The organism is Neobacillus sp. Fa239, from assembly GCF_055395235.1.
In genome coordinates this window covers 2148735-2206405 of the sequence record NZ_AP041611.1, presented here as the reverse complement: position 1 = coordinate 2206405, position 57671 = coordinate 2148735, and the positions used below count along the sequence as shown (strand labels likewise).

General features: G+C 41.7%; 51 protein-coding genes and 1 riboswitch. Of the genes, 17 read left to right on the top strand and 34 right to left on the bottom strand.

Annotation, left to right across the window (positions count from 1 at the left end; genetic code table 11):
- Positions 1-31 precede the first annotated feature (31 nt).
- Positions 32-1075 carry a phosphodiester glycosidase family protein gene (locus tag ACZ5XR_RS10520; RefSeq protein ID WP_464501604.1) on the top strand — a complete coding sequence of 348 codons (1044 nt, stop codon included), beginning with the start codon at positions 32-34 and terminating at the stop codon, positions 1073-1075.
- Between the two features lie 138 nt (positions 1076-1213).
- Here the strand turns inward: ACZ5XR_RS10520 and ACZ5XR_RS10515 are convergent, their stop codons facing one another.
- From ACZ5XR_RS10515 to ACZ5XR_RS10505, 3 genes are all read right to left on the bottom strand, one after another.
- The gene (locus ACZ5XR_RS10515; RefSeq protein ID WP_464501603.1) at positions 1214-1351 is read right to left on the bottom strand and encodes a hypothetical protein; all 138 of its coding nucleotides are present in this window, start codon (positions 1349-1351) and stop codon (positions 1214-1216) included.
- Between the two features lie 238 nt (positions 1352-1589).
- Positions 1590-1799 (bottom strand): DUF1540 domain-containing protein, encoded by a 210-nt coding sequence (locus ACZ5XR_RS10510; protein WP_464501602.1) that lies wholly within the window; start codon positions 1797-1799, stop codon positions 1590-1592.
- Positions 1800-1919: 120 nt separating this feature from the next.
- Positions 1920-3491 carry a vanadium-dependent haloperoxidase gene (locus tag ACZ5XR_RS10505; RefSeq protein ID WP_464501601.1) on the bottom strand — a complete coding sequence of 524 codons (1572 nt, stop codon included), beginning with the start codon at positions 3489-3491 and terminating at the stop codon, positions 1920-1922.
- Between the two features lie 193 nt (positions 3492-3684).
- On the opposite strand from ACZ5XR_RS10505, the gene ACZ5XR_RS10500 reads away from it, so the two are divergent.
- Both ACZ5XR_RS10500 and ACZ5XR_RS10495 read left to right on the top strand, forming a co-directional pair.
- Positions 3685-5106: a Na+/H+ antiporter NhaC family protein gene (locus tag ACZ5XR_RS10500; protein ID WP_464501600.1), complete on the top strand. Its 1422-nt coding sequence runs from the start codon at positions 3685-3687 to the stop codon at positions 5104-5106.
- Positions 5107-5174: 68 nt separating this feature from the next.
- Entirely contained in the window at positions 5175-5390 is a 216-nt protein-coding gene (locus ACZ5XR_RS10495) for a hypothetical protein (RefSeq protein WP_464501599.1), read from the top strand.
- Between the two features lie 133 nt (positions 5391-5523).
- Here the strand turns inward: ACZ5XR_RS10495 and ACZ5XR_RS10490 are convergent, their stop codons facing one another.
- Complete coding sequence (locus ACZ5XR_RS10490) at positions 5524-5883, bottom strand: hypothetical protein (protein WP_464501598.1); 360 nt, start codon at positions 5881-5883, stop codon at positions 5524-5526.
- 167 nt (positions 5884-6050) lie between these two features.
- Between ACZ5XR_RS10490 and ACZ5XR_RS10485 the strand changes: the two genes are divergently transcribed.
- The 4 genes from ACZ5XR_RS10485 to ACZ5XR_RS10470 all read left to right on the top strand — a co-directional run bounded on the left by ACZ5XR_RS10485 (position 6051) and on the right by ACZ5XR_RS10470 (position 10368).
- The gene (locus ACZ5XR_RS10485; protein WP_464501597.1) at positions 6051-7277 is read left to right on the top strand and encodes a glucosaminidase domain-containing protein; all 1227 of its coding nucleotides are present in this window, start codon (positions 6051-6053) and stop codon (positions 7275-7277) included.
- A 33-nt stretch (positions 7278-7310) separates the two neighbouring features.
- The gene (gene ftsE / locus ACZ5XR_RS10480) at positions 7311-7991 is read left to right on the top strand and encodes a cell division ATP-binding protein FtsE (protein WP_464501596.1); all 681 of its coding nucleotides are present in this window, start codon (positions 7311-7313) and stop codon (positions 7989-7991) included.
- A complete protein-coding gene (ftsX, locus tag ACZ5XR_RS10475; RefSeq protein WP_464501595.1) occupies positions 7988-8881 on the top strand; it encodes a permease-like cell division protein FtsX in 894 nt (297 codons plus the stop codon). Before ftsE ends, ftsX begins: the two co-directional genes overlap by 4 nt.
- 125 nt (positions 8882-9006) lie before the next feature.
- A complete protein-coding gene (locus tag ACZ5XR_RS10470; protein WP_464500685.1) occupies positions 9007-10368 on the top strand; it encodes an IS1182 family transposase in 1362 nt (453 codons plus the stop codon).
- A 127-nt stretch (positions 10369-10495) separates the two neighbouring features.
- Here ACZ5XR_RS10470 and ACZ5XR_RS10465 read toward each other — a convergent pair whose 3' ends face one another.
- Positions 10496-12292 carry a S9 family peptidase gene (locus ACZ5XR_RS10465; protein ID WP_464501594.1) on the bottom strand — a complete coding sequence of 599 codons (1797 nt, stop codon included), beginning with the start codon at positions 12290-12292 and terminating at the stop codon, positions 10496-10498.
- Between the two features lie 1188 nt (positions 12293-13480).
- On the opposite strand from ACZ5XR_RS10465, the gene ACZ5XR_RS10460 reads away from it, so the two are divergent.
- A complete protein-coding gene (locus tag ACZ5XR_RS10460; protein ID WP_464501593.1) occupies positions 13481-14959 on the top strand; it encodes a flavin monoamine oxidase family protein in 1479 nt (492 codons plus the stop codon).
- Between the two features lie 71 nt (positions 14960-15030).
- On the opposite strand, the gene ACZ5XR_RS10455 is transcribed toward ACZ5XR_RS10460, so the two are convergent.
- A complete protein-coding gene (locus ACZ5XR_RS10455) occupies positions 15031-16731 on the bottom strand; it encodes an AAA family ATPase (RefSeq protein ID WP_464501592.1) in 1701 nt (566 codons plus the stop codon).
- 328 nt (positions 16732-17059) lie between these two features.
- Between ACZ5XR_RS10455 and ACZ5XR_RS10450 the strand changes: the two genes are divergently transcribed.
- Positions 17060-17431: a GNAT family N-acetyltransferase gene (locus tag ACZ5XR_RS10450; RefSeq protein WP_464501591.1), complete on the top strand. Its 372-nt coding sequence runs from the start codon at positions 17060-17062 to the stop codon at positions 17429-17431.
- A 48-nt stretch (positions 17432-17479) separates the two neighbouring features.
- On the opposite strand, the gene ACZ5XR_RS10445 is transcribed toward ACZ5XR_RS10450, so the two are convergent.
- The 4 genes from ACZ5XR_RS10445 to ystJ all read right to left on the bottom strand — a co-directional run bounded on the left by ACZ5XR_RS10445 (position 17480) and on the right by ystJ (position 22021).
- Positions 17480-18187: a response regulator gene (locus ACZ5XR_RS10445; protein ID WP_464501590.1), complete on the bottom strand. Its 708-nt coding sequence runs from the start codon at positions 18185-18187 to the stop codon at positions 17480-17482.
- A 1-nt stretch (position 18188) separates the two neighbouring features.
- Complete coding sequence (gene dcuS / locus ACZ5XR_RS10440; protein WP_464501589.1) at positions 18189-19784, bottom strand: DcuS/MalK family sensor histidine kinase; 1596 nt, start codon at positions 19782-19784, stop codon at positions 18189-18191.
- An 80-nt stretch (positions 19785-19864) separates the two neighbouring features.
- Complete coding sequence (locus ACZ5XR_RS10435) at positions 19865-20617, bottom strand: sulfite exporter TauE/SafE family protein (RefSeq protein ID WP_464501588.1); 753 nt, start codon at positions 20615-20617, stop codon at positions 19865-19867.
- A 180-nt stretch (positions 20618-20797) separates the two neighbouring features.
- Positions 20798-22021: an NADP-dependent malic enzyme gene (ystJ, locus tag ACZ5XR_RS10430; protein ID WP_464501587.1), complete on the bottom strand. Its 1224-nt coding sequence runs from the start codon at positions 22019-22021 to the stop codon at positions 20798-20800.
- Between the two features lie 280 nt (positions 22022-22301).
- Here ystJ and ACZ5XR_RS10425 point away from each other — a divergent pair, with 280 nt between their 5' ends.
- The gene (locus tag ACZ5XR_RS10425) at positions 22302-23675 is read left to right on the top strand and encodes a dipeptidase (protein WP_464501586.1); all 1374 of its coding nucleotides are present in this window, start codon (positions 22302-22304) and stop codon (positions 23673-23675) included.
- Between the two features lie 231 nt (positions 23676-23906).
- A complete protein-coding gene (locus ACZ5XR_RS10420) occupies positions 23907-24092 on the top strand; it encodes a hypothetical protein (protein WP_464501585.1) in 186 nt (61 codons plus the stop codon).
- A 48-nt stretch (positions 24093-24140) separates the two neighbouring features.
- On the opposite strand, the gene ACZ5XR_RS10415 is transcribed toward ACZ5XR_RS10420, so the two are convergent.
- Entirely contained in the window at positions 24141-25028 is an 888-nt protein-coding gene (locus tag ACZ5XR_RS10415; RefSeq protein ID WP_464502283.1) for a DUF1002 domain-containing protein, read from the bottom strand.
- A 326-nt stretch (positions 25029-25354) separates the two neighbouring features.
- The gene (gene trpB, locus ACZ5XR_RS10410; RefSeq protein ID WP_464501584.1) at positions 25355-26521 is read right to left on the bottom strand and encodes a tryptophan synthase subunit beta; all 1167 of its coding nucleotides are present in this window, start codon (positions 26519-26521) and stop codon (positions 25355-25357) included.
- A gap of 187 nt (positions 26522-26708) precedes the next feature.
- Between trpB and ACZ5XR_RS10405 the strand changes: the two genes are divergently transcribed.
- Positions 26709-26888: a hypothetical protein gene (locus ACZ5XR_RS10405; protein ID WP_464501583.1), complete on the top strand. Its 180-nt coding sequence runs from the start codon at positions 26709-26711 to the stop codon at positions 26886-26888.
- 66 nt (positions 26889-26954) lie between these two features.
- Here the strand turns inward: ACZ5XR_RS10405 and ACZ5XR_RS10400 are convergent, their stop codons facing one another.
- A complete protein-coding gene (locus ACZ5XR_RS10400; RefSeq protein WP_464501582.1) occupies positions 26955-27431 on the bottom strand; it encodes a glutathione peroxidase in 477 nt (158 codons plus the stop codon).
- Between the two features lie 150 nt (positions 27432-27581).
- On the opposite strand from ACZ5XR_RS10400, the gene ACZ5XR_RS10395 reads away from it, so the two are divergent.
- A complete protein-coding gene (locus tag ACZ5XR_RS10395; protein ID WP_464501581.1) occupies positions 27582-27785 on the top strand; it encodes a hypothetical protein in 204 nt (67 codons plus the stop codon).
- Between the two features lie 39 nt (positions 27786-27824).
- Here the strand turns inward: ACZ5XR_RS10395 and purU are convergent, their stop codons facing one another.
- From purU to ACZ5XR_RS10375, 4 genes are all read right to left on the bottom strand, one after another.
- Complete coding sequence (gene purU, locus ACZ5XR_RS10390) at positions 27825-28724, bottom strand: formyltetrahydrofolate deformylase (protein WP_464501580.1); 900 nt, start codon at positions 28722-28724, stop codon at positions 27825-27827.
- A gap of 158 nt (positions 28725-28882) precedes the next feature.
- Positions 28883-29896: a DUF3231 family protein gene (locus ACZ5XR_RS10385; protein ID WP_464501579.1), complete on the bottom strand. Its 1014-nt coding sequence runs from the start codon at positions 29894-29896 to the stop codon at positions 28883-28885.
- A 98-nt stretch (positions 29897-29994) separates the two neighbouring features.
- Positions 29995-30279 carry a lmo0954 family membrane protein gene (locus ACZ5XR_RS10380; RefSeq protein WP_464501578.1) on the bottom strand — a complete coding sequence of 95 codons (285 nt, stop codon included), beginning with the start codon at positions 30277-30279 and terminating at the stop codon, positions 29995-29997.
- Between the two features lie 167 nt (positions 30280-30446).
- A complete protein-coding gene (locus tag ACZ5XR_RS10375; protein WP_464501577.1) occupies positions 30447-31562 on the bottom strand; it encodes a cysteine desulfurase family protein in 1116 nt (371 codons plus the stop codon).
- A 139-nt stretch (positions 31563-31701) separates the two neighbouring features.
- On the opposite strand from ACZ5XR_RS10375, the gene ACZ5XR_RS10370 reads away from it, so the two are divergent.
- The gene (locus tag ACZ5XR_RS10370; protein ID WP_464501576.1) at positions 31702-32481 is read left to right on the top strand and encodes a Cof-type HAD-IIB family hydrolase; all 780 of its coding nucleotides are present in this window, start codon (positions 31702-31704) and stop codon (positions 32479-32481) included.
- 78 nt (positions 32482-32559) lie between these two features.
- Here the strand turns inward: ACZ5XR_RS10370 and efeB are convergent, their stop codons facing one another.
- From efeB to ACZ5XR_RS10335, 7 genes are all read right to left on the bottom strand, one after another.
- Entirely contained in the window at positions 32560-33798 is a 1239-nt protein-coding gene (gene efeB / locus ACZ5XR_RS10365; protein ID WP_464501575.1) for an iron uptake transporter deferrochelatase/peroxidase subunit, read from the bottom strand.
- Between the two features lie 15 nt (positions 33799-33813).
- Positions 33814-34986, bottom strand: a complete 1173-nt coding sequence (gene efeO / locus ACZ5XR_RS10360; RefSeq protein WP_464501574.1) for an iron uptake system protein EfeO — start codon at positions 34984-34986, stop codon at positions 33814-33816.
- A gap of 207 nt (positions 34987-35193) precedes the next feature.
- On the bottom strand, positions 35194-36246 hold the full coding sequence (locus ACZ5XR_RS10355; protein WP_464501573.1) for an LLM class flavin-dependent oxidoreductase: 1053 nt from the start codon (positions 36244-36246) through the stop codon (positions 35194-35196).
- A 27-nt stretch (positions 36247-36273) separates the two neighbouring features.
- The gene (locus tag ACZ5XR_RS10350; RefSeq protein ID WP_464501572.1) at positions 36274-37302 is read right to left on the bottom strand and encodes a threonine aldolase family protein; all 1029 of its coding nucleotides are present in this window, start codon (positions 37300-37302) and stop codon (positions 36274-36276) included.
- An 83-nt stretch (positions 37303-37385) separates the two neighbouring features.
- Positions 37386-38510 carry a lipase/acyltransferase domain-containing protein gene (locus ACZ5XR_RS10345; protein WP_464501571.1) on the bottom strand — a complete coding sequence of 375 codons (1125 nt, stop codon included), beginning with the start codon at positions 38508-38510 and terminating at the stop codon, positions 37386-37388.
- Between the two features lie 146 nt (positions 38511-38656).
- Entirely contained in the window at positions 38657-41353 is a 2697-nt protein-coding gene (locus ACZ5XR_RS10340) for a S8 family serine peptidase (RefSeq protein WP_464501570.1), read from the bottom strand.
- Positions 41354-41660: 307 nt separating this feature from the next.
- The gene (locus ACZ5XR_RS10335) at positions 41661-42587 is read right to left on the bottom strand and encodes a substrate-binding domain-containing protein (RefSeq protein ID WP_464501569.1); all 927 of its coding nucleotides are present in this window, start codon (positions 42585-42587) and stop codon (positions 41661-41663) included.
- A 146-nt stretch (positions 42588-42733) separates the two neighbouring features.
- Between ACZ5XR_RS10335 and modA the strand changes: the two genes are divergently transcribed.
- Complete coding sequence (gene modA, locus ACZ5XR_RS10330; RefSeq protein WP_464501568.1) at positions 42734-43507, top strand: molybdate ABC transporter substrate-binding protein; 774 nt, start codon at positions 42734-42736, stop codon at positions 43505-43507.
- 5 nt (positions 43508-43512) lie between these two features.
- Positions 43513-44169 carry a molybdate ABC transporter permease subunit gene (gene modB, locus ACZ5XR_RS10325; RefSeq protein WP_464501567.1) on the top strand — a complete coding sequence of 219 codons (657 nt, stop codon included), beginning with the start codon at positions 43513-43515 and terminating at the stop codon, positions 44167-44169.
- Here modB and ACZ5XR_RS10320 read toward each other — a convergent pair.
- The 10 genes from ACZ5XR_RS10320 to ACZ5XR_RS10275 form a co-directional block, all read right to left on the bottom strand.
- Positions 44140-44814: a VanZ family protein gene (locus tag ACZ5XR_RS10320; RefSeq protein ID WP_464501566.1), complete on the bottom strand. Its 675-nt coding sequence runs from the start codon at positions 44812-44814 to the stop codon at positions 44140-44142. The two genes, modB and ACZ5XR_RS10320, sit on opposite strands and share 30 nt — an antisense overlap.
- A 123-nt stretch (positions 44815-44937) precedes the next feature.
- Complete coding sequence (locus tag ACZ5XR_RS10315; RefSeq protein WP_464501565.1) at positions 44938-45888, bottom strand: thermonuclease family protein; 951 nt, start codon at positions 45886-45888, stop codon at positions 44938-44940.
- Between the two features lie 190 nt (positions 45889-46078).
- Entirely contained in the window at positions 46079-47866 is a 1788-nt protein-coding gene (pepF, locus tag ACZ5XR_RS10310; protein ID WP_464501564.1) for an oligoendopeptidase F, read from the bottom strand.
- Between the two features lie 214 nt (positions 47867-48080).
- Entirely contained in the window at positions 48081-49796 is a 1716-nt protein-coding gene (cysI, locus tag ACZ5XR_RS10305) for an assimilatory sulfite reductase (NADPH) hemoprotein subunit (RefSeq protein WP_464501563.1), read from the bottom strand.
- Between the two features lie 16 nt (positions 49797-49812).
- Entirely contained in the window at positions 49813-51627 is a 1815-nt protein-coding gene (locus tag ACZ5XR_RS10300) for an assimilatory sulfite reductase (NADPH) flavoprotein subunit (RefSeq protein ID WP_464501562.1), read from the bottom strand.
- A 132-nt stretch (positions 51628-51759) separates the two neighbouring features.
- A complete protein-coding gene (locus tag ACZ5XR_RS10295) occupies positions 51760-52482 on the bottom strand; it encodes a sirohydrochlorin chelatase (protein WP_464501561.1) in 723 nt (240 codons plus the stop codon).
- A 38-nt stretch (positions 52483-52520) separates the two neighbouring features.
- On the bottom strand, positions 52521-53294 hold the full coding sequence (cobA, locus tag ACZ5XR_RS10290) for a uroporphyrinogen-III C-methyltransferase (RefSeq protein WP_464501560.1): 774 nt from the start codon (positions 53292-53294) through the stop codon (positions 52521-52523).
- Between the two features lie 21 nt (positions 53295-53315).
- Positions 53316-53915 carry an adenylyl-sulfate kinase gene (gene cysC / locus ACZ5XR_RS10285; protein WP_464501559.1) on the bottom strand — a complete coding sequence of 200 codons (600 nt, stop codon included), beginning with the start codon at positions 53913-53915 and terminating at the stop codon, positions 53316-53318.
- Between the two features lie 12 nt (positions 53916-53927).
- A complete protein-coding gene (gene sat / locus ACZ5XR_RS10280) occupies positions 53928-55085 on the bottom strand; it encodes a sulfate adenylyltransferase (RefSeq protein WP_464501558.1) in 1158 nt (385 codons plus the stop codon).
- Positions 55086-55326: 241 nt separating this feature from the next.
- Positions 55327-56046 carry a phosphoadenylyl-sulfate reductase gene (locus ACZ5XR_RS10275; protein WP_464501557.1) on the bottom strand — a complete coding sequence of 240 codons (720 nt, stop codon included), beginning with the start codon at positions 56044-56046 and terminating at the stop codon, positions 55327-55329.
- Between the two features lie 69 nt (positions 56047-56115).
- A riboswitch (SAM riboswitch) is annotated at positions 56116-56217 on the bottom strand.
- Between the two features lie 276 nt (positions 56218-56493).
- Between ACZ5XR_RS10275 and ACZ5XR_RS10270 the strand changes: the two genes are divergently transcribed.
- The gene (locus ACZ5XR_RS10270) at positions 56494-57588 is read left to right on the top strand and encodes an AbrB family transcriptional regulator (RefSeq protein ID WP_464501556.1); all 1095 of its coding nucleotides are present in this window, start codon (positions 56494-56496) and stop codon (positions 57586-57588) included.
- Positions 57589-57671: the final 83 nt, after the last annotated feature.

The following is a 57671-nucleotide window of genomic DNA, read 5'->3' as shown; positions in this document are numbered from 1 at the left end:
AATCACAATTTAACCGAAGAGGTGAGATGGTATGGAACTCAACACGACGAAAACAACCTATATTCCACGCCATCAACTCAAATTAAAAAAAAGTCTCGTTTGGCGTGTTTTTGCGATTATGATCTTGGTTCTCTTCCTAGCTGGAAGTGGATTTTTATATGGAACAAATCAAGGACACCAACTTCGAAGAATGATCGTTGGTACCATTATTTCATCACAGCATCCACAGTATATGAAATACTTGGGTTTTTTACTTCCACAGTCGGAAATTAATGAATTGTATCAAGCCATGTTACACCCTCCGACTATGAAAACGGCAATAATTCCTGTAAAAAAGAAAGAGAATCATGCTGCTACTGGCTCTAAAGAAACGATTCGTGTGGACACGATTAATACAGATAATTTTACAGCCAAAGTAATGGTGATTCCTGACCCAACAACTGTTCACCTTGTAGGAACGCGGTATTCCAGCCAAGGGCAGCCATTATCAGATTTAATTAAACAAAATAATGGGGTCGCAGGGATTAATGGCGGGGGATTTTACGATCCACGAGGAGATGGATCTGGTGCTCAGCCAATAGGTATTGAAATAAGCAATGGCAAGGTTATTTCTATTCCACATAGCTACAGAGTGCCGCAGCTTGTGGCTGCGTTTTTAAAGGATGGTCAGTTTATCACCGGGAGTTATTCCGTGAACCAGCTGTTGAATATGGGTGTTCGCGATGCGGTAAGTTTTGGTCCGCAATTGATTGTAAATGGAGAAAACCGGGTATCATCCAACATTGACGCTGCCTGGGGATGGGCTCCAAGAACCGCCATCGGTCAAGAAAAAAACGGAAGCATCGTCATGATTATCACAGATGGCCGTTTTTATTGGAATAAAACGCATCGTGGTGCCACAATGTCCGATTTGGCCCAGTTATTTGAGAAATATAACGTAACCAACGCCATAGCAATGGATGGCGGAGGTTCTACAACCATGATAAAGGATGGAGCGCTTCAGCTGCAGCCAGCTACCCACACTTCTGTAGGTATGCGTTATTTACCAGATGCATGGGTTGTAATTCCACATTAAAAAACGAACACCTTCCTCATTTGGAAGGTGTTTTTTCATGGTTATAACAAGCAATATTTTTGTTTAAAAAACAATGGAACCATCCTTCTATGTAGGTTTACAAAAAAGATAGTTTTTACTTGTTAGCTTATCATTCGATTATTGTTTTTTTATTGGAGTGACAACGGCAAATAAATTTTCGCTTGGATCGGATACGTTGAATTCAATGACCTTATAGCCGCTGACTCCTTCTTTATAATCGTTTTTCTTAATGGTAATGGATTGATTGGTGTTCATTTTTTTTTGCCCCCTAATGAATTTCTCACACAGAAGCTAATATATGCAGGGGGGTGGAGAATGTGCACCGAATTTTTTTGTCCATCAAAAAAACTTAGTTTACATAATATTATTATGGAAAATCACTATACAAAAAGCATTCATGGAACTGCCTATGAATGCTTTTCACAATATTTGATTGGTCATACTTTTAGCGAGTCCGTGCTTTTACCGACTAATCCTTTGGGACTAACCATGATTAGCTTTTGGGTTTAAATGTTTTGCAACACGTTTCGGCTGAATTGACCGCGGTATCTTTATGATTCTTTTCACCTAATTCAGAAGACATTTCTGTATCATATCTGGAATGGCTATCAACTTCAACCATAATTTTCTCCGCATTACAAACATTTCCTTCTCCATAAAACGAACAATTAGATATGGCGCATGAAACTTCTACTTTTGGCAATCAAATCCCCCCATTTTTTGTCCTACCTGAGTTATTATTTTTTACTTCGGTAGCTATTTTCATTCTTCTATAAAGGAATAGACAAAATTGGGAACGATAACTCTACAACCTTTTCTTCTCTTAGATTGTTATAACGGTACCATCAAATTTGGTAAGTGAAAATCCTTCAAATGGTTCATTGTAGGTTCTCCGGTAGCTCTGAAGTATTCCGATTGCGACCTGCTCACCTAATTTAAGCCCGGCATCCCCGTCCGATCGCCAATGTACTCCCGCCGTGTCACGAGCATGGCAAATATTGGCTGCGAGTTTGTTTAATTCCCCCCCGATAGTAAGGGATGGACCTGTATAAGGAAGTAGTGAAGTGCCATCAGCATTGGCAACAACAGGTTGGGGAATTTCAAATGATTCCTTAAAGAAGGCTTTCAGAATGGTAGCTCCTGCTCCCACGAGACATGCATGTCCAGCTGGATAGGAAGGATGGGTTGGACAGCCTTCCGGATAGGCCATTGGCAATAAGTAAGAGCCAAATTGTTTTTCAACCTGTTCAACTGCCTTTGAATGGAGTAGTTCCGGGTTAATTGGATAGGATGCCTTACCTGTTAAATGGTTGTGCACAAAGCCGCCAAATTCCTCTGGGCGAAGTCGGCGATGGACCAGCCATTTTTGAAACCATGCTGCTTCTAAAGCTTGTCTTGTTGCTTTTGCAACAAAATCCAAAATATGCACTTGACCAAAGGTGACAAAACTGCTCTGGGTATTCGAATGTAAATATGGATTGGCCGGATCAAGAGCCGCAGGTCCAAAACTCATTAAGATTAAAGCGGCATTAAGAAAAGCTTGAAAGGTATAGTCCTGATGAACCCATTCACTGAGATCTCGGCCATTGCGGATATACCTTGGTGTGGAATCGAATTGTATGGATAATGTTGGGGGCTGTCCATTTTGAATTTTGAGCCACTCATCATATGATGTGAGAAAGTCCGAACCTGCCATAGGCGTCAAATATTGCTGATTTACTGTTTTAATCCCCTGCCTGACATCCTTCCAGAGAAATTGCGAGACAAAAGGACCTGTTAAATCGCCTGGTGTATTTCCTCTAAATAAGGTTTTTGTTGTCACATTGCCATGATCTTTCGGGCCCCGAAAATCGGAAAAATTGTTCAGATCGGAAACAGCTTCTAAGATCCTTGCATTCATATCATATTCCGTAAAGGGAATATCCCTTGTAAGTGCCCGCCAATATAATTCTGCCATTTCACCAGCTTCCCAAGAACTGCTAAATCTTGGCGGAGCTTCAAGACTGAGCTGGTGACTATCTGGACCAACGAAATCGTAGGCGTATGCCCCCTGTGGATTTGACAGCTTTACTGTCCCCCCTAACGGGATGGTTTCAAAATCTTCCGGTTTTCCGGAAGCAAGAGCTCTCAGTAAAGCTTTATATGAAGTCAGCGATACCTCACCAAGTTGATTATGAGGCAAGGCTTTTGAAAAATTCCCTATTTTATTTTGATACAACTCCTCATCACCGTTGCAATGTTGAGTAACGCCAATTCCTCTTTTCTTTTGAAGAAGTGCTTCTATATGACGAATAAAAAATGCTTGGTTCCGTCGTTGCTTCTGGTTTAACGGTCCTATCACACATGAAGAATTCCGCCTGTCCAATTTCCAACGGGATCTCTTCGGTTTTCTCATTTAAACCATCCCTCTGTTCATTTTTGAAATCATAAGTTGTCTAAAATAGTATATTTTGGAATCGACATTTCGATTGGGTGAATGAATTAGTTGCAAACCATTACTTTAGGCCAGTTTTTCGATACTTTCCATTAAATACTGGAATTTGGGTCATAATATGAAAAAGATTTTAGAGTTTTAGGGGGAAAAAACTTTGCAGCATACCTGGCTTTCTTTGTTACCATTTATTATTGTGATTTCGATGTCCATCTGGCTAAAAAACATCTTGCCAGGTCTTGTTCTGGGTTTGCTGGTAGGTTCCTTGCTTTTCAAAGTGAATGTAATTGGCGGGGCCTATCAATTGGTATCCTACATCGTGACTACCCTTTCCAATGGAAACAATATGAAAATTATCGGGTTTCTTTATTTATTTGGCGGACTGGTGGGGATGATGAACATTTCAGGAGGGATCAAAGGCTTTTCGGAATGGGTTGGGAACAGGATTCAGACGGAGCGTGGACTGCTCGGGCTTATTTGGCTCACCCTCCCCTTTACTTTCATGATGCCGATGTTTCGAATCATGATGATTGGTCCCATCGTAAAATCACTGATAAAAAAAATGGACCTGCCAAAGCAAAAGGTTGGTCTCACCATGGATGTATCAACAGAATCGGTCATCGTCCTTCTACCGGTCGCGACTGCCTTTGTCGGCTTTATGGTCTCGTTAGTGGAGGGCAGCATTCGGAAGCTCCATTTAGGGATGTCGGCCTATCATGTTTTTTTACTTAGTATATTGTTTAATTTTTTTGCGATTGTGATGTTATTGATTGGGATTGTCCAAACCTTTTGGACCGGTAGAAAAAAATCTCCCCTTCAAAAAAACGAGCAAAAGCCATTAGATTCGGAAGTGAATGAATTTCACCGGGCTGGAATTCAAAAGGAATTGTCCTTAGTCAAAGCCCAACCCTGGAATTTGATCTTCCCTGTCTTCTTGCTCCTGGGATTATCCTTATTTCTATTATGGCAAAATGGCACATCTAAAGGGGCACACACCATTTTTGAGGCGTTTTCCATGGCAGATGCCACCTTTGTTATGTTATTGGCGGTTTTTATTACGTTGGTTTTGTCATTTGTTTTTTACATTATCAGAAAGCAGAAATTGGATGAAATTCTTTACCATTTTTTTGATGGCGGAAACCAAATGATGGAGGCCATTTCGCTGCTGGTCCTCATTTGGTCCTTAACTCTATCGGCAGAGGATCTTGGTTTTTCAAAGTTTATCAGTTCCACCTTGGGATCGGTCTTGCCGGCTTTCTTGACCCCGGTTACCATCTTTGTGCTCGGTTCCCTTATCGGCTATTTTATTGGTTCTTCTTGGGGAACTTGGGGATTGTTCATGCCCTTGGGAATGTCATTGGCCGTTTCAACCGGTGCTTCGATCCCGTTAACTGTAGGCGCTGTCTTTGCCAGCGGTGCATTTGGTGCATTATGTTCCCCGCTAGGCGATACGACAATTACCACCGCCACAATTCTGGATATGCCGCTCGTCGATTATGCCCGCTTTAAATTGAAGATCGCTTCGATTGGCGGGGTAATTGCCATCGTTTTGTATATTGTTGGGGCTATCTTTATTTAAAGAATTCATGTAACGAATTTCGCTGTACCACATATGATAAAAATAATATGGTGAAGGAGGTGTCAAAATTGACTCATACTATTATAACTGGTCCACATCCTTCACTAGCTGGTTCCTGTAAAGCACAACATTATCAGAATTCCACACCTATCCATACAACTGTTCCGTACCCTGCCCATCACCATCAAATTGTGCCTTCACCCCAGCATCCTATGATCGGCCAAAATCAATACGGGATTCCATCATGGAACCCAACCGGTGCTTCATTCCCTTATTTATATTAATGTTTAAATGAGTTATTTACGGACAAGCTTTTTAATTGTAGCAAGCTCATTCCTTTGACCGTGGAAGCTCTTTTTTCTGCTCCACGGGCAATGCAGCCGCTCACCTTTTACCGTGATCGTTCTTTTTTCAACTTCATGGGCAATGCAGCTGCTTTCCTTTAACCGCGGCCGTTCTTTTTTCTCTTCCACGGGCAATGCACCAGCTTTCCTTTGACCGTGGAAGCTCTTTTTTCTGCTCCACGGGCAATGCAAGTGCTCTCCTTTGACCGCGGCCACTCTTTTTTCTCATCCGCGGGCAATGCACCCGCTTTCCTTTAACCGTGGAAGCTCTTTTTTCTCCTCCACGGGCAATGCAGCCGTTCTCCTTTGACCGCAGCCACTCTTTTTTCGACTCCACGGGCAATGCAAGCGCTCTCCTTTGACTGCGGCACATCATAATTCCAATATTAAATTCAAGCAGAGGTACATGATTATTACCCCTGCTTTTTTTCATGACACAAAATACTGCTAAAAGCGTTACAAAATGGACATGGTATTTTATTCCTAGTTCTGTTAATATCAAAATCGGAGGGATTTAAAGGTACACATAGTAAAAATAATTTAAATCCTGGACCATTTTTAGAATTTATTAGAATCTAAAAAAGATAGGATTTGACCAATATGGATAAAAAGGTATATTTGGTACCTGCCTGTTTCCTTACAATCATGACAGCTCCTATAGTGACCCATGCGGAAAACGTTCAATCAAATCTCCCAGTCACTACACAACAACAACAACTAGAAACCGATTTATCGAACGTTAAACAGCAAAAGCTCCTAGTTCAGGATGAAATTCAAGCGACGGCGAAAAAAATAGCCGAATTAGATAAACAAATCACAGAATCCGCTGCAAATATCCAACAAAAAGAAAATGAATTAAACGATATTCAAGCGAAAATGAATAGTTTAAACCTGGAAGAAATGAGAATCACCAGTTTACTAGAAACTAGAAAAGAAGAATTCAAGTCCCGAGTGGCGGCTTATTATCGAACAGATGGTCAAATGTCATTTTTAAATGTCATCTTATCAGTTAATAGTTTTGGAGAATTTATCGACCATTTCTTTGCTTATGATAAAATCATGAAGGAAGATAAGAGATTCATTGAAAAGTACATCGCAGATCAGAACAAAGTAGCTGACATTAAAGAAAATGTCCTGAAATTACAAGATGAAACGTTTAATGAAAAAGCAAACCTTGAAGCGATAAAAGCAAGTTTGGAAAACAACAAAAAGGAAAAAGAAACATTGTCTGCCCTCTTGGAGGAGAAGAAAAAACAGTTAGAAAAAGAAGAACAGGGAAAAACCATTGCCCTTGAATTGTTACAGAAAAATGGGGATGCCATTCTTAATTTGATCAATAATAACAACGGTAATCATCCGAATAATGCAAAAATGATAGATTCCATTCTCGCCCCTTTTGTCCCTGATGCCCAAAAGCTGGAGCACGATAAGGGAGTTCCTGCCTCTATTACACTCGGCCAAATCATCTTGGAAAGCTCGGGCAGGTATAATGGGTTATCCGGCCTCGCTTATCAGGCAAAAAATTTATTTGGTGTAAAAGGAACGGGCACCGCAGGTTCGGTCAGTATGGAAACCACCGAATATGTAAATGGCGAAAAGATCGTGACAACGGCCCAATTTGCCAAATATAATACGTATTATGATAGTATGCTGGCTCATGCAAATCTATTATTAACCCCAAGGTATCAACAATATTTGAAGAATGTTACCAATATTGTTGATTATGCCAATGGCCTATATGATGCAGGCTATGCGACTGATCCTGACTATGCATCTAAATTACTTAGGATTATCTATCAATATGATTTATGGAAATTGGATGTATAAATTCAGCGTTTTTGAAAGGAGGGTCCGAGCGATTTGATTCAGTTTGAAGAAGTATCCAAAGTGTATCCAAATGGCGTACATGCTCTAAAAAGGATTAACCTCACGATTTCCAAAGGAGAATTTGTCTTGATGATTGGTGAGAGCGGCGCAGGTAAATCCACCCTCAATAAACTGATCACAAGAGAAGAAAAACTAACGAGCGGCGAACTCTTTATTAACGGTATAAAGGTCTCAACTTTAAAAGATAAGAGAATTCCTCAATTAAGGAGATCGATCGGGATGGTTTTTCAAGACTTCCGTTTGATATCCAAAATGACGGTTTATGAAAATGTTGCTTTTGCTCAAGAAACGATTGGGGTACCGATGAAACTCATCCGTGATAATGTGTATCATGCTCTGAAAATGGTTGGTCTTGAAGCGAAAGCAAATGATTTTCCAAAGGAATTATCTGGAGGAGAACAACAGCGTGCCGCGATTGCAAGAGCCATTGTAAACCGGCCAAAAATAATCATTGCGGATGAACCTACTGGAAATTTAGATAGTAAAACAGCTTGGGAGATTATGAGTGTTTTTGAAGAAATCAATAAACTGGGTACCACCATTCTGATGACGACTCATAATAAAGAGTTTTTTGAGCATACCACGAAACGAGTGATTTTAATCGAAAATGGAAGTATTCTTCGTGATCTTGCAAGGAAGGTGCGAACAAGTTGAAAAAGAAAACCTACTTGAATCGGCATGTAAGAGAAGGAATGAATAATTTTAAAAGGAATGGCTGGATGACCGTTGCATCGGTTAGTTCTTTATCGATGATGATTTTTCTCGTTGGGGTTACATTCCTGGTATTGATAAATTTAAACCATATGACAACAAAAGTAGAGCAAAATGTGGAAATACACGCTTATCTTAAAAATACCAATACCGATGAGCAAAAATTTCTAATCAGTACCATTCAATCGTATAACCATGTTTCTTCTGTAAAGTTCATATCAAAAACAGAAGGTCTGCAGAGCTTTATGAAAAACTTGGGTGATGAAGGTGCTGCCTTTCAAACTTTAAAAAACGAAAATCCGTTAAATGATGAATTGGTGATTAAAACAGAGCAGCCTAATGATGTAGTTGGGGTAGCCAAAAAAATAGAAAAGCTTGTCTTTATAGATAAAGTGGCCTATGCGAAAAACGTGGTAGGCTCCTTAGTGACGTCAACAAAGATCGCTCGATTTGCCGGGGCCCTTTTTATTGTATTCCTTACTTTTACTGCAGTTCATTCAATCACAAACACGATAAAAATAACCGTTTTGGCCAGGAAAGAAGAAATTCAGCTTCGAAAATTGATCGGAGCGACAAACCATTTTATACGCATTCCTTTTTTTATAGAAGGTTCGTTCATCGGACTTTTAGGGGCAATGATGGCAAGCTTGCTTGTCGCGGTCGGGTATTATTTTATTTACATGTATTTTAATAAATTTATTGATATTTCCTTTATCCAGCTGCTGTCCCCTCTCCCGCTTATTCCAATCTGCATTTCGATTCTTCTTATTTTTGGCGTTTTCATCGGAATCTGGGGAGCAACTTCATCCTTAAGACGGATCTTAAAAGTTTAAACATAAAAGGGCTGCTCCATTTGGGAGCAAGCCCTACAGACTGTCGACAAATCCGAGAAAAATCGGGTCTGCCGGCAGTCTTTTTTGTATAATTGATATATGAAGATTTTAATGAGGTGGATACTATGCTTTCAAAAAATACACAGATGAATCGTGACCAAATAGAAATGATAGCTTTAGAACAACTTGTACCTGCGAACCATTTGGTTCGCAAAATAGAAGCTGCCATAGATTTCTCATTTATCTATTCACTTGTACAAGATATGTATTCATCTGATCGAGGTCGTCCGAGTATTGACCCTGTAGTATTGATTAAGATGGCGTTTATCCAATATACCTTCGGTATTCGCTCTATGCGTAAAACTATAGAGGAAATCGACACAAATATTGCTTATCGTTGGTTTTTAGGCTTTGGATTTTATGATAAAGTACCACATTTCTCAACCTTCGGTAAAAATTACGAAAGACGTTTCAAGAACACTGATTTGTTTGAGCAGATTTTCTATCGTATTTTGAAGGAAGCTTCTGATAAAAAATTAATAAGCAGTGATCACGTTTTTATTGATTCCACACATGTTAAAGCAAGTGCAAATAAGCGTAAAATTGAGAAGAAAGTCGTTCGAAAAGAAACTAAAGCATATGAAGCGCGATTACAAGAGGAGATTAATAGTGACCGCGAAGATCACGGGAAAAAGCCATTTCCTCCAGATAAATTTGAAAAGGAAGAAAAGAAAGAAATTAAAGAAAGCACCACGGACCCAGAAAGTGGTTATTACGTAAAGGACGAGCGTACTAAACAGTTTGCTTACTCATTCCATACAGCTGCTGATCGAAATGGTTTTGTTCTGGGTACGATTGTTACACCAGGGAATATACACGATAGCGTTATTTTTGAACCACTTCTAGAAAAGGTCATTGAAAAACACGGGAAACCTGAGGCTGTTGCTGCTGATGCTGGATATAAAACGCCTGCCATTGCCCAATACTTATTTGAAAATGATATAACGCCTGCATTACCTTACACTCGCCCTCGTACGAAGGATGGCTTCTTAAGAAAGCATGAATATGTTTATGATGAATACTATGATTGTTATATCTGTCCGAAAGGACAAATATTAAAATATGCAACAACGACAAAGGAAGGTTATCGACAATACTTCTCTAACCCCATTGAGTGTAAAAATTGCCCATTATTATCACAGTGTACACAGAGTAAAGAACATAAAAAACTAATTCAACGACATGTGTGGGAAAACTATTTAGAAGAAGCCGACCATCTTCGTCATACAGAAGAAAATAAAACTATATATGCAAGACGTAAAGAAACGATTGAGCGTGTCTTTGCGGATGCTAAGGAAAAGCATGGAATGCGATGGACAACCTTAAGAGGTCTAAAAAAATTGTCTATGCAAGCGATGCTTACTTTTGCTGCCATGAATTTGAAAAAGATGGCCAGCTGGACATGGAAAAGTCCGGTAATGGGGTAAATATATGAATAAGATAAGTCTAAGTTTTGCTCTTACGAGCAAAAGTCCAACAAAAAGGCATCCGAATGGACACATTCGGATGCCTTTTGTCTACAATCTGAAGGGCTGCTCCATTTGGGAGCAAGCCCTATTCTTTACCCATATACCGGTCAAAGAAATTCACGATTGACTTGTAGGCAATGAGTTTATTTTTTTGTTTTTCAAGGGTATGACCTTCGTCTTTAAATCGAATAAAGTCAACAGGGTGATTTCGTTTCTTTAGTTTGTCAACGATTTGTTCAGATTCCTTTATAGATACACGAGGGTCGCTCTCCCCATGAATCACTAACAATGGTGAAGAAATTCGGTCAGAAAAATTCAATGGATCGATTTGATCAAAGAATTCCCCATCCCTTTCTATTGAGCCATATTCATTCTCTCTAAGCTTCTTTCGCCATGGGCTTGTCGTTTGAAGAAATGTCCTAAGGCTCGACATACCAACCAAATCAACGCCCGCCGACCATAAATGGGGGTAGTGACTGATGGCGGCAAGAACCATAAACCCTCCATAGCTTCCCCCCATAATCCCGATTCGTTTCGAATCAATATTTTCATTTGCCTTGAGCCATTCAACTAAAAAAACCAGATCCTTCACAGCGTCCATTCTTTTTCGAACATCATCCAAGTGGGTAAACGTTTTTCCATAACCAGTACTACCGCGGATATTGGGAGAACAAACGGCAAACCCATGGTTTAGTAAATATTGCTGAATTGGGTTGTAGACTGCACGGGTTTGACTCTCTGGTCCGCCATGAATATAGATCACAACTGGAATTTTTTCAGTGGAATCTTTCGGCTTCGAAAAAAATGCTGAAATTGGGAGACTATCAAAGGATCGATAGGTTATAAGAGCTGGTTCAACTAATTTCTTTTCCAGCACCGGTGAGCGCGACACATACGTAAGCCTCACCGCCTGTATGGTCTTTAGGTCAAGCTCCCATATATCAGAAGGATAGGCCGGTCCCTTAAATTCATAGGCAAGTTTTTGGCTGTCCGGGGAAAATTTCAGATTGGAGATCACACCCATTGGTGTATTCCACGTATATAGAGAGCTTCGATGGATGTCTAGTAGAACCCCCTTTGATATGCCTCCCTCATTGATCGAATAGGCTAATAAATTTTTATCACGATTCATCGCCAGATCCTCAAAATCCCAGTATCCAAGCTCCAGCCACTCGAATGCCTTGGTTTTAATATTGATTAAGGCAAGCCCATAGAATTCTCTGTTTTTATTCGATAAGAGATAAATATAGTCTCCATCCATGCTAAAGTGGGCATCTCGAAATCCTGCTTCTCCAGTATGTTCAGTAATCCAATTCATAGTGCCAGTTGAAATTTCGAGGATGCCCAAATCGTTATCAAGAGGGGAGGTTATTTTTTGTATTAAAATTGATTTTCCATCAGGGGTCCACCCAACGGATGAAAAACTTCCATCACCAGCAAACAATAGCCGAATCGTCAACGTTTCCAAATTTTGAAGGTAAATATCAAAGAAAGCAGGATTCCGGCGATTGCTCGACCAGACAATCCATTTTCCATCTGGTGAGCTTCCGCCGTACCGGTGGATATGATCTGGTGAGTTTGTCATGTCAATAATCTTGTCATCCGCCTTAAGTAGAAACAACTGCTGATTTTCATTTCCTCCTGCATCCATACCAAAAATTATATTCGATGTCCCATTTACATAGGTAATAAAGGTAATTCTATCGTTTGTAAAGGTGGTTTGGACCGGCCATCCTTCATGCCCTTCCCCCCTATTCAGTTCCCAAATCTGCGGCAAACCAGTATAGTCTGCGAGAAAGCTTAACTTATGACCAATCGGGTCATAGACTGGATTTTTCGCAAAGCGAACATGCAAATACGGTTCAATTCCTAAAGCCGTCATGTACATTCCTCCACCCGGAATTGATGAATCAAGTTGAGTCGTGCTACCCCATCCATTATATTTAGAATCAATTTGGATTATTCTTGATGGCGATGGGTCAGCTAGAACAGGTTTGGAATTTCTATTTGATTTTGGTCATGTCGGAGCTCATTAGATGACCGTGGTCATTCCTGCTGGACGATTTCGGGCACGTAGAACCTTTCTAGATTACCGTGAGACTTCCTCCTAACTGATTTTTGGCACGTAGAACCTTTCTAGATTACCGTGAGACTTCCCCCTAACCGATTTCGGGCACGTAGAGCCTCTCTAGATGACCGTCCGCCTCCCTCCTAACCGATTTCGGTCACGTAGCACCTCCCTAGATGACCCAGTCCCTTCCTCCTAACCGATTTCGGTCACGTAGCACCTCCCTAGATTACCGCCCGCCTTCCCCCTAACCGATTTCGGGCACGTAGAGCCTCTCTAGATGACCGTCCGCCTCCCTCCTAACCGATTTCGGGCACGTAGCACCTCCCTAGATGACCCAGTCCCTACCTCCTAACCGATTTCGGTCACATAGCACCTCCCTAGATTACCGCCCGCCTTCCCCCTAACCGATTTCGGTCACGTAGAGCCTCTCTAGATTACCGTGAGGCTTCCTCCTAACTGATTTCGGGCACGTAGAGAACCTCTCTAGATGCCCCAGTTCCTTCCTCCTAACCGATTTCAGACAAGTAGAGCCCCTCTAGATGACCGCCCGCCTTCCTCCTAACCGATTTCGGTCAAGTAGAGCCCCTCTAGATGACCGCCCGCCTTCCTCCTAACCGATTTCGGTCAAGTAGAGCCCCTCTAGATGACCGCCCGCCTTCCTCCTAACCGATTCCGGTCACCAAGAACCTCATAAGGTCAATAAATTCATTCATAATCCAATATATAAACTACTTGTCATACTCTTTGTCTAACAGAATATCTTTATTATAGGGAAACGTAAGTCTTTGCTTCTTCTTTGTGAGCCCGGAGGAATGAAACTCACTTAGGTTAGGAGGAGAATGAGGATTAACCTTGAGGTTATGATTCAGCTGCTTACGCTCATAGTGATGATTATTGGACTCGCTACAAAAGAAAAGTAAGACTTAAACACCACAGGAAACGGGCCGCCGAAAAAGGCGCGCTCGTTTTCTGTATGTTACACCTGAAAGGAGAATGAGTATGTCCTTTTATAGATCTCCTCAGTTAACAAATGAACAAATGCTGTTGACCATTCGAAATGGACTTGGCAAAACTCAGATTCCCAAAAAGATTATTATCGTCGGAGCCGGTATGTCAGGATTAGTTGCGGCATCCCTCTTGAAGGCTGCAGGGCATGATGTAACCATTTTGGAAGCAACCCAAAGAGTCGGCGGCCGTATTTTTACGATGCGTGCACCCTTTTTGGACGGTCTGTACCTCGATGCCGGTGCCATGCGGATTCCGAATAATCATTTTTTAACATTGGAATACATTAAAAAATTCGGTCTAAAGGCATCTCCCTTTGTGATTACCACTCCAAACGATCTCATTTATGCAAATGGGGTAAAAACAAACCTCTCCATTTATCAGCGGAATCCTGATATGTTAAACTACCCCGTTCTCCCCCATGAAAAGGGAAAAACAGCAATTGAGCTTCTCACATTAGCCATTAAACCAATTACTGATTTTATCAATCAAGATCCTTATCGAAATTGGAGTACCATCGTAAAAGACTTTGATAAATACCCAATGAGCGTTTTTTTACGCTACAATCCGATTGGGATGAGTTTATCTCAGGGTGCGATTGAGTCCATTGAGGTATTACTGGGGCTGGAGGGATTTCCGGAGCTTTCTTTTCCTTCTATTCTAAGGGAACTAATCCCGCTTTTTAGTCCAGACATTCATTTTTATGAAGTAGAAGGCGGAAATGACAAATTGCCGGATGCTTTTGTTCCGGAATTAAAGCCGAACCTCTATTTCGGCTATCAAATGACGAAAATCGTCCAGAAAGATCAGCAAGCGACGATTCATTCCAGACATATCCTAAGCCAAAGACCACTAGTCGTAACAGGTGATCTGACCATTATTACCGTTCCTTTTTCCATGCTCAAATTCATCGAGATCGAACCATTAACTTTATTTTCCCATTATAAAAAGAAAGCCATCCGCGAGCTTCACTATGTCGCCGCTACAAAAATCGGCCTTCAGTTTAAACATCGTTTTTGGGAAAAAGAAGGAATTCGCGGCGGTAAATTGATGACCGATTTACCGATTAGATTTGCTTACTACCCCAGCCACCTCATTGGTTCAACGGGTTCTGGAATTGTTTTGGCGAGTTATACGTGGGAGGATGATACATTGTCATGGGATAACCTGCCGGAAGAAGACCGGGTTCGAAATGCCCTAGATAACATGGCCGCTGTCCATGGTGAGCAAATTTATGATGAGTTCCTAACAGGTGCCTCTCATAGCTGGTCCCAATACCGCTATTCCGGAGGAGCTTTCTCCATGTATAAACCGGGTCAGGAAACAGAATTATTTCCTTATATCCCCACTCCGGAAGGCAGGGTCCATTTTGCCGGTGAACATACGTCGACGATCCCCGGGTGGATCGAAGGTGCCGTCCAATCGGGAATAAGGGTGGCCCATGAAGTGACGAACCTGCCGAAAACACTTTAATCTTATTAAAAAAAAAGACACCATCCATATAAGGATGATGTCTTTTTTCATCGAATATTTAGTCCATCCACCTATTCCTGATTCACTGTAACCGCGACTTCTGCCAGTGAAGCAAAAAGGTCCTTTTCGATCATTATCGGGCGTGTCTTGCCATAAAGCTCGACATATATCTGCTCAATTTCCTCGCCTGTCAGGTCGCCCCGCTTGAGCAGCTCTGCTGCAATAGCATGAACAAATGGGCTATGTTCCTTCACCAGCTTCTTTACTTTGTTCATTTCATCGTTCAGAAGCTCATTGATATTTGGACGAAGCGCTTTAAGTCCTTCTGCCGGAGAACCGATGGCAAGCCAGCTAAACAATTCTTCCCCCATCCCGACAGCTCCAAGGTAAGCACCGGCAAGCTCCGTGGCCTGCTGCAGGTCTGACGTGACCCCGTTCAATTTTTTTCCTAGGAATTCCTCTTCCACCGCCCTGGCAGCAAGACATACCTGAATCTCGGCTAAGATCTCACTATCGCTTCGGTTATAGCGCTCATGGGTCGGTTTGGTTGCAGCGAGCCCAAGGGCACCGCCGCGGCGGATGATGGTCACCTTCCACACTCGTTCATGCGGTTTTAATAAGAACTGCGCGACCGCATGTCCTGCTTCATGGTAAGCAACATTCCGTTTTTCATCGTCACTCATCGAACGAAGCGGCTGCTTCAGGCCCCATTCATAGGTTTCCATCGCTGCCCGGAAGTCCTCATAATTCGAAACGGCAGCACCCCGTTGATGGGCGATGACAACCGATTCATTGACGATGTGTTTGATTTGCGCCGGACTGTAGCCGATCGTGTCGAGTGCCGCACGCTCTGGAGTCAGGCTTGGATCCCTTTTTACCTTCTCAAGATAATATTGGAACACATCGATTCGGCCATCATAGTCTGGCGAATCAACCCAGAGCTTCCGGTCAAATCGGCCAGGACGAAGCAGCGCTTGGTCCAATGTATCCGGCAGGTTTGTTGCTCCAATCGTCAGAACGGCCAAACGTTCTGCCTTCTTTTTCCGCAGTCCAAGAGAACGAAGGAGCTTGGCAAACCCGTTTTGATCCATGTTAGGAGGATCCATTTGTAAAAGAAGCTCGTTCAGAAGGCCGGATCCGCCCATGCCCATTAAGGCACCAAGGCCTCCGCCTCCGTTTCCGCCAGAACGGCTCATTCCGATGGCATCGATTTCATCAATAAAAATGATGCAGGCCCCATAAACTTTCGCGAGCTTTCGGGCCTTTTTGTAAAGTCCCATGACCTTCAGGTTTCCGACACCAAAGAACATATTTTGAAAGCTTGGTGCCGACGCATAAGCAAACGGAACCTGTGCTTCATTGGCGATAACCTGGGCAAGGTATGACTTTCCTGTACCTGGGGGTCCACAAAGTAATAATCCGCGGATCGCTTCGCCCCCCATTTCCTTAAATTCTTTGACGCCCTTTAAAAGGGTGACGATTCGCTTGGCATTATCGACAATCTCCGGGTTCCCCCGATAATCGTCCCAAGTCGAGCCCGTTTCACCGGGCAAAATCCAGTAGGTTCGTCCCCTGGCAAGAAACCAAAATAGGGCAACAAACTGGATAATCATAGCAAACATGGCAAAGAGCAGCTGGAGCGCGTAATAAAAAACGGTATCGGCTACATTCCAAACTGACTGCCCTCCTGTCAGCAATACAATACCAATAATGGCAAGAGCTGCGACCCAGAGGATTACTTTACGCCATCTGATCCATCGATATTTCCTCATGGTCCACTTCCTTTATGATATACTCTATTTACTACTTCTACATAGTAATAAAAAAGCCTTCCCAATAAGATAATATTTTGTCTAAATTTCTGTTTTTTTTATATCCAAACATAGATGGAAAATCCAATTTGGCCAGTAACTTCCAAATAGTGACCAGTAACTTCCAAAATGTGGCCAGTATATGACTTATCGAATACTCTTGTAAGTGATCTGATATTGAAATGTAACATTCTTATTACAAAATCAACAAAATATTATGCTATAATTCTAAAAAAAAAGATAAATACATATGATAAGTGACAAGATTCGTAACAAGCGAGGGATGAATTTGTTAATAAGGTATAAAAAAAGTTATGAAAAAATAGCAATGGGTCTTTTATCTTTTTTTCCAAGCGAACGGGATCTGAAAAAACTTCGGCTAACCATGAATGAATATGAAACGGAGAAGGACCGCAAGCTCTTTCTATGGAAGGAAGAGGAAGGTATCATTGGATTGATTGGTGTCCTTGTCGCCAATAACCAAGTCCAATTGCAGCATATTGCCATCAACCCTTCACACCGGAATCAGGGCTTCGGCAAACAATTGGTTCATGCTTTAAAAGGGCTTTATCCAAATTTATTAATCACTTCCACAGAATACACCGAAGCTTTTATCCAAAAATGTAATATTCAAGAGTCGCTGCATCCCATACATATGTAAACGTGACAGGCACCATCCAAATTTAGATGGTGCCTGTTATGATTCTTCTTACAGAAAGTTTTTAATATGATGTTCCTTAAAGCGATTAAATTCATGCTGGTACACGGGTCTACCAACTGACCCGTAAATGACCTTTACCTCTAATATGCCGATTTCCTTTAAAAAATTTAAATACTTTCGGACAGATACCCGAGAAATTCCGACAAGCTTGACGACTTCCTCTGTCGAGAATGGAACATTTTTCAGCTCTTGAATCGCTTCCCATATTTGTTTTAAGGTATCTTTGGTTAACCCCTTTGGAAGTTCTTCTATCAGCGGCTTTTCCTCCCGATGCAAAAGCTGCTGATCCAGCACAGCCTGGCTAATGACATGCTGGGTTTGAATAAACTTAGTTTTTTCCTTATAAGCAGATAATGCGAGATTAAAGCGTTCAAATTCAAATGGTTTTATCAAATAATCAACCGCACCATACCTCAGGGCTTTTTTGATCCGTTCCATATCGGAAGCGGCTGAAATAATAATCACATCTGTCTCTTTTTCATTTTCACGGAGGTAGGTTAACAGCTCAAGTCCTTGTTTTCCGGGCATAAATATATCAAGCAAGATGAGATCAATGTCCATTTTTTCAATCAGCTTAATTCCCTCATCCACGGAGGACGCCGTTGCTATCAAGGAAAAGCCCTGCACTTGCTCCAGGTAGCGTTTATTAAATTCCGCTACCATTGGATCATCTTCTACAATCATCACACGGATCATTTTACTCCCCCTCCGGTTTATATGGTATATAGACAGCGAAAACCGTACCTTTACCCAGCTTGGATGAAAGAATTAACTCCCCTTCCAACAAACTAATGGCCTGCGAGACCAGATACAGTCCAAACCCCCGATTTTCGCCATTTGTGGAGAATCCCTTATTAAAAATTTGGTTCTGCACTTCTTCACTTATCCCTGTACCAGTATCTTTTACTTCGATTGTTAAAATATCATCGGCGTAATCAAAATCCACCGCTATTTTTTTCACTGCACAATCATGGACAGCATGGATAGCATTATCGATTAAATTTCCAACAATGGTAATCAGCTCATGCGTGATATCCGAATCCGCCGGTGAAGGGAGGGGATGATCACAGGAAACAGATAATTCTACCCCGGATTCCCGGGCATAACTAAGCTTCCCAATCAAAAACCCAGCCAACACAGGGTCCTTAATTTTCTTGGTTACGAAGCCAATTTCACTTTTTCGATGGTCTACCGTTTCATTAATAAAATGAACAACCTTATCATAGTAACCCATATGGACCATTCCTTGAATAACATGGAGCTTATTCATAAACTCATGGGCCTGGGCACGCAGTGCATCTGCATAGTTCCGAACGCCGGTCAATTGTTCTGCGAGCAGCTTCATTTCTGTTTTATCACGGAAGGTAGCGATCGCTCCCACTACGTTATTCCCAACGATCACCGGTACCCGATTGGTTAAAATCATCATCCCATTCAGGTTTTGCTCTTCATCCAGTTCGGCATTGCCTGATTTTAGCAGGTCATTTAGTCGAGTTGAAGGCATATATTCATCAATTTTTTTCCCAATCGGATTTTCGAACAGTCCTGCTTTTTCAAACAGCTTTAATGCAGCCCGATTGACGAGTGTTATTTTTGCTTCTTGATCAACCGCTACAATTCCTTCTCGTACCGATTGCAGCATCGCGCTTCTCTCTTCTAATAATTTCGCAATCGCAAACGGCTCAAGCCCTAATAGAATCCTTTTAATATACCGCGCTAAAATGACCGCCCCGATTACTCCGATGAGGATCCCGATCATCGTTCCAATGAAAATCCCGGTCCGACTTTTATTGACTGCCTTTTCCACATTATTTAAGGAAATTCCAACTGCAACTGCTCCGATTTGTTTTCCAGTTTTATCCTTTATTGGCGTAAACGATCGAAGTGACGGTCCAAGCGAGCCTTTAGAAATATCTTCGTACTCTTTTCCTTTTAGGACCGGTCCTTCATCCCCCCCTTTGAAACGTTTTCCTACCATTTTAGGATCAGGGTGGGATTTGCGCATCCCCTTCATGTCCATTACGACGATAAAGTAAACATCCGTGTATTTCCTCATTTCATTGGCAAACGTTTGAATATCCTTTTCATCCCGTTTTCCACTCATCGCATCAATTACAAGCGGGTCATGTGCCACCATTCGCGCCACATTTCTTGCTTTTTCTGCCTGACTTGCTTCCGTTCCCGAAGCGACCCTTGAACTGATTAGCCAATCCGTTATCAAAAGTGAAAAAGCGACCACCATACACACAAATACAATAATAACCGACTGTAAACTCCAGCTTCCCTTTTTCATATTCCCTCCATCTTTTGGCATAAACGCAAAAAGGCTGCAAAGCTTTCATTTTATATGCTTTACAGTCTTCGAAGCAGCTATTAACTTATTAGCAAAATCGCACCCGCCATAATCGGTGTAATGACCATGGCACTTTTTAAAAGCGGCTGTGGTGCAAGGGTTGTAAACTTCGCACCCACATAGGAACCAATTATGGTTCCTGCCACCACTTCAATTAACAGTGGAAAATTTAAAAATCCCTGGAAATAGTAGCCTAATCCCCCTGCTAATGCGATAGGCAAAATCACTAGCATCGTTGTGCCGACCGATTGTTTGATGGAAAGACCCATGATGACAAGCAGCCCGATTTGAATAAATGGTGCCGCACCTATCCCAAATGAACCAGATAATAATCCAGTCACAATCCCGACGAGTGCTGCTTTCTTTACGAGATGAAGATGATTGGAAGACTCTTTTTTGTGATTCGCATTTAGTTTTTGAACAATAAATAAACGGACAAGCAATAAAACCGCTGAGAGAAATAGCATTCCTGCTGTCAGCCAGTGCAAAGAATGCACGGGAATCAAGCCGGCCAGCTTTGAACCAAAATAGGAAGCAATCGCACCAAATCCGCCTACGATTAGGCCCGTTTTCACCGCAATATTGCCTTGGCGGAAATGGCTGTAGGCACCTGACATGGTGGTAAACACCATCGCTGCCAGTGAGGTACCTAACGCCATATGAATCTGAACCCCAAAAACAACCGTTAATATCGCAATAATAAAGCCGGAGCCCCCAGCCCCGACAAAACCTAATAACATTCCCAAAACAAACATCGTCAGCGCAATTGCCAACTCCATCCCCTCCGATGACAAAACCCTAGAAGGCGCAGGAGCTGATGATGTACGCACTACTAAAGGCCTATATTCTATTAAAACATTTTTCCATCTATTTATTATACTAGAAAAAGAAAGCTTTTCCCAACTTCCAAAATTTGAAAGACTATCTCATTCTGAGATAGTCCTATTTTAACCTTATGCCAATGTTAATAAGCGTTTCTTGATTTCCTCAACATTGATGATTCGCCCGGCAACCTCTGTTTCCATTGCAGCAAAGGCTACAGCAGTTGCAACTTCTCTGGCAACCCGAGAATCAAATGGATCCGGAATAACATAATCGGCATGAAGCTCTGGGTCCGTAATTAAACCGGCAATCGCGTATACCGCTGCAAGCTTCATCTCTTCATTAATTTCCTTTGCACGGACATCCAATGCACCACGGAATATGCCTGGGAACGCAAGCACATTATTGACTTGGTTTGGAAAATCAGACCGACCTGTCCCTACGACAAGGGCTCCCGCTTCTTTTGCTTCTTCCGGCATAATTTCAGGGACCGGGTTGGCCATCGCAAAAATAATCGGATCCCGATTCATGGAACGAACCATTTCCTTCGTAACCGCGCCGGCCGCTGATACACCAACAAACACATCAGCTCCCACAAGGGCATCCGCTAATGTCCCCTGTTTTTGTTCACGATTGGTCATCCGTGCCATTTCATCTTTAAACGGGTTCATTCCGCTTGGCCGGCCTTCGTAAATAATACCTCTTGTATCACATAAAATAACATCTTTGACTCCCATGTGTAATAATAGCTTCACAATGGCTACACCTGCTGCCCCTGCCCCATTAACAGCAACCTTGATATCCTCAATCTTTTTATCTGCCAATTTTAACGCATTGATTAACCCGGCTGCTGTAACGATTGCGGTACCATGCTGGTCATCATGAAAAATGGGGATCTCACAAACTTCGCGGAGACGTGACTCAATTTCAAAGCATTGCGGTGCAGCAATATCTTCCAAATTCACCCCGCCAAAGGTAGGCTCCAGCAGCTTAACAGTCTCGACAATTTGGTCCGTATCAGTGGTTGCTAAGCAAATTGGAAAGGCATCCACATCAGCAAACGATTTGAATAATACAGCCTTTCCCTCCATAACCGGCATCGCTGCTTTTGGTCCAATATTTCCAAGTCCAAGGACGGCCGTTCCATTCGAAACAACCGCAACCAGGTTTCCCTTTGAGGTATAATCATAGACTGTGCTTTCATCCGCATGAATGTCCAAGCAGGGCTCTGCCACACCAGGTGAATAGGCCAAGCTTAAATCCTTGGCATTTTGGACCGAAACCTTCGAAAAGATTCCCACCTTCCCCTGATGGTCCTTGTGCATTTTTAATGCTTCTTCCCGTAAATTTGACATATTATAATCTCCTATCTTATTAAAGTTTACTATCGTATTGAAGCCAATAAGTAAGCGCTAACAGTAGTTTTCAAGTACCCCATCTTTTTTCTACCTAAATCTTAATCTCTTCTTCTGCATTTTAATAGATTTTGTAATTAAAAAAAGCGAGTTCACAAAATGTTCTTTTTAGAATTAGCGAAAGTTCTGTGACCAATTTCCCAATGTGACAAAGCAGGAAAAAGCTCTTTTAAAGAAGAAATAGTTACAGAACACTTTTTCCTTAAGGAGGCTTCTTTCATTGAATCAATCGATCATTACATATCTTTCAGAAAACAGAGCTAAGCATTTAGCTGAATTAAAGGAATTCTTGGCCATTCCGAGCATCAGCTCCCTTTCAGAGCATAAAAAGGATATTCAAAATGCAGCCAAATGGGTAGCTAACGCGCTTCAAGAAATCGGAATGGAACATATAAATGTTTACCAAACGAAGGGACATCCCGTTGTTTATGGAGAATGGTTAAAGGCGAAAGGCAAACCAACGGTTCTGATTTATGGACACTATGATGTCCAGCCCGTGGACCCTCTTCATTTATGGGACAGCCCGCCTTTTCAGCCCGAAATTCGGGATAATAAGCTCTATGCTCGCGGCGCAAGTGACGACAAAGGTCAAGTGTTTATGCACTTCAAAGCGTTACAGGCAATCCTTAAAACTACAGGGACGCTGCCAATTAATGTGAAATTCTTGATTGAAGGAGAAGAAGAAGTTGGCAGCCCTAACCTCCCTCTATTTGTTAAGGAACATAAAAAATTATTGTCTTCTGATTGTGTCGTCATTTCCGATACAAGCATGATGGAGCCTGGCAGGCCAACAATTATCTATGGATTGAGAGGTCTTTGCGGCCTACAAATAGATGTATTGGGTCCAAAAGGGGATCTCCATTCTGGATTATATGGTGGTGCCGTTCAAAATCCGATCCATGCATTAGTAGAAATTCTCAATTCTTTTCACAATCAAAAGGGACAGATCACAGTTGATGGATTTTACAATCAAGTAGCCGATATAACACCTGCTGAAAAAGCCGCTTTTGCATCACTTGGCATTACCGAGCAATCTTTTATTGAACAGTTAGGTGTTCCGGAAATGTTTGGCGAAGAAGGGTTTACGACATTAGAAAGAACATGGGTGCGTCCAACACTGGAAGTGAACGGAATTTTTGGAGGGTTTCAAGGAGAAGGGATTAAAACAGTCATCCCATCGGAAGCACATGCCAAAATCACCTGCCGTCTTGTCCCAAATCAAGATCCAGATGTGATTGTCGATCTCCTGGTCAAACACATTCAATCCCATATACCACATGGCGTAACAGTCAATGTTTCCCTATTTGATAAAGGGGCCCCATTCGTTACTCCTTTTGACCATCCGGCTATCCAAGCTGCTGGAAGAGCTTATGAAAAAGTTTATAAAGTTCCTACTTCTTATACACGCGGCGGCGGCTCGATTCCAATTGTGTCGACATTTGATCAAATTTTCCATGTGCCCATTGTGTTAATGGGATTTGGGTTGCCAGACGAAAATTTCCATGCTCCGAATGAACATTTTCATCTGGAAAATTTCGACAAAGGAATGGAAACCATTTGTTATTATTGGTATGAGCTTGAACAGACGTTATAAATATACTAGAGGGCTGCTCCATTTTTGGAGGCAGCCCTATTTTTCTACAAGCCACCAAAATTCCAAGCAGTTGCTGTCGTAATGTGTATATACAGAATAGATGATGACTGTTCCTATAATAATCTGATGATAATTGTAGATAAGTTTTTTAAGGTGTTAGCAGGAAAAAGCCACCCTTTTCCCAAAATATTAAAGGAGACAAACCAATAATGTGAAAGGTGGTCGTTGTCCGTGACAAAAGATTTTACCCTGCAACAAATTGCCGAGGGCTTGCCGAAATCCTTATTATATGCTACGGATCAAGATTTGCAAGGATTTCAACATATTATTAATGAGACAGTAAAATTAAGAGAAGGACATAAACATTTACAGAAATTAATTAAAGAGTTTTCTACATCGGGGATTCAGCGCGCGTAAATGAAAACGGGAGGTGTCACTCACCTCCCGTTTTCCTGTTTTATTTGGTTAAGAAAAAAGACTCTTTATCGCATCAATTAATTTTTGAAAGAAATCCGCTACCTGTTGCCAAAAGCCTTTGTCGTTTACCACTTTTTCAATCTCTTGCTTAATACCCTGTGAAAGATTACTAAGCTGGGATTGGACATTATCAAAATTGATATTCAATTTACGCATTTTGTCAAATAGATTAATTAACAGCTGGCGATCCTCCGGACTTAAGGTGATGTTCAAAGATTTTAACTTGTCATCGATAATGTTGGCGATGTCTTCTTTTGTTGCCGGATGCTGCGCGGCAATTTCTTGTTTAATCTCCGTTAACAGCTGGCTGACTTTATCCGAATCTAATCCTTCTTTTTTTGCTAAACCCGTTGCCACGCCCAATTCTTCACTGGCCACTTCTGTACGGTCCTTATTCAGCGCAGTACCCGATCCTGTATCATACGCTTTATAAATCCCGACCAAGGCGGAATGTCCGCTGACTTTGATCGGTGAGGCGACGTCCACTTCGGCATCTTTAACACCCGCTGTCAACAAGGCATTCGCATACATATCCTTCGTTACCTCTGTAATATTGTCGGGAGTGACGATATTGACCACAATCCCTGAACCTGAATCATTCCTGGTAATTTTAGCAGAGGAATACATATTGGAATGAGGGTCCCCTTTGATGTACGTCACAAGATCTGCTCCTGTTGCCGTAATCTCTCTTACCTGGCTTGGATCTGTGACATCTAAAAGCTTTCGGACTTCATCTTTTTGTGCAGCGGATAGCTGCTCCCCGTACACCACAACCGGTGCACCATACTTTTCATTGTAGCTGCTATTATCATTACCAGAGGCCATGGCTATCCCCGTATTTCTAGCTAAAACTACTGATAGCAGCAGTACCGCCATTGCCGCAACTTTTAATATTCGATTCCATTTCATAAAGGACTCTCCTTTGTTGGGTATAAACTACCTACACATTTATGAAAAATCAATCCCAGATAGACCGAGTTGATTTTCTAAGTCCTTATTTTACCTTACACTGTTCCAGTTATGAAGTGAAACGCTTCTATTTAACATAAATAAAAAGAGGCTGTTACAAAATGTCTGCCCCCTGTTAAACACTTAATATAATCGTCGCATTTTAAGCGAAGTTTAGCCATATATTATATGTTTTAGGGGTCTGACCCTTTGTTTCGAGACAGCCTCTTACGTTTAAATTCAGGAAAATTTAGTTATTTTTTTAACATTTTAAAGACTTGTTCGACATCTTTATCCCCACGACCTGATAAATTAACAATCAGAACAGCATCCTTGGATAGATCTTTTGCCAATTTGACTGCATGGGCCACGGCATGGGAACTTTCTAAGGCTGGGATGATCCCTTCTGTTTTAGATAAAAGCAAGAATGCCTCCAGCGCTTCCTGTCCGGTCGCGGTCACATATTCAGCTCTGCCGCTGACTCTTAGGTGGCTATGTTCCGGGCCAACACCTGGATAATCAAGTCCTGCTGCAATTGAATAGGTTGGTTTTGGCTGCCCTTCCTCATCAAGCAAGGTGAGACATTTGAATCCATGAATGACGGCCGGTACGCCTTCTGTTAACGTAGGGGCTTCCTGTGGCTCAACCCCGATAAGGCGCACCTCTTTTTCTTCGATATAATGGGCAAAAGCACCGATGGCATTGCTGCCACCACCTGCACAGGCTATGACTGCAGTTGGCAGCTTTCCTTCCTGTTCAAGAATTTGACGTTTTGACTCTTCGCTGATGACCGACTGGAAATGCTTGACCATCGTTGGAAAAGGATGTGGCCCGACTGCAGAACCTAGCAAATAAAACGTATTTTGATAGTTTTGGACCAAATCTTCCAAAGCTGCGTCAACGGCATCCTTCAGCCGGCCCTGGCCTTTTTCCACGGGAACCACTTTTGCTCCCAACAATTCCATCCGGAAAACGTTTAGTGCCTGTCGTTCCGTGTCAACCTTCCCCATGTAAATGATACATTCCATATCGAACATGGCACAGGCCGTCGCTGTCGCTACCCCATGCTGCCCGGCACCAGTTTCAGCAATGATCCTTTTTGCTCCCATCCTTTTCGCTAAAAGAATTTGACCGATGGCATTGTTGATTTTATGGGCGCCCGTGTGGTTTAAATCTTCCCGTTTCAAGTAGATTTTTGCCCCGCCAATATTCCGCGTTAAATTTTCAGCAAAAGTGAGCGGGTTCTCCCGTCCAATATATTGCTTGAGATAATAGTTGAATTCGTCCTGGAATTCAGGATCGTCTATATATTGTAAAAATTGTTCTTCCAAATAATTCAATACTGTCTGAAGCTCTTCAGGAACAAAACTTCCTCCAAACTCCCCAAAATAACCCTTTTTCTCTGTGCTCAAGCTCGTCATTCTCAACTCGTCTCCTTCTCTACTATTTTTTTAATTATTATACTATATTATTTTGAATATTCCAATTATTAATTCGTTGAAAAATTCTTCCATCCTTACATACAGTAGATTAGCAACATCTTTCACTTTTTCCGAATAATTCCTTAAAAAATGACAAAATCTATTCCTTAACAGGAGGTGAGTTACGATGACAAATCGCCGTGATAACAATAATATTTCAGAAAGTGTAAAAGATACAGCAGGCGCTGCTTTTCATGGTGTACATAGTGCTTTAGAAGCAACCGAAAACGCGGCCATGAATGCAGTTGACGCCACTGCTGACGCCATTACTAATCTTAAAGAGAATATGACTGATGACAACGATTGAGTTGATTTACAAAATTCAAACGAATTCATCCATATAAAATGACGGGCAAACTGCCCGTCATTCATCTTAAAGCAACTCCTCAATATCTTTCACAATCTCACTCGGCTTTGTTGCGGGGCTGTACCGTTTTACGACCTTCCCCTTTGAATCCACTAGAAATTTGGTGAAATTCCATTTGACTGAATTTGAACCTAATATTCCGGGTGTTTCTTTCTTTAAATAAACAAATAATGGATCGGCATTTCCTCCGTTTACATCTACTTTGGCAAACATCGGAAAGGTCACACCGTAATTTAATTCACAAAAATCCTTAATCTCCCTTTCATCTCCCGGTTCTTGATTCATAAATTGATTGCACGGAAATCCAAGCACCATGAATCCGCGCTCCCTATATGTCTCATATAGTTCCTGCAGTTCCTTATATTGAGGCGTAAAGCCACACTTGCTTGCGGTGTTCACAATCAGGAGAACCTTCCCTTCATATTGTTCCAGGGATAATTCCTCCCCATCAATCGTTTGAACTTGAAATGGATAAATTGACATAGCTATAACCACCTTTTTTATTCTATTTAACTCTAGAAATTTTCATCAATTAGTTGTAGGATTTACTTATCTCTACATAAAATCAACATAAGTATTATAGATTTTCATTTTCAATTCATGAAAACGTAAAAAATAAAAAGGGGGAATTGGATGGTGAAACGTCAAAGAACCTATTTTTTGATTGATCATTTGTTGTTTGAAGTCGAGAAGCCAGAAATTACACTTAGAAAAATCCAAATAACAAAGGTTAAAATTGAAAATGAAGAATACAAAATCCTAAGAAAAAAATTTGATGAGGAAATATTTAATATAGTAAAAAGGCCTGATGGATGGGTCATTACAGAGAAAGAATAAGAACCATAAAATGAAATCCCCTGCCAGGGGATTTTTTTTTTAGAAAACGATCGTTTTGTTTTGATGAACAATAATCCTGTCTTCGAGATGCCATTTTACGGCACGTGCTAAAACGCTTCGTTCGACGGAACGGCCGATTTTTTTCAGTTTTTCCACATTTGCCCGGTGGTCGACACGAGCAATGTCCTGTTCAATAATTGGTCCCTCATCCAGGTCATTTGTAACATAATGAGATGTTGCACCAATTAATTTTACACCGCGTTCATATGCCCTTTCATAAGGTCTTGCCCCAATAAAGGCTGGTAGGAAGGAATGGTGAATATTGATAATTTTTCTAGGATTAGCCGCCACAAAGTTCGGTGTTAAAATTTGCATGTAACGAGCCAAAACGATGAAATCAACATTGTATTCTTTTAAGAGCTTCAGCTGCTCTGTTTCTACCTGCTCGCGGATTTCTTTATTTGCCGGAATATAATAGAATGGAATTTTTAGAGACTCGACAACTTCCCTCGCCTCTTCGTGATTACTAATCACAAGGGCAATATCCGTCATCAAATCGCCGCTTTGCCACTCCCATAAAAGCTCCAGCAGGCAGTGCAATTCCTTTGATACAAAAATCGCTACTTTTTTCATTTTATATACGGGAGTTAGCGCCCATTCCATTGAGAATTTGGCCGCAATTTCTGTAAACTGCTTCTCCATTTCATTTACCTTTTCATTTAAATGGATACATTCGAACTCAATCCGAATGAAAAAAGTCCCACCCTCTGGATTGGTTGAATACTGACTTGACTCTATGATATTGGCATCAAAAGAAAATAAAAATTGGGATATGGCTGCCACGATGCCCGGCTGGTCAGGACAATTAACCAATAACCGCCCGCGATTTTGGTTGCGGTTTTGAAATTGATCGAATTGCGTTTTAAGGTTTGCGTTCATTTTCAGTGTCCTTCCTATTAAGTAATGAAAATTATTATACAGGAGGATATCTTGATTGTTAAGAATTTTCTTAAAATATATACATTGAAGAAGTCATTCAGTAAGAAGTATGTAGTTATCTTTAATCAAAAATGGCCCGGGTCCTCCGCGCCATTTTCTCATTTATTTTGATTTCTCAAGGACTCTCTGTCGATTGATTGAGGAGGTTTTTCGAACCAGCCATGTTCAATTAAGAGCTTCGCCCCTTCCTCCGCATACGCACCGATCTTAAGAATGTAGCCTTCATAGGCGAGAGTTAAATCTTTTCGAAGTGATGCGGCAACCGCCAGACCAAAATCCCCAATTCCAATGGCGCTCTGAGCATTCGTATGAAATAACATCAATTTATCCGAAAATGGTGCCTCCGTACTATTTGTGATTGTTGAATCCCAAGTAGATGGATAAGAATTATCATCTTCTTTTAATTTAATCATAAAATCTTCCACCATTTTCTTCCCAATCTCGTATCCATCTTTGAAGTAGTCACTTATTTTTTTGGACTGAGCGACTTGACTAAAACCTAACAGCATCGTCTTTCCAACATTTGCCACCTCTATGTTAATTCCTACATGGGCAATTTCCACTCCCAGCAGTGGCCGGCGGTGGCCTAATAGCCCACCTAAAAAGGATTTCTCTGTCACAAATTCAACCTTGTCAGGATATGAAATATATGGAGACCGAATAAATACCCCTTTCTCCTGCATCAGTTCGACATTTCGGTCAAAAAGCATTTCAGAATGATCATAAAACTGCTTAAACAGGGCTCGAACATCTTTACGGGATGAAACTGATTTTGCCAGACTATATGAATTTAATCCCGTTCTGCCCATATGATGCAAGTAACGCATGTACGTTACATCTGAAAAAAGCTTTCTTGCTTGCAAGTTAACGTCCTGATCTCCAAATCCATTAGGAAGAGGAATCCCCTCTTTTTCAAATAACCCAGATATCTGTTGGATATGGTCTTGGGAAAAACTTAAAGCCAGTTCTAGTATTGGTTTAACATCGGGATCTTCAGTTGTTTGTAAAAAATGTTTTAGAACACAAATAGCCATAGTATCACCGATGAATGTACTCCATAACATCGAAATTTCAGCAGATGTTATTTTGGGGAAATGTTCTACCATCGCCATCGCTCCACTCCCATACATACTCTTGTAACATAAATATTTCCAAAAACGAGGAAATTAATGCATAAAATAGAAATAGGAACTCTAACCAATCGTGGTTTCTATGACTGCCTTTTGTTTCTCTGCCACTGTTTATAAACAAGGTACAGGACATAGGCTGCACCCAAGCCAATTACGGCTGGCAAATGGTGGATGGTAGCTGAAAGAAAGATGACGCCCAAGATTACTAAGGCAATTTTCCAGACTAATGAATCTGTCTTTAAAAATTGTTTAAAGATAAAGAATAAAACGACTAGACTAAATAGCAAGGCGATCATGGGACCAATCGTGTTTAGCAATACAATGGCCGCAATAATACCTACCAAAATCAAACCAATTTTTTTCATTTTTAATTTTCCCCCTTCATTTCCCACCCAAGCAATTGTGAATATTTCTTTTCTCCCTTGATTACCTCTCATTTTACATGATTTCAAATTTTTTCAAAATTACGCTTGAGATTGATTTTAATTTAAGTCTTTAGACTTAGATTATGGGGACTTCTCCTAAGAAATCTTTACATTATTTTTTTAAACCAACCAATCACCTGGTCGATGTCTTTCTGTGTTGTACTCCTGCCCAAACTAAATCGGATTGCCCCCATTCCAACATCTTCCGAAACACCCATCTCCTTTAAGACTGGGGACAATTCTACCATCCCGGCGTGACATGCTGATCCCGTCGAAGCGGCCAGCTGCGGGATGGCCGAAAGCAACTCATGACCAATTTTTCCTACAAAACTAACATTAAGGGTATTCGGCAGCCGCTCACTTGGATGGCCATTTAATACAACCTTTTCTCCAAACTCATCCTTTAATCGCATCCAAAAATAATCGGTCAATTCCTTTAGCTTATTATTTCCTATCTGCCTTTGTGCGATTTCACAGGCTTTGCCTAAACCTGCTGCCAATAAGGTATTTTCCGTCCCAGCACGAAGTCCCCATTCATGTCCCGCCCCATGAATAAGCGGTTCAATCTCGATTCCTTCTCTTATATAGAGGGCTCCAATTCCTTTTGGAGCATAAAGCTTATGGCCCGCAATCGTGAGCATATCCACTTTCAATTCCTTCACATTGACAGGGACTTTTCCAACAGATTGAGATGCATCAGTATGAAAGGCAATTCCATACTTGTTTGCTAGATTCCCAATCTCCTTTATCGGCTGCAGGGTCCCTACCTCATTATTGGAGTGCATGATTGTAATCAGGATCGTTTCATTTGTGATGGCATCCATGATTTCCTGAAGCGACACTTTTCCATACTGATCCACACCCACGTATGTAACCTTAGCCCCTATTTGTTCGAGAAACTTGCAAGGATTCACAATCGCAGGGTGCTCAATTTTAGAAGTAATGATATGGTTGCCTTTTTTTTGATTTTTAAAATAAAACCCTTTTAAGGCAAGGTTGTTTGCTTCACTTCCGCCGCTGGTAAAAATTAATTCTTTTGCGGAACAGCCGACTAAATCTGCCACCTGTTTCCTCGCATGATGTAATATCTCTTTAACCGGTTTTCCAGCCCAATGTAAGGCTGAGGGGTTTCCGTAAAAATCACTTAGAAGTGGCTTCATGACTTCCACTACCTCGGGAGCTAATGGTGTGCTGGCGTTGTAATCAAGATAAATTTTTTCCATCCTTCTGTTTCCTTCCTTTCTGGTATTCGCTTTCTTATATTCTACTATTAAAATCCGATAACAATAATGGTTTTTTCCTTTCTTTTTTGGAAGGTTTCTTGTAGAATTTAATTTTATAGTTATGTTAGGAGTGTGTTTTATGAATTACAAGATTGTCATCTTAGATATTGATGGAACAATCCTCCCGCATGGAAAAACAATAAGCCCTGCTACCATAGATGCCATTCAACAGCTGCGTGATAAAAAAATGCAAGTCGTCATTGCTACGGGGAGACCTCCCTATTTTTCAGAGTCGATTATTCAAGAAACCGGGGTAACCTCTATGGTCTTTTTTAATGGTTCATATGTTTATCATGCCGGCCATGAATTATACAAGAATTCCATTGACAAAAATGTTTTACAAAAAGTTCATCTGTTGTCTCAAGATCATCAGCATCCACTGACCTTTTTAGGCGGTACGAGCTTTAAAGCAACTGATTTAACTCATCCGTTTGTAGTCGAAGCATTCCATCACGACTCGTGGAAGCCTGAGCTTGCCCCGCCAAAATTTTGGATGGACCAGGATATCTATCAATTATTCCTCCATTGTGATTTGGAGGATGAAGTATCCTATCAAACGGAGGTTCCGGAATTGGATTTCCGAAGATGGACCTCAGGCGCAAAAACCTGCGATGTGAATTTGTCTAATTCCAATAAAGCAGTAGGAATCACGAAACTGTTAGAGAGACTCGGTATTGCCCCCGATGAAGCGGTAGCCTTTGGCGATGGATTAAATGATATTGAAATGCTTTCCTTGGTCGGAATGGGAGTAGCGATGGGCTCTGCCCATGAAGAAGTAAAGCAAGCGGCCAATATGGTCACTCTTTCTGCTGAAGAAGATGGAGTGCGTTACGGTTTGCAACGGCTTGGTTTGCTCTAATAAAAACTGTACCCAATCGGTTGACAGCTACAATAAGTCTACCGATTGGGTACTTGGTATATCATAAAAAAATCCCCATTAACTTTCTAATAGATTCATGGCAAGATACTCACCTTTTCGAATCCCCCTCGGAATTGCAAACATGGCACTTCCAATATGTTCTGTATATTCGTTTAACGCATCAACTTGTGACAGCTTTTTTAACATCGGGAATAGCTGAACTTCAGGATTTTTTTGAAAGCTTATAAATACTAACCCAGCATTAACATTCCCAGTCGTCTGATCCATTCCATCTGTATAAGAATAACCGCGTCTGAATATTTGCTGACCTGATTGTCGCGCAACCCTAACATGCGAGTTAGGCGGTAATTGATTCAAATCAACTGAATCATGCTCCTTTACCTTTCCGTAGGCAGCTCCACTGAATTTTTTTCTTCCAAATGTGTCTTCTTGGCTCTTGAGGGATGTTCGATCCCAAACCTCAATGGTCATGTGAATTTTTCTGAAAGCCATATACGTCCCGCCAATCATCCAATCAGGCTCATCATGGTCTGCCCATACAATATTGTTTAAAGATTTTTTATCACTGCTTAAAGGATTTGCTGTCCCATCTTTAAAACCAAATAAATTTCTTGGCGTTTTCCCATCTGCCTTATTCAAAAATCCTGATTGAAGCCAAGCCATTTCCGCTAACCCATTAGAAGCTTTCATTAAATTCCGAAGTGCATGAAAGGCAACTTGCTGGTTATCTGCACACACCTGAATGCACACATCCCCACCTATAAAAGGTTCCTGAATAGCATCACGAGGCATAGATGGGATATTTTTTAAATGCTTTGGTTTTTTATAAGAAATTCCAAAGTGATCCATTCCATTTTTTGTAAAGAAGGTAGAACCTAACCCAAATGTTATGGTTAAATGAGAGGAAGGTAAACCCTCTGATTCACCAGTATCGACAGGAGGAAGAAAATCATTTGTAGATCCCTCCGTTCTAACTCCCCCTTTACATAAAATCGAACTAAGGGTAGTCCATTCTTTAAAAAGCTTTATTATTTCTTGTTTTTGTTCCGTTACTAAATTAAATGCAGCTATATAAAGATAATCCTGCTGTGGTGTTTCGATCCCGGTTTGATGTTCTCCATAAAAAGGTATCAGCTCATTATTCGTTTTATGATGATCTTTACTTGAGGTCTCTGAAATTGTTTTAACTGCCCCAAAACCACTTGCTCCCAAAGCAACACCTACACCAGCAATAGCTGACATTTTAAGAATATCACGTCTGGAATAAGTGTTTGAGATTTTTTCCGTAGTCATCATTCTATCTTCTCCTTCTTACTGCAATATCTTAGCTGTCTGTGCCATTAATTCAGATAAAGCTCCTAATTTCTGGCTTAAATCTCGAACCTGGTCTTTTGTTAGATCTGTATATAAAACATATTGACCATTCTTCTTATATGAATTTAATGCTGTTGTCAGTTGATTAAATTGGCCATCCAATTTGGTTACAAGGGCTTTATCTTTTTCTGTAAGAATAGGAAGAATAGCTTTGTAAATAGCAAATGAACCTTCAACATTTGCTCCTAAATCCATCAAATCAACATGGGAATACCGTTCTTCTTCACCAGTGATTTTTGATATGGATGCCTCATTTATTAATTCGATGGAACCTGCTACTACTTCAGTAGGCTTAAGTTTTAATGTTTTTACTTTATCTTGTAGGAGCAGTACATCTTTATTTAATTGGTCAGCAACTCCTGTCATTTTTGCGAGAGGTTCATTTCCCCATAATGCCTTTTCGATTCGATGGAATCCTCCCCATTCTTTGGTATCCACATCCCCTTCACGAGCGTCAATTTTAGGGTCTAGATCCCCAAAGCTTTCTGCAATTGGTTCAATGCGCTCATAATGAGTCCGTGACTCAACATAAAGTTCTTTTGCTTTTTGGATATCCTTTGCTTTCACAGCACTTGTAAAAGCCTGAGTGGAGCTTACGAGTTTAGTAGTTTCATCCTGTACATATTGGCTATATTGGCTGACAACTTGATTTAAGGAAGCTGAACTTGCTTCTTCTGATTCTTTTGCGTTTTCTAATTTGGTTAAAGATTTATCTAGTGAACTTGCTAACTCTTTTAATGTTGATAGGTCTGGATTTTCAGAATTAGCACCGCCATATAATGGCAATAAATATTTTTCTATCTCTGTGTATAGCAGCGGATAGGCTTCGCGAATATGATCTTCGGAAGATAGCCATTGATCATTTAAATTATTTCCTAGTTTTTTGATATTTTCAGAGTTTTTATTAGAGATTGCTTCATTCAAAGAATGTAATGAATTTTTTAACTGAGCGGCAGATGTTTTTATATCATGATTCCCTTTTGGAGCGGAAACAGCTTGTTTCGATGTTGTAGTTGTTTTTTCAGTATTCGAAGTGCATCCTGCAAGGGTAGGAATTAAGAGAGAAGATGACAATAATGCTGCGAATATCCTTTTGTTTTTTACTTTCACGAGTAAACCTCCATTTGTTTTATGTAGTTTTGTTAAAGTGTTGATATGATTTATATAAGAAAACTTTTTAGTTTTCATATCTATGTATTAATTGATAATGATTATCATTATCTATACATAATAATAAATGATAATGATTATCAATGTCAACAATAAAAAAAGTGGCTTTTCAGCCACCCTTTAAAAATAATCCACCATAAAATCTACTTATTCAGCCGTCTTTTCCCATTTGGCGACTTCTTCCCGTACCATCGGAGCAACCTCTTTTCCCAACAGCTCAATCGCTCTCATTACCTCATCATGAGGCATGGTTCCGACTGGAACGTGGAGAAAGAATCTTGTAATTCCAACATGCTTCCGGAGATGAATAATTTTTTTCGCAACGGTTTCTGGGTCGCCTACATATAGTGCCCCCTCAAAGCTTCTTGCGTGATCAAAGCTGGACCTGTCATACCGTCCCCAGCCACGTTCTCGTCCAAGCACGTTCATGGCTTGCTGGGTAGACGGGAAGAATTTGTTGGCTGCCGTCTCCGTTTCCTCGGCAACGAAACCATGGGAATGCGAAGCTACCGTCAGTTTAGTGATATCATGGCCTGCCCTAGCTGCCGCTCTCTGATAATATTGGACAAGTGGTGCAAACTGCACCGGACTTCCTCCAATAATAGCTAAAACAAGGGGGAGTCCCAGCACACCGGCTCGAATGACGGATTCCGTATTCCCGCCGCTGCCGATCCAGACTGGCAATGGATTCTGCACCGGTCTTGGATAGATTCCAAGATTGTGGATGGCCGGGCGGTGCCCACCTTTCCAGGAAACTTTTTCAGAATCGCGTATTTTCAGCAAGAGCTCCAGTTTTTCTTCAAACAGTTCGTCATAATCTTTTAAATCATAGCCAAACAGCGGAAAGGATTCGATAAAAGAACCCCGTCCTGCCATAATCTCTGCCCGTCCATTCGAGATGGCATCAAGCGTCGCAAAATCTTGGAACACGCGTACAGGATCGGCGGAAGACAGAACTGTAACCGCACTTGTCAATCTAATTCTTTTCGTTTGTGTGGCGGCCGCAGCCAAGACAACGGCTGGAGAAGAGGAACCATAATCCTTCCGATGATGCTCGCCGACACCAAACACATCCAACCCGACCTGGTCGGCAAGGACAATTTCCTCCACCACTTCGCGAATCCGCTGGGCATGACTGATGACTTCACCGGTTTGAACGTCCGGTGTCGTTTCTACAAATGTGCTTATTCCAATTTCCACTTTTAAAGCCTCCTACCCCAAATGCAGCTATAATACCGCCTTTTTCAATTCCTCAATAAACGCATGTACCGCGTCTTCTTTCGTTGCCCACGAGGTAACGAGCCGAATGGCCGAGTGGTCTGAATCGACCTTTTCCCAAATATGAAAAGCAAACTTTTGCTGTAGTTCCGCAATGACCTCATTCGGCAAGATCGGAAAAATTTGATTGGAAGGTGATTCATTCAAAAACTTAATATTTGCTTTGTTCATTTCATTGCGAAGCGTATCAGCCATTTTATTCGCATGTAAAGCTAAATCAAAGTAAAGATTATCGCGGAAAAGTTCAAGGAACTGGATGCCCAAAAGTCGCCCTTTTGCAAGCAGCGCTCCTTTTTGCTTCAAATGATAACGGAAATCCTCCTTCAGTGATTCCCGGCAAATCACCAATGCTTCCCCGATTAGGGCTCCGTTCTTCGTGCCGCCAATATAAAAAGCATCAACCAGCTCAGGCAGATCGCTCAACTGTAGGTCATTTTCGGCAGAACATAAGGCAGACCCCAATCTCGCTCCATCCATGAACAAAATGAGACTGTGTTTGTCGCAGAAATCTCTCAATTGCACTAAATCGTTTTTCGTGTAAATCGAACCGATTTCTGTAGAATTAGATATGTATACTAGCTTGGGCTTTACCATGTGTTCATCCGGATGTGCCTGGAGAACGGCTTCCACAAGGGACGGCGTTAGTTTCCCTGCTTCAGCTTCAATCGAAAGGACCTTATGGCCTGTGGCTTCGATTGCCCCTGTTTCATGCCCGAGAATATGCCCGGTGCTCGCAGCCATTGCTGCTTCATGCGGCCGCAAGAAGGCCGATATGGCAATCAGATTCGTCTGTGTCCCTCCTGAAACCAGGTGAATATCAAGATCATTCCGTCCCATTTTTTCCTTTAAAAGTTCTGCAGTTTTTCGGGAATATCGATCTTCTCCATACCCCTCCTCCTGCTCAAAATTGGATTCTACTAAAGCATTCAGAATTCTTGGATGTGCCCCTTCACTGTAGTCATTCTTAAAGCTGTACATTTTCTTACCCCCGTTAAATTTTTTATCTCATACCACACATTTTATCGTAACCTATCATAAAAGAGAAAAATGTTGACCCCGCATTATTGTATTTGTCGAACGGAACCGTCAAGAACAGTCCACCATGGGGCACCATTGCTGTTTACTGCTGTTTTATCTAATAAAAACCTGGTGATCAAAGTCTGTACTCTGCCATCATTCAAGAAAAGCGCGTGCAGGCTTAAATCCGTCCACTTTTTCTTTACGGCCAATGTTAAAAGGTCATCCTTATAAACAGCTGAGCTCTCCAGAGGGACTACCCCATCACCATCACCATCAGAATGGGGAGAATCAAATTGAAAGAAATTTTTTGCCCTGCCATCCGGGCTTTGCGCCTGAACAATCACCGTTCTTTTCGTGGACTCTCCCTCCCCCGCAAGAACTAGAATCCTTTGCTTCAACACATCAGGAAGATCCTGTAAATTTAGCATGTCTGGATTATGCGGATCCCAGAATTTTTTCATCTGATTGAATCGAGTCATAAACATTCCCATGTCATCATCGCCAATATTGGATTGCCAATGGTCTGGATTAAACAAATCAAAACCAGTTCCGTTTTCAAATTTAACTGCTTCCGTATATGTTGGACAAAGCTCAAACACTGAAGGAAAGGTACGAGCAATCTTCCTGAATTCATCATTGGAATTGAACAATGGAAACTTGATTCCTCCTTCTCCTGCTGCAAGCGCAATCAAGGCTCTAACCGTACCTTTAAAGGGTCCTGCGGCTAATATAGCATGTTCCACTGTATCGTAATTCCGTTGTAAATTTTTCAAATAGCAATTAAAAACCATAACACCAAGGCTATGGGCAATAAAGTTAAACTTCTTTACTTGAAGCTTTTCCTTGAGGTATTCCACATAATCAGCTAAGTGAATGGCTGTTTCTGTAGTTGATTTCCTCCAATCGTAACCAAAAATATAGACATCGGACTGCGTCTTGTTTTCAAGAACATGGATCACATCCCGATATGCCACATCTTCGACATCACTACGCTCAATAATTGACCTTGGTTGCACTTCAAAACGGCTATCCTGTTTTAATTGGAGATCATAGATGGTTTCATATTTACTTTGGACGGCGGACCAGATGGTATCAAAATTGAGTGTGTTCGAATTGACCAGCTTGGTTCCTTGTAAACCCGGGATTAATATAATAGGTGCTGCCAAATGATAATCCTCCTCCATTTTTCTTTTATCTTTTTTATTCTATTCTTCTCAGAGCATTCCTTTATTTTTTAAAATTAAAAAAGCGATGACAAAAGTGTCATCGCATACGTTCTCTCTAAAGCCATTTAAACCCTTTGTAAAAAAAATTACTTATCTATTAAATTATTAAATTTTAAAAGATACATATCAAAATCGTATTTACCACCAACTGCATAGGATCCTGTAAAACCAAGGACGACATAACCACCGTCCTTTGTATTTTCTACAGAATAACCTCCATCAGGCCCATCGCCGCCATAGGTCTTTTCCCAAAGAATAGTACCGCTAGGCGTAAACTTAACCAACAGAAGATTTGTCATCATTGAATCGGTATCTTTGTTACCGACAGCAAGATAATTCCCATCAGAAGTTTTGACAAGAGACTTCACCATTTGGCTGATACCGTCTTCTTTTAATGTCCGTTCCCACTTGATCGTTCCATCTTTTCCTATCAAGGAATAATAAATGTCATCCTTTATGGTAGGATATGCGTCTGTTGGGTGAAGATATTCGCTGGTTTCACTATTCCCAACAAGCATAAAGTCCCCGTTAGGTGTTTCAACAAGATCTTCGAATTCATCGCGGATTCGATTGCTGTTCCCAAATGACTTTTCCCATTGCACGTCTCCATTTGCTTTCATTTTTAATAGATAGAAGTCATAGTATCGATTTAAATCTTCAGAATTTGCTGCTCCTGCAATGATAAAGCCTCCGTCAGAGGTAGATTTTATCATTTTTGAAAAAAGACCGGCCTGCCCTGAATATAATTTCTCCCAAATTTTCTTCCCTTGATTGTCTATTTTGAGCAGATCAATCTGACTATTGCTTCCTTCTGCTATTTTATTTGCTGTGATTACATATCCGCCATCTGCGGTTTCTGCCACCGTACTTCCATTTTCGTAGACCCCTTTGTCCCCATACGTTTTTTCCCACAGAAGAGAACCATCTGCGGAAAGTTTGCTGACATAAACATCTGTATAACCAACAGTATCATTCATACCCGAATCACCAATGACCAAATAGCCGCCTTCTTTTGTTTGGATGATACCATTTCCCATCTCCCGTTTATCACTGCCTAAATTTCGGCGCCATTCCGTCCTTCCATCTCGGCCTGTTTTTACGACGAAGATATCTGAATCATTGCGGAGATGGTTATAGGTTTGAGTGCTTCCGATTGAAATATAGCCCCCGTCTTTTGTTTGATGAACCTGGCTCCCAATCTCCGGATGAACCCCGCCCAGTTCCTTGTGCCAATCCAATTCTTTTGGCAGAGTTTCAGGGATATACGGTGCCTGAACCATGCCGCTGCCATATAGTTCATCCTTGCTTTGCTTTCCAATATCCTGTGCGCTATTTGAAATCATTTGGGCAATTTTCTGTGGACCTATTTTTCCATTTTGGGCAATGAGCAGTGCTGCAACTGCGGATACCTTTGGCGTGGCCATTGAGGTTCCTGCCATAAAGGCATACCCATGATCTAAATAGGCACTAAAATTCATATCCTCATACCAATCGCCATAGGGTTCACACTGGAAGTCTCCACCCGGTGCCGCTACGTCAACATAGCCGACTCCGTAGTTCGAATAAGCAGCAATCATATCTTGTGGGCCCGTAGCTGATACGGTAATCACACCAGGCAGGCCCCCTGGAGCTTCAAAACCGGCCCCAACGAATTGATAGCCGTCCTTCGCATATTCCGTATTCAAAAACCTTGTTACATCTGCTTTATTAGTCTCATCTAAACCATCATTTCCTGCCGCAGCCACGACGGTTACTCCATGGTCAACAGCGTATTTTACAGCTCTTTTATAAATTTGGAAATCAGCCACTTCGTTTCCTAGATTATATTTCTTCCCTGTTGTGGGGTCTGTGTAAAAAATTTGCCCGAACACAGAATAGCCGCCAAGACTCATCGATATAACATCTACTCCGTCGTCTGCAGCTGCTATAATGGCACTTGCCACAGTGGACGTGCTTGCACTGCCATGTGCTCCAAAAACCCGGTAGACTTTATAACCTGTCTCAGGTGCAACCCCAAGAATTCTTCCATTGCCGGCAATCGTTCCAGCCACATGGGTTCCATGGCCATCACGGTCTTTAAAATCATCGGGAGCTCCTGTTTCTGTTGGGTCATTTTGTTCAATTCCGCCATCATAGGCAGGAACAAAATTTTTGCCGCCCATAAAATTAGCTGCTAAATCTGGATGTGTTACATCTACTCCTGTATCAATGATCCCAACAACAACTTGATGATTTCCTTTATTCATTTTAAAACTGTCCCCATTATGTGTAACTCTCTTGATATCCCATTGGAACGCATTAAATAAATCCGGTTCCACCGGGCCAGGGTCATGATTCGGCGGTTTAATAGGATCTGGATGGGTTAAGGATAGGATGCTTCTTGCTTCATAGGGTAAAATATTTTGATACTTTTGATAGAAATTAAGATTCTGCTGATTTAAAGCTGTGGCCAATGTAGAAGTATCTACTGGATCAACCACTGTTTTCGATACAGGGAGCGTCATTTGCATCGATGGACCGACCGATCTTACTTCTGAATAATTTTGAAGAATCGGAATCATGCTTGCTGGCCCATTAACCTGAACAGTACCAATTTGCGAAAGCTGTTTCGTTACTTTCCCGCCATTTTTGGATACATATGTAGCAAAATCATTGGGAACTTGATTGCCCTTCATCACGACTGTTAATGATATGGGTTTCGCATTAGTTGCCGCATTGGCAGCCGGGATGGCGGATAAGATGACAGCAAAAATGATCATAAAGCTTGTTACCATTCTTTTCATTCGGAAAGCTCTCCTTTATTCGTAATAGTGAAAAACTAAGATAACCACCTTTCTAATAGTGATATTTAAACCTCCCCTACCATATTAGTTGGAGTAGAATGAAAAGTTTGTTTAACGTTCGTGTTGGATTCCTACTTTGTTTGTAGATATAGATAAATTTAAAGAAGAAAATGGGGATTCACATGGAGGAAATTGTCGGATTACTAACTCGTTTTAATGCGTTAAAGCTATAATTCGGTAGAAAGTTGTCATTTTTTCTGAAGTAACTTAAAAAGGCGATGACACCCTGTCATCACCTAAAATCTATTTATTCTGTCTCATAAATAATTTTACCTGTCTGAGATATATCATAATCCCCCAAGGCGTTCACTTCTGACTGAAATTGATGGGAAGTTAATATGTCCTTGACTGTGTTAATGAGCCGTTCAGTTTCGGGTGTTTTCAACATGACGAGGTCATACCGTTCCGTCATTAACGGGACAAAATCGATGCCGACGATTTTTGCTCCTTTTTCAATTCCCACACCTACATCGGCGGCCCCAGAAGAAATCGCTGAAGCCACACTTAAATGGTTCGTTTCTTCATGGTCATATCCCTTAATGCTTCTCGCAGGAATCTTGTGGAGTCTAAGCTGTTCATCCAAAAGGATTCGCGCCCCTGACCCTTTCTCCCTGTTTACCATTCTTATTTTTTCCTGATTTAAATCAGTCCATTTTTTAAGGGAAAGCGGGTTTCCCTTTTTGACATAAAAACCCGCTTTCCTTGAAACAAGGTTAAGTAAGATATACGAATAACCTACTAAAATTTTTTTTATGTAAGGAAGATTATATTCACCGGTATCGCCATCAAACATATGCAGACTGACAATGTCACAATTTCCATTGTACATGGAGATGAGGCTATTTAAACTGCCTGTATAAGATCTTAACGCTTTGTATGGTGAATTTTTCTCGATATACTTACCTAAAATATCGAGGACAAGGTCTTGTCCGCTTATAACGATGTTTCCAGTTTCCTTCGAAACATTTGTTTGGGCGGTTACTGCAGGTTTTGGACTTGGATTCGATTTTTGATTCTTAATATAATGGTCAAGGTCATTTGCATCGATTCTCATTTGTCTGCCAACACGGAAAACAGGAAGCTCTCCTTTTTTGACGAGATCGTATAAAGTTAATTTCGATACTTTTAAAAGCTGTGAGACCTCTTCAATTGTGTAGGATTGCTCTTTTGGCATATGCATCCCTCCAGTTTCTATTTTAACTTACTGATTTGGAAAAAGTATATTTCTAATAAAATGTGATGTTTCTTATATTCAATTTAGTTATAACTAATTATAATTAGTTATATATAATTATAATTGGTTAGAAAGGATTTGAAAGGATGAAAAAAAGCTATCTGTTATTTTTCTCAATCATTTTACTTATTCTTGCAGGTTGCTCCACCAATAAATCTGGTTCGGAAAAGAAAGTAGAATTAACCGTTTCGGCTGCAGCAAGCTTACAGGATGCATTAAATGAAATCAAAGGTTCCTTTGAGAAGGACCACCCAAATGTAAAAATTAATTATAACTTTGGCGCTTCCGGTGCCCTGCAGCAGCAAATTTCACAAGGAGCCCCCGTCGACTTATTCTTTTCTGCTGCAACCGACAAATTTGATAAATTAGTCCAGGATGGCCAAATTGCGAAGTCCAACGGAACCAATCTGGTTGGAAATGACCTTGTGTTAGTGGTGCCAAAGGATTCGAATATGGGAATTAATACATTCCAGGACTTAACGAAAGCGGGAAAAATTTCTTTGGGGACACCTGAAACTGTTCCAGCAGGGAAATACGCGGAGGAAACCTTAACCAAGTTACATATTTGGAATCCTGTTAAAGGAAAGGTAGTTTTTGGCAAGGATGTCCGGCAGGTACTTACTTACGTAGAAACTGGTAATGTGGACGCAGGGATTGTTTATAAAACGGATGCATTGACTTCTTCAAAGGTTCGGATTGTTGCAACGGCTAGCGAAAATTCACATGCTCCGATTATTTATCCGGTCGGTGTGATTAAAAACAGCACTCATTTGAAAGAAGCCCAATTATTCTATCAATACCTGCAAAGTAAATCATCTTTGCAAACATTAGAGAAATTTGGCTTTAAAGGACTGCATTAATTAAAATGGATACAAATTTTTGGTCTCCTGTCAGACTCTCCCTTGAAATAGCGGTTTTCGCTGGAATATTATGCTTCATTTTCGGGTCTTTTTTTGGGAAGTTCATGGCTAATAGGAAGTTCAAAGGGAAAGCCTTCGTTGAAACGGCTTTCCTTCTTCCATTGGTATTGCCCCCAACTGTCGTCGGGTTCTTACTTATCATGATCTTTGGCAGGAATAGCCCTGTTGGACAATTAATCGAGTTTCTCTTTAAACAGCCTGTTATGTTTACATGGTGGGCCGCCTGTATTGCCTCAACGGTTGTTGCCTTTCCACTTATGTATCAATCGGCAAAGACCGGATTTGAAGCGATTGATGAGGACATCGAACATGCAGCGCGTGTAGACGGAGCAAATGAATGGAAACTATTCATCCATATTTCGATCCCTCTTGCCCTCCGATCCATCCTATCGGGTGCGATATTGAGTTTTGCCAGGGCACTTGGTGAATTTGGCGCCACTTTAATGTTCGCCGGAAACATTCCAGGGAAAACCCAAACCATTCCCACCGCAATCTATATAGCTATGGATTCTGGTAATATGGAATTGGCATGGTTTTGGGTGGCAAGTATGATCGGCCTTTCCTTTTTCATGTTAATTTTTGTTCATTTTATAAAAGTCTAAATGTGCGAACTTGCAAGTATTGGAGTCATATAAATCACGATTAATAGAACGAATCATGAATACCTTTTTAATCAAAGGGGTCAATAAATAGCCTAAATAAATTCCGAGGACATTTAAAATTAAATCATCGATGTCCATGCTTCCTCTTTTGGTGATAAATTGCAGGATTTCAATGAACATTATGACTACAATTGGTAGACCATATTTTTTGATTTTGGAAATTCGATTTTTCCTCATCATCAAAGCAAAAATACCATAGGGAACAAACAAGAAGATATTTGCAGCCAAATTATAAAAGGCGATGTAAAAGGAAAAGTTTCCGCTTAAATAGCTTGTGATCGTTTTAAAGGGTACCAAATTAAACGTATTATAATTTTGATTCAACGGTCTTAAAAACAATAGAACGACGAGGCATATGGTAAAAATGGTTAAAAGCATGGAAAAAATGGATTTAGTGATGGTAAGGGTATTCTTCGTCATCAGAAGCCCTAAAAATAAAATAAACAGGGTCAGACAAATCCATACCACGAAGATCACGATGGGATGTAAATAATTGAATAAGTTTTTCCAAATGGGCATCAGGGCAAAAAATACTCCTTGCGACACAATCAAGGATAGCCAGAGTGCCCTTTTTCTTTCGATCATCAGCAACCTCCAAAAACAGTAATACATTGCAAATTCCATTTTATCATAACTATTCACCCTAAATTTGAAGAACCCCAATAAAAATAGCCAGGCTTCTGCCTGGCTTTTCCTCGTCATTTCGTTTTAAAGAACCGTCAGTGTTTTCTTTATTGTTGAACCATTTACTCGAATAATGACAGCGTATTTGCCTGGCTTTGTACTTGTGCCTACTCGCCAGGACCAGGTGATATTGCCGCTCTTGTCCGCTGTTTTTGGAGTCAATCCGGATGCTTTGCTTGGTCCTGAACTGTAGTCGACTTCGATTGTACCTCTTGCGCCAGGCTTTGTTTTAATCGTGACAGAAGCTTCCTGTCCATGCTTTACATTCAGCCCAGTTGAAGACGTTGATATTGATCCTTTTGAACTTGTAGTGCTTGCTGTTCCGCAGCCTTTTGTTGAGTATCCATGACTTTTTGCATAGGAACATGATTCGGAAAGACTGTAGCCGCTGGATGTAACGTAACCAGAAAGGCTCCAAATGCCCAGTTTTTTCGATTTAGCGTAGCTTTGGGCACTTTGTAATTCAGAAAGGTGATCTGTGTTAGGTTTATAAATATAGGCAACACGTGCATACCCTTTTTTTACAACGTCCTTGTTATACATGTCTGATGGAGTTAGATAGATATACGCTAATAAGCGGTGATATTTATCCCGTTCATATCCTTTTTTACCAAGCTGCATATAAATATGCTTCCCGGCAGGAAGAACACTTTTTGCGTAACTAGCGGCCATTAAACCAAATGGCTCCACTGGTTTATAGGGGTCGACATCCTCCGGTGTGTCAATCAATAACATCCGGACCGTCTCATCCTTGCCTTTATATTTGACATGGATCGTGTCACCGTCAACGACTCTTGACACGGTTGCCGAAACTAAGTTGGAAGGTATAGATGTCTTATTATAGGTAGTGCTTTTTACTACAGCCGGTGATTTTTGGCTTACAGGTTTCGGCGTTGACGTATTTGCAGACGCACAGCCTGAAAACACGAGAGAAAATGCAATGGACAATGATGCTATGAAACTACTTTTTTTCAAAACGATTCCCCCAACTTTACGAATGGATTCTAAGTTAACCTATTTAATAATAGTAAGTAATTTTCCCACTGTAAAGATATTACTTATTCCATTTTTCGTAAAAAAATAAGGTTGTCCCAAAACAAAGGGTCTGACCCCCTCAACAGAATCAATAGATTGTTGATTGGGGTCAGACCCTTTTGGGACAACCTTATAGCTCTCCAAATTCATGTACTAACTGGTCAAAACGTTTTAAGGCATGATCGATTGGCTCTGGTGTGGTTAAATCTACACCGGTTTTCTTTAAGAGCTCGAGCGGATAATCGGAGCTTCCGCTCTTGAGGAATTCCAAATAAGCGGTTAATGCCGCTTGTTCGCCTCCTAAAAGTTTTTCCGCAATATGAATGGCCGAGGCGAATCCGGTTGCGTATTTATACACATAGAATGGGCGGTAGAAATGCGGGATCCTTGACCAGCCGTATTTGACTTCTTCATCAAAAACCAATTCAGGACCGTTATATTTCTTAAAAAGAGCTTCGTACGTTTGATTAAATACTTCGACCGTTAACGGCTTGCCGTTTTCCGCCAGTTCATGCGTGATTTTTTCAAATTCGGCAAACATGACCTGTGTGAAGAAGGTTCCTCTAAATTGTTCAATAAAATGATTGAGTAAATATTTTCGGATTTCCGGATTCGTTTCTTTGTTCAGTAAATAATGAATCAACAGAACCTCGTTTACCGTGGAAGCCACTTCTGCCACAAAAATGCTATATCCGGCCGAGATTCTCGGCTGATGGGAACTGGAATAATAGGAATGCATCGCATGGCCAAATTCATGAATCATCGTGAACATACTGTCCAGGTCATCATGCTGATTCAACAATACAAACGGGTGGACTCCATAAACACCTAAGTTGTAGGCGCCGGAACGCTTGCCTGCCGTTTCTCTTACATCGATATAACGAGCATCCTTAAAGGATTTAAGGGTTTGGACATATTCTTCACCAAGCGGTGCTAATGCTTTTAATATAGTATCATAAGCTTCGTCATAGGAAATATCGAATTTAACACCATCCACCAACGGTGCATTTAAATCATATTGGCGGAGCTCCTCGAGCTTCAACTTCTCTTTTCTTAATGCGGTGTAACGATGAAGCGGTTCAATATTGGCGACCGTTGCCTCAATTAAATTTTCATAGACCTCTTTTGGCACCATATCCCCGAACAGCCCTTTTTCCAACGCGGTAGGATAATTCCTGAGCCGTGCGAGCGTCACGTTGTTTTTAACGTTGGCGGCAAGTGTGGAAGCAATCGAATTTTTCAATTGAAGATATGGCTGATAATAGGCATTGTAGGCTTCCCTGCGCTTATTCCGGTCCTCATCTTCAATCAGTTTGGAATACATCCCGCGTGTTAATTCCACTTTTTCTCCTTCATCGGTCGTCACCTCACCGAATTTAATATCGGCGTTATTGAGCATGTTATAAGTGTGACTTGGAGAGGAAAGCGCTTCCCCTAATTGCGATAAAATTTCTTCTTTTTCCTTGCTTAAAACATGTGCTTTGTAACGGAATGATTCGAATAGGTCTTTTTCAAAGTATTCCAGTTGCGGCTCTTGTTCGATGTACGCCTTTAAGGTCGTTTCCTCTAAACTCAATAAGTAAGGCATAAAAAAGGAGCTGGCCGCACTAAGCTTGACCGCGAGCTGTTTGGCCCGGTCGACAATAGACTGTGCCTCAGTATCCCTTGTGTCTAAATCGGCCTGCAGCATTCCATAAACATAAACGAGATTGAATTTACTTGATACTTCTTCCTTTTGGGACAGGTACTGGTAGAGGGATGCTCCATCGTGAATGGCGCCGTCAAATTGCTTTAATTTGTCGACCATCCCTTCGATAAATTGGTAGTCCTCTTCCCAATTTTCGAAGGTTGGATAAATATCTTCGATCCGCCATTTTTCCTGTTCAGGTACTTCTGATCTTGATTGGTAGGTTTTCATTAGGTTGAGCCTCCTCCATTCGATATAGGAAAATTATAGCAAGCAAGCTATCTTCTGTATATATCCTATTATTGCGTGAGGCAGCTATGCGAGAGTAATAGGGGCTTATCCGAGAGTATACGCATCCTAACCGAGAGTAAATGCAACATATCCGCGAGTAACACCCCATCCAAAATAGAAAAAAGCTCCAAATCGCAACGATTTGGAGCTTTTTTTAATCATGAAAATTCGTTCCATCTGTTGTAGCTTGGATGATTTCGGCACGGATGACAAAGTCGCCAAAGTGCTCGCCCTCTTCGCGCTCTTTTGCATAACGGGAAAGCAGGCTTCGGAGTTCGCTTAAAATCTCCGCTTCGCCGATGTTTTCACGGTACATTTTATTCAGTCTGCTGCCATCAAAGGCGGCCCCAAGATACAAATTATATTTTCCGACGGCCTTACCGATTAAGGCAATTTCGGCAAGGGCCGGACGAGCGCAGCCATTCGGGCAGCCGGTCATGCGGAGGGTAATTTCTTCATCGCGAAGACCGTTTTCATTCACAATTTCTTCGATTTTGTCGATCAGACCTGGTAGATATCGTTCACTTTCGGCCATCGCCAAACCGCAGGTCGGCAGTGCCACACATGCCATGGAATTGCGACGAAGGGCTGAATGATGCTTGCCATCTGATAATCCGAATTGCTCCATCAGCTCATTAATCTTTTTCTTTTTCTGGCTGGACACATTGGCGATCACCAGGTTTTGATTCGGTGTCAGGCGGAAATCACCACTATGGATTTTAGCAATTTCCTTCAAGCCGGTCTTTAGTTTGTAGTCTGCAAAATCGGCCACTCTGCCATTTTCAACAAACAGCGTACAGTGCCATTTTCCGCCGACTCCCTTTACCCAGCCGTAACGGTCGCCGTTATGGTCGAAATGATAAGGCTTCGCTTCCTCCAGCTTCCAGCCAAGGCGATTCTCCAACTCTTCCTTGACTGCTTCCAAACCTAAGCGGTCAACCGTGTATTTAAAACGAGCATTCTTGCGGACGGAACGGTTTCCGTAGTCACGCTGAATGGTAATCGTTTTTTCAGCTACTTCAACAATCTGCTCCGGGGTACAAAAGCCAATCACCTTCGCTACCTGAGGATAGGTTGCTTTGTCACCGTGCGAACTGCCCATTCCGCCACCGATTGCCACGTTAAAACCGATCAGCTTCCCTTCCTCCACAATCGCAATCAGACCAAGGTCCTGTGAAAAAACATCAATATCATTTGATGGCGGAACAGCAATGCCGATTTTAAACTTTCGCGGTAAATAAGTCGGCCCATAGATAGGTTCCTCTTCGATTTCTGGTGTCCCCGCTACCCTTTCTTCATCAAGCCAAATTTCATGATACGCTCTTGTACGAGGCAGTAAATACTCGCTCAAAAACTTGGCATATTCATAGACTTCCCCATGAATTTCAGATTGATAGGGATTGGGATTACACATCACGTTCCGGTTCACGTCTCCGCAGGCTGCGAGCGTGGACAACAGGGATTTATGAATTTCCTGAATCGTATCTTTCATATTCCACTTTAAAATCCCATGAAATTGAAACGATTGACGGGTGGTGAGTTTAATTGTGCCATTGGCGTTCTTATCGGCCAGTGTATCCAAAACCAGCCATTGGTCCGGGGTCACTACTCCGCCCGGTGCGCGAACACGGAGCATAAACTGATAAGCAGGCTCCAGCTTTTGTTTTTGGCGCTCATTACGAAGATCCCGGTCATCCTGCAGGTAACTGCCATGATGCTTCATCAATCGGTTATCATCATCTGGAATGCCGGCGCTAATTGGATCTAGCATGACTTCCTTCAACGTACCGCGCAAAAAGTCGCTTTCGACTTTAATTCGCTCTACATCGCTTGGTTTGCCGTCCGGTGCTTTTAAATTATGGTTCACCATTTTGAAAAAACTCCTCTCAGTATACATCACGCTGATAACGTTTTTGCTGCTGCATATCGGCCAAATATTCTTCTGCTTTTTCAAGGCTTAAGCTGCCTTCTTTTGCGATGATATCAATGAGTGTTTGATGTACATCATGGGCCATGTGCTTTTCATCGCCGCAAATGTATACGGCTGCTCCCTCTTCAAGCCACGAGAACAATTCTTTACTATGTTCTAGCATGCGATGCTGAACATAAACTTTTTGTTTTGTATCACGTGAAAAGGCGACATCCATCTTTGTTAAAACACCGTCTTTTAACCATTTCTGCATTTCTGTTTGGTAAAGGAAATCAGTCACGAAATGCTGATCGCCAAAGAACAACCAAGATTTTCCTTCCGCTCCCTGTTCTTCTCGTTCTTGTAAGAAGGAGCGGAAAGGTGCCACGCCAGTCCCCGGTCCAATCATAATAATCGGTGTTTCAGGGTTCGTTTGCAGCTTAAAGTTTTCGTTATGCTGGATAAATACAGGCAGTGTGTCTCCCGCCTGAAGGCGTTCCGCTGTGAGAATGGAACAGACGCCGTTACGAGCCCGCTCATGCGCCTCATAACGAACGGCTCCGATTGTTAAATGCACTTCATCAGGATTTGCTGCTAAGCTGCTGGCAATCGAATAAAGGCGGGCCGGGATTTTCCGAAGGACCGAGACAAATTCCTGGGCCGATTCACCCCATTGGCCAAAATCACGAACCAGATCAAGCAGGTCGCGTCCGTGAAGGTATTCTTTTAATTTTTCTCCGTTTCCAGGCGATAGGAGCTCCTGTAAGGTTTCATTCGGTAATAAGTTTGCCACTTTTTCCAGCAGTGGTTTTGTAAGTACCGTAATTTCATAGTATGTGAGAAGCGCATCTTTTAGCAGACGAATATCTCCCTGTTTAACGGTCACCGGTTCTTCCGGATTCCATTTCAATTCCTCCAAAAGAAGATTGACAAGGGCTGGGTCATTTTCCGGATAGATTCCAAGGCTGTCGCCAGGTTCAAAGCTAAGGCCGGACCCCTCAAGAGATAATTCAAGGTGGCGTGTTTCTTTATTGGACCCGCGTCCGTTCAAATTGATATTTTCGAGAACTTCGGCGCGAAATGGATTGGTTCGGGAATAGGCTGATGCCACTGCTTGCTGTACACCTGCAGAAGATGGAGCGGCACTGACACCAGAGTTTTCTCCGATACTGGCAAGGACTCCTTCCAGCCAATCTGCTGCCGGCTCATCAAAGTCAACATCGCAGTCAAAGCGTGGATACAGCCGTGTCCCTCCTAATTCCTCGAGTCTGGTATCGAATTCTTTTCCCGTTTGGCAGAAAAACTCGTATGAGCTGTCGCCAAGGGCTAACACAGAAAAATGAAGCTCCTCAAGCTTTGGCGCCCGTTTACTATGAAGAAATTCGTGGAATGCGATGGCATTATCCGGCGGGTCCCCTTCACCATGGGTGCTAACAATAATGAGAAGGTTTTTGACCTTCTTTAAATTGTTTGGTTTAAAATCGCTCATTGCCGATACAGTGACTTGAAATCCTTTCCCTTCAAATGTTTTACCAGCATTTTTGGCAATTCCACGCGCATTTCCCGACTGTGAGCCGTAAAGAATGGTCACTTCTTTTAAAAGTGAATTTTGAGCTGAAAGACCTGCCGACTGTGCTCCAGGGGCTCCAAAAATGGAAGCTGCTGGTGTTACAGATGCGGCGAGGTACCCGCTCAACCAAGCTTTTTGTGTATCTGTCAATGTCGAGAGAAGGCGGTTAAGGAGCTCCGACTGCTCCGGATTAAACATACTGTTGATCACCTGAAGTTGCAATGGTACCACCTCTTTTTTAATAGAATAATTTTTTCAAAGATTTTATTTGGGCAAAAATAGTCTCGCTAATCACTAGCAAGTGCTAGCAATCTGCTATCGACCGCTAACTTCTCGCTAGTTACGCGAGAAAATCTATTGCCTCGCCCGGTCGATGACAATCTCCTCTATTACTCGATGCCCGCTCAATGGACCGGTATGAAGGATCCGCTGTCCCTGCTTTTGCCGATTTTGGACCGTTCGGCCAATGATTGCGGTTAGTTGACCAGTAAATAATAAATATGGAACCACGATAAGTGTGCCTGTGGTTTTTTCTGTCATCAATTCTAAACCTGCATTAAGCTTCGGCTCGGTGGCGGCTAAATAACAGACAGTTGCAAGGTTTATTCCAAGCCGTTCCTTAAGACCATCAGAAATTTCTCGAAAATTGACATGTATTTCAGGGTCGCTGCTGCCAACCCCTACAATCAATAAACTGTCTTCCTGTACTACATTCCCGGCAGTATCCCTAATCAGCTCAGACACGGCATCGAGTATTTCCTCCCGGACGCCAAATGGTTCCCTTACATTCACTTGAATAAGCGGAAATTGCTCTTTTAGTGCAGACAAGACATTTGGGATATCTCTTTTGATATGCCCCATTGCCAAAAGAAAAAGCGGGACAACAGTGATTTCCGTTGCACCTCTTTCGACACATCTTGTAAAGCCCTCCTCAATACTTGGCTCAGCCAGCTCAAGGAAACTGATTTCCTGAATCGGAGCATCGATTCGGTCCATCACCTTTTTTATAAAAGTCTTCGCTTCTTCGGCTCCTTTTTTTGAGCGGGTACCATGACCAATATAGAGGATTGCTTTCATATGATGTGCTCCTTTCAGCATGTGTGCATGACAATTTTTTAATAGTGCACCGGTAAATTTGCCACAATCTCTTCCTGATACCAGTTCAGTTTTTCGTGTAGTCTGACCACCTCACCAATCACGATCATGCTTGGATTGGAAATTTCGGCTTTTTTTACCCGTTCTTCTATTGTTTCAAGCGTTCCGGTGACGGTTTGCTGATCGCTTAATGTCCCCCAATGAATAAGCGCGATGGGAGTCTTGGGCGATTTACCATTCTGGATTAAATTTTTTATTATGGTTGGAAGCTGTGAAACTCCCATGTATACACAAATCGTATCAACGCCATTTGCGAGATGAGACCACTGGTGCTCAGCGGCCACATCTCCTGCCTGGTGACCGGTAATAAAGGCAAAGCTTTTACTTAATGAACGATGGGTAACGGGAATTCCGGCATAGGCTGATGCCGCAATTCCTGCCGTAATGCCTGGGACGATTTCAAAGGGAACGTCATGCTTCGCACATTCCTCTGCCTCCTCTCCCCCGCGTCCGAAAACAAAAGGATCGCCACCCTTTAGGCGGACCACCTGGTGACCTCTTTTAGCGTATTTCACAAGAAAATGATTGATTGTTTCCTGTTTCATTGTATGGTAATGCGGCAGCTTTCCGCAATAGACAAGCTGCGCATCTCTTTTTGCATGCTTTAGCAGTTCAGGATTGACGAGCCGGTCATAGAGGATGACATCGGCTTGCTCGAGGCAGCGCAATCCTTTTACCGTAATTAAATCAGGATCTCCCGGACCCGCACCTACTATAAAAACCTTGCCAACCATGGCTTCCCCATCCCTTCACCACTAAAGAATATGCTTCTCCCTTAGGTATGCAAAAATTTGTTCTACTGCTTCTTCTACTTTAAATTGGTCGGACCGGAGCGTAATTTCTGGATGTTCCGGTGCCTCATAAGGGGAATCAATCCCGGTAAAATCCTTTATTTCACCGCGGCGCGCCTTCACATACAGCTGCTTCGGATCGCGTCGTTCACATTCTTCTATTGGGCAGTCAACAAAGACTTCAATAAATTCCTCTTCTTCAAAAAGAGCCCTGACTTGATCCCGGTCGGATCGGAACGGAGAAATGAAGGCGGTTGTCACGATTGCTCCGCTATCGACAAACAATTTTGCCACTTCGCCAATTCTTCTGATATTTTCCGTCCGGTCATGATCTGAAAATCCAAGATCCCGGTTAAGACCGTGCCGAATATTATCCCCATCCAGGACATATTCATTAATTCCCTGGCGGTATAATTCACTTGATACGGCATTGGCAATCGTTGATTTTCCGGAGCCTGAAAGACCGGTAAACCATAATACACAGCTTCCGTGACCATTTTGTACGCGGCGGTCACTTTTTGTCACGGTTGAAGCATGCCAGGTGATATTCGTTGCTTTCGTCATGGTTTCTCCTCCTTAAACCTTCGCCTCTTCTTTCATTCCTTCGATCAGTACTTCCACAACCTCTTTCCGACTGAAGGTGGACGGTGGAAGGGTACCAGAGCGAAGCATTTCCCTTACTTTTGTTCCTGAAAGGATGACGCGGTCCTCGTTGCTATGCGGGCAAGTTTTATCGGATGCCATTCCTTCACATTTATTACAATAGAAGCTATGTTCAAAGAACAATGGCTTAATCCCAAGCTCGCCTTCAGGAAATTGGCTGAAAATGCGCTGTGCATCATAGGTACCGTAATAATTACCGACACCGGCATGATCGCGGCCGACGATAAAATGGGTGCAGCCAAAATTTTTGCGGGCGATCGCATGGAAAATGGCCTCTCTAGGACCGGCATATCGCATTGCCGCCGGATGTACTCCAAGTTGGACACGCTCGGCAGGGTAATAGTTTTCCAGAAGGACACGGTAGCTTCTTAAGCGGACGTCGGCAGGAATGTCATCAGACTTTGTTTCCCCTACTAACGGATTAACGAAAAGACCATCGACTGTTTCTAATGCCGCTTTTTGGATATACTCATGGGCGCGGTGGATGGGATTTCTCGTTTGGAAGCCGACTACTGTCTTCCATCCCTTCGCTTCAAATAATGCCCTTGTTTCCTTCGGTTCGTACCATACATCGCTGAAGACACCTTTTTCCGGTTTTTTAATGAGCGTCACATCCCCCGCTACATAAACAGGGCCTCGTTCATATAAACGTTTTACTCCTGGATGCGCAACTTCTAGTGTCTTATATACCTCGACTGCCTCTTTATCTAAATTCGGCTCATACCATTCAGATACTTTGATAACTCCATAGACTTCTTGGTTAAAAACTAACTTGATTTCTTCGCCGACTTTAAGTGTCGCCGCCGTTTCTTTGGATACCGGAAGTGTGACAGGAATGGACCAGATGGTTTGGTCCGCAAGCCGCATCTTCTCAACAACTGATTCATAATCTTTCTTTCCGAGAAACCCGGTTAATGGACTAAATAGCCCGATCCCGATTAACTCAAGATCACTTAAGGCTATCGCGTCGATGTCGATCGCTTTTTCAATTTGGCTGATATCATAATTGGGATCATAGGCCTGGATTAGTTTGCCTCCATGAGGTTTTGGTAAAAATGACAAGTGAATCATACCTTTCTTATTATAATTAGATGCTTTCGCAACTGATTTTTATAAAAATAATGCTTTTATTTGCGGATTGAAGCAGTATATTTACGAATTAAAGCCATTTATTTGCGAATCCAACCGGTTTATTTGCGTATGAAAGCTTTATTAGCGAATTCTACGTTTCTATTAGCGATTCAAAGCCATCTATTAGCGAATTCTTGCATTCTATTAGCGAATTCCCTCATTCTATTAGCGAATGGCATCTTTACTTATCCGTGTGTAAACCACACTCTGTCTTGCCAATCCCGGCCCAGCGCCCGGCACGTGAGTCCCCGTCAACTCCCACTGGCTGCGTACAAGGAATACAGCCGATGCTTGGGTAGTTGTGATCATGCAGGGTGTTATATGGGAGATCTTTTTCCTTTATATAGGCCCACACATCATCCCATGACCAATGAATCAACGGACAAATTTTAATGTTCTGGAATTTTTCATCTTTATTGATGAATTCTGTGTTGGCTCTTGTTGGTGACTGTTCTCTTCGAAGACCCGAAATCCAGGCTTGTTTTGCCGTTAACGTTTCTCTTAGAGGAATGACCTTGCGAATGTTACAACACTGGTTGGGATCTCTTTTCCATAATGCGGATCCAAACTGTGCAGATTGTTCATCGAGACTTAATTTTGGCTGCTTGCGCTCGATTTTTAAAGTTGGGAACCGGGCTTCGATTTTGTCAATGACCTCATACGTTTCTGGAAAGTGTAAGCCTGTATCTAGAAAAACAATATGAGCATCCGACTTGATTTGCTGAATCAAGTCAATTAATACAATCGCTTCCGCTCCGAAACTGGAGGCATAGACGATTTGGTCTTCCGGATAGGAATTGTATGCCCATTCTAAAACAGCACGTGCCCCCTTGGTTTTATCTTCAAATTGGAAATTATCGGATATTTGACTCCAATTTTGATACGTGATTGCAGCACTCATGCTACAAACCCCCTCTCGTCCATTAAAAAAGCCCTTCCGAATAGGAAAGGCATCTCACTAGTGTTTAACACCTTATCTCTCAAAATGATCATCATTTTGCTGGATTTAGCACCTTGCTTCGCAGGTTGCCGGGCATCTACGGGCCAGTCCCTCCGCCTCTCTTGATAAGTATTGAGTTATCGTTGGAATTAATCCTACCATACCCATAGGATTTATGTAAATAAAAAAATACAAAATTTAAAAAATTTTTAAATTGGTGGAACACATGAAAAAACAGCCTCGATCAATCGAGACTGCTGCAACCAGTTTTTACACACTATGCTGGTACTTTCATGGATTTTGGATGAGGAAAATTTTCCACATTGCGATAAGCTTTACAATTAGTATCAATAAATAAGATATGCTATGATAAACCAAGCAAATTTATCTTAGACAGAAGGGTTTCTTTTGAAAAAATACACATTTAAAGCTGATGACAAAATCCTGCGGTTTACGGTGACGGTATTTACAGCTATCGTTGGCGGTCTCCTCTTTAACCTTCTACATACGCCGATTCCTTGGTTGCTCGGGCCGATGGTCGCTGTATTAATCGGGGCCAGATTTAGCAAGATTCCGTATTACTGGCCCACTTACATTCGAAATACCGGTTTAATTATTGTCGGGTATTCCATTGGTTTATCCTTTACAAAAAACGCTCTAATTCAGATAGCTGAAAAGCTGCCATCCATGATTCTTATGACGGTTCTGCTCGTTATTTTTTGCGCCGGGATCGCCTTTTTCGTTTCCAAGATTACCGGGGTTGACTACCCGACTGTGCTGACCGGAAGCATTCCCGGAGGGCTTTCGCAGATGATTATCTTTGCGGAAGAGTTAAAAGGAATCGATATCACGACTGTCACCTTCCTTCAAGTAGCAAGGTTGATGATGATCATTTTCTTCGTTCCCTTTCTTATTTTTGGACCGTTTTTTAAAAATCAACAGGGAGCTGACTTGGTTTTGACGACAGTCCAATCGGCAGAACCGCTTTTTCCAAACATCCTGTTATTTGCACTAATTGGTATCGTTTCGGCTTTTCTGGCAAAAAAATTAAAATTTCCAACCCCCTTTTTGCTGGGACCGATTTTAGGAACTGCCGTCATGAATATCTCAGGCTTTCACGGTCCGCTCCTGCCCTCATCGATTTTAAATATTTCGCAATTTATGATTGGCGGCTATATTGGCTTGCTCTTAAAACCTGAAAAGCTGCAGCAAAAAGCAAAAATAATCAGCCTGGCGCTTTTAAGCGGTCTTGTGATGATTTTAGGTTCGTTTGGCTTAAGCATGGTGTTGGTTTATCAAAACCATATCACCCCATCCACAAGCTTGTTAAGTCTCGCACCCGGTGGAATGGATCAAATGGGGATACTCGCTCATGAGGTGAAGGCCAACTTATCGATGGTCACCGGTTACCAGCTATTCCGGCTCTTTTTTATCTATTTTGCCGTTCCGCCTCTCCTTCGTTTTTTCTTCAAAATGAGAGCGAAAAAAGCAACGAATTTATAAAAGCCCAGAGGACTAAAAGAGTTCTCTGGGCTTTTGCCTGTTTTATCATACACTTCCTCGTTTTTTTCTAATCCAGATAAAAA

Bases quoted from the DNA above. Each gene is read 5' to 3' on its own strand.
- ACZ5XR_RS10505 (WP_464501601.1), bottom strand. From the start codon at position 3,491: ATGAGAAAACCGAAGAGATCCCGTTGGAAATTGGACAGGCGGAATTCT.
- ACZ5XR_RS10395 (WP_464501581.1), top strand. From the start codon at position 27,582: ATGGTGAAACGTCAAAGAACCTATTTTTTGATTGATCATTTGTTGTTT.
- ACZ5XR_RS10380 (WP_464501578.1), bottom strand. From the start codon at position 30,279: ATGAAAAAAATTGGTTTGATTTTGGTAGGTATTATTGCGGCCATTGTA.
- ACZ5XR_RS10455 (WP_464501592.1), bottom strand. From the start codon at position 16,731: ATGAGGAAATATCGATGGATCAGATGGCGTAAAGTAATCCTCTGGGTC.
- ACZ5XR_RS10485 (WP_464501597.1), top strand. From the start codon at position 6,051: ATGGATAAAAAGGTATATTTGGTACCTGCCTGTTTCCTTACAATCATG.
- ACZ5XR_RS10470 (WP_464500685.1), top strand. From the start codon at position 9,007: ATGCTTTCAAAAAATACACAGATGAATCGTGACCAAATAGAAATGATA.
- dcuS (WP_464501589.1), bottom strand. From the start codon at position 19,784: ATGAAAAAGGGAAGCTGGAGTTTACAGTCGGTTATTATTGTATTTGTG.
- ACZ5XR_RS10350 (WP_464501572.1), bottom strand. From the start codon at position 37,302: ATGTACAGCTTTAAGAATGACTACAGTGAAGGGGCACATCCAAGAATT.
- ACZ5XR_RS10385 (WP_464501579.1), bottom strand. From the start codon at position 29,896: ATGGCGATGGTAGAACATTTCCCCAAAATAACATCTGCTGAAATTTCG.
- ACZ5XR_RS10340 (WP_464501570.1), bottom strand. From the start codon at position 41,353: ATGAAAAGAATGGTAACAAGCTTTATGATCATTTTTGCTGTCATCTTA.
- ACZ5XR_RS10515 (WP_464501603.1), bottom strand. From the start codon at position 1,351: ATGAACACCAATCAATCCATTACCATTAAGAAAAACGATTATAAAGAA.
- ACZ5XR_RS10370 (WP_464501576.1), top strand. From the start codon at position 31,702: ATGAATTACAAGATTGTCATCTTAGATATTGATGGAACAATCCTCCCG.
- pepF (WP_464501564.1), bottom strand. From the start codon at position 47,866: ATGAAAACCTACCAATCAAGATCAGAAGTACCTGAACAGGAAAAATGG.
- ACZ5XR_RS10275 (WP_464501557.1), bottom strand. From the start codon at position 56,046: ATGAGTGCTGCAATCACGTATCAAAATTGGAGTCAAATATCCGATAAT.
- ACZ5XR_RS10295 (WP_464501561.1), bottom strand. From the start codon at position 52,482: ATGAAAGCAATCCTCTATATTGGTCATGGTACCCGCTCAAAAAAAGGA.
- modA (WP_464501568.1), top strand. From the start codon at position 42,734: ATGAAAAAAAGCTATCTGTTATTTTTCTCAATCATTTTACTTATTCTT.
- sat (WP_464501558.1), bottom strand. From the start codon at position 55,085: ATGATTCACTTGTCATTTTTACCAAAACCTCATGGAGGCAAACTAATC.
- ACZ5XR_RS10375 (WP_464501577.1), bottom strand. From the start codon at position 31,562: ATGGAAAAAATTTATCTTGATTACAACGCCAGCACACCATTAGCTCCC.
- efeB (WP_464501575.1), bottom strand. From the start codon at position 33,798: ATGATGACTACGGAAAAAATCTCAAACACTTATTCCAGACGTGATATT.
- cobA (WP_464501560.1), bottom strand. From the start codon at position 53,294: ATGGTTGGCAAGGTTTTTATAGTAGGTGCGGGTCCGGGAGATCCTGAT.
- ACZ5XR_RS10400 (WP_464501582.1), bottom strand. From the start codon at position 27,431: ATGTCAATTTATCCATTTCAAGTTCAAACGATTGATGGGGAGGAATTA.
- ACZ5XR_RS10335 (WP_464501569.1), bottom strand. From the start codon at position 42,587: ATGCCAAAAGAGCAATCCTACACAATTGAAGAGGTCTCACAGCTTTTA.
- purU (WP_464501580.1), bottom strand. From the start codon at position 28,724: ATGAACGCAAACCTTAAAACGCAATTCGATCAATTTCAAAACCGCAAC.
- modB (WP_464501567.1), top strand. From the start codon at position 43,513: ATGGATACAAATTTTTGGTCTCCTGTCAGACTCTCCCTTGAAATAGCG.
- ACZ5XR_RS10320 (WP_464501566.1), bottom strand. From the start codon at position 44,814: ATGATCGAAAGAAAAAGGGCACTCTGGCTATCCTTGATTGTGTCGCAA.
- ACZ5XR_RS10490 (WP_464501598.1), bottom strand. From the start codon at position 5,883: ATGAAAAAAAGCAGGGGTAATAATCATGTACCTCTGCTTGAATTTAAT.
- ACZ5XR_RS10415 (WP_464502283.1), bottom strand. From the start codon at position 25,028: ATGGCGGTACTGCTGCTATCAGTAGTTTTAGCTAGAAATACGGGGATA.
- ACZ5XR_RS10460 (WP_464501593.1), top strand. From the start codon at position 13,481: ATGTCCTTTTATAGATCTCCTCAGTTAACAAATGAACAAATGCTGTTG.
- ACZ5XR_RS10405 (WP_464501583.1), top strand. From the start codon at position 26,709: ATGACAAATCGCCGTGATAACAATAATATTTCAGAAAGTGTAAAAGAT.
- ACZ5XR_RS10465 (WP_464501594.1), bottom strand. From the start codon at position 12,292: ATGACGGCTTTAGGAATTGAACCGTATTTGCATGTTCGCTTTGCGAAA.
- ACZ5XR_RS10445 (WP_464501590.1), bottom strand. From the start codon at position 18,187: ATGATCCGTGTGATGATTGTAGAAGATGATCCAATGGTAGCGGAATTT.
- trpB (WP_464501584.1), bottom strand. From the start codon at position 26,521: ATGACGAGCTTGAGCACAGAGAAAAAGGGTTATTTTGGGGAGTTTGGA.
- cysC (WP_464501559.1), bottom strand. From the start codon at position 53,915: ATGACGAAAGCAACGAATATCACCTGGCATGCTTCAACCGTGACAAAA.
- cysI (WP_464501563.1), bottom strand. From the start codon at position 49,796: ATGGTGAACCATAATTTAAAAGCACCGGACGGCAAACCAAGCGATGTA.
- ACZ5XR_RS10520 (WP_464501604.1), top strand. From the start codon at position 32: ATGGAACTCAACACGACGAAAACAACCTATATTCCACGCCATCAACTC.
- ystJ (WP_464501587.1), bottom strand. From the start codon at position 22,021: ATGTCAAATTTACGGGAAGAAGCATTAAAAATGCACAAGGACCATCAG.